General features: G+C 44.9%; 50 protein-coding genes and 1 tRNA gene (2 of these 51 running past the window's edge). 25 read left to right on the top strand and 26 right to left on the bottom strand.

The features are described 5' to 3' along the window. From L9Q40_RS00785 to L9Q40_RS00765, 5 genes are all read right to left on the bottom strand, one after another. Positions 1–1,150: the 5' portion of a protein adenylyltransferase SelO gene (locus L9Q40_RS00785; protein ID WP_498791681.1), read on the bottom strand. 320 nt of this gene lie to the left of the window's left edge; the window shows 1,150 of its 1,470 coding nt (coding positions 1–1,150); the start codon lies at positions 1,148–1,150; the stop codon falls past the left edge of the window. A gap of 159 nt (positions 1,151–1,309) precedes the next feature. Further along, on the bottom strand, positions 1,310–4,303 hold the full coding sequence (locus tag L9Q40_RS00780) for a M6 family metalloprotease domain-containing protein (RefSeq protein ID WP_498791680.1): 2,994 nt from the start codon (positions 4,301–4,303) through the stop codon (positions 1,310–1,312). Positions 4,304–4,572: 269 nt separating this feature from the next. Beyond that, entirely contained in the window at positions 4,573–5,940 is a 1,368-nt protein-coding gene (locus L9Q40_RS00775) for a TrkH family potassium uptake protein (protein WP_239948908.1), read from the bottom strand. Next, positions 5,937–6,599 carry a potassium channel family protein gene (locus tag L9Q40_RS00770; RefSeq protein WP_014231202.1) on the bottom strand — a complete coding sequence of 221 codons (663 nt, stop codon included), beginning with the start codon at positions 6,597–6,599 and terminating at the stop codon, positions 5,937–5,939. Before L9Q40_RS00770 ends, L9Q40_RS00775 begins: the two co-directional genes overlap by 4 nt. Before the next feature lie 244 nt (positions 6,600–6,843). Continuing rightward, complete coding sequence (locus L9Q40_RS00765) at positions 6,844–8,073, bottom strand: DEAD/DEAH box helicase (RefSeq protein WP_498791679.1); 1,230 nt, start codon at positions 8,071–8,073, stop codon at positions 6,844–6,846. 194 nt (positions 8,074–8,267) lie between these two features. Here L9Q40_RS00765 and L9Q40_RS00760 point away from each other — a divergent pair, with 194 nt between their 5' ends. Further along, positions 8,268–9,581 (top strand): hemolysin family protein, encoded by a 1,314-nt coding sequence (locus L9Q40_RS00760; RefSeq protein WP_239948904.1) that lies wholly within the window; start codon positions 8,268–8,270, stop codon positions 9,579–9,581. A 64-nt stretch (positions 9,582–9,645) separates the two neighbouring features. On the opposite strand, the gene L9Q40_RS00755 is transcribed toward L9Q40_RS00760, so the two are convergent. Continuing rightward, complete coding sequence (locus L9Q40_RS00755; protein ID WP_330471227.1) at positions 9,646–11,607, bottom strand: TonB-dependent receptor plug domain-containing protein; 1,962 nt, start codon at positions 11,605–11,607, stop codon at positions 9,646–9,648. A 120-nt stretch (positions 11,608–11,727) separates the two neighbouring features. Here L9Q40_RS00755 and L9Q40_RS00750 point away from each other — a divergent pair, with 120 nt between their 5' ends. Beyond that, complete coding sequence (locus L9Q40_RS00750; RefSeq protein WP_498791678.1) at positions 11,728–12,456, top strand: 4'-phosphopantetheinyl transferase family protein; 729 nt, start codon at positions 11,728–11,730, stop codon at positions 12,454–12,456. Between the two features lie 14 nt (positions 12,457–12,470). Here the strand turns inward: L9Q40_RS00750 and L9Q40_RS00745 are convergent, their stop codons facing one another. The 6 genes from L9Q40_RS00745 to L9Q40_RS00720 all read right to left on the bottom strand — a co-directional run bounded on the left by L9Q40_RS00745 (position 12,471) and on the right by L9Q40_RS00720 (position 22,521). Next, positions 12,471–13,415: a hypothetical protein gene (locus L9Q40_RS00745; protein ID WP_498791677.1), complete on the bottom strand. Its 945-nt coding sequence runs from the start codon at positions 13,413–13,415 to the stop codon at positions 12,471–12,473. Next, positions 13,408–17,355 carry an enterobactin synthase subunit F gene (locus tag L9Q40_RS00740; RefSeq protein ID WP_498791676.1) on the bottom strand — a complete coding sequence of 1,316 codons (3,948 nt, stop codon included), beginning with the start codon at positions 17,353–17,355 and terminating at the stop codon, positions 13,408–13,410. Before L9Q40_RS00740 ends, L9Q40_RS00745 begins: the two co-directional genes overlap by 8 nt. 33 nt (positions 17,356–17,388) lie before the next feature. Continuing rightward, complete coding sequence (locus tag L9Q40_RS00735) at positions 17,389–18,267, bottom strand: isochorismatase (protein WP_498791675.1); 879 nt, start codon at positions 18,265–18,267, stop codon at positions 17,389–17,391. A gap of 51 nt (positions 18,268–18,318) precedes the next feature. Continuing rightward, complete coding sequence (locus L9Q40_RS00730) at positions 18,319–19,923, bottom strand: (2,3-dihydroxybenzoyl)adenylate synthase (protein ID WP_498791770.1); 1,605 nt, start codon at positions 19,921–19,923, stop codon at positions 18,319–18,321. 11 nt (positions 19,924–19,934) lie between these two features. Then, positions 19,935–21,155 (bottom strand): isochorismate synthase, encoded by a 1,221-nt coding sequence (locus L9Q40_RS00725; protein WP_498791674.1) that lies wholly within the window; start codon positions 21,153–21,155, stop codon positions 19,935–19,937. 268 nt (positions 21,156–21,423) lie between these two features. Then, positions 21,424–22,521: a hypothetical protein gene (locus L9Q40_RS00720; protein ID WP_498791673.1), complete on the bottom strand. Its 1,098-nt coding sequence runs from the start codon at positions 22,519–22,521 to the stop codon at positions 21,424–21,426. Positions 22,522–22,622: 101 nt separating this feature from the next. Here L9Q40_RS00720 and L9Q40_RS00715 point away from each other — a divergent pair, with 101 nt between their 5' ends. After that, the gene (locus L9Q40_RS00715) at positions 22,623–23,414 is read left to right on the top strand and encodes a 2,3-dihydro-2,3-dihydroxybenzoate dehydrogenase (protein WP_065299280.1); all 792 of its coding nucleotides are present in this window, start codon (positions 22,623–22,625) and stop codon (positions 23,412–23,414) included. Between the two features lie 290 nt (positions 23,415–23,704). Continuing rightward, positions 23,705–24,547 carry an Arm DNA-binding domain-containing protein gene (locus L9Q40_RS00710; protein ID WP_498791672.1) on the top strand — a complete coding sequence of 281 codons (843 nt, stop codon included), beginning with the start codon at positions 23,705–23,707 and terminating at the stop codon, positions 24,545–24,547. Here L9Q40_RS00710 and istB read toward each other — a convergent pair. Both istB and istA read right to left on the bottom strand, forming a co-directional pair. Beyond that, positions 24,544–25,338 carry an IS21-like element helper ATPase IstB gene (gene istB, locus L9Q40_RS00705; protein ID WP_050935648.1) on the bottom strand — a complete coding sequence of 265 codons (795 nt, stop codon included), beginning with the start codon at positions 25,336–25,338 and terminating at the stop codon, positions 24,544–24,546. The two genes, L9Q40_RS00710 and istB, sit on opposite strands and share 4 nt — an antisense overlap. Then, positions 25,335–26,354, bottom strand: a complete 1,020-nt coding sequence (istA, locus tag L9Q40_RS00700) for an IS21 family transposase (protein WP_050935650.1) — start codon at positions 26,352–26,354, stop codon at positions 25,335–25,337. The genes istB and istA overlap by 4 nt, the downstream gene beginning before the upstream one ends. A 337-nt stretch (positions 26,355–26,691) precedes the next feature. Here istA and L9Q40_RS00695 point away from each other — a divergent pair, with 337 nt between their 5' ends. From L9Q40_RS00695 to L9Q40_RS00665, 7 genes are all read left to right on the top strand, one after another. Then, the gene (locus tag L9Q40_RS00695; RefSeq protein ID WP_498791671.1) at positions 26,692–27,846 is read left to right on the top strand and encodes a DUF4268 domain-containing protein; all 1,155 of its coding nucleotides are present in this window, start codon (positions 26,692–26,694) and stop codon (positions 27,844–27,846) included. A 111-nt stretch (positions 27,847–27,957) separates the two neighbouring features. Next, on the top strand, positions 27,958–28,233 hold the full coding sequence (gene hxsD / locus L9Q40_RS00690) for a His-Xaa-Ser system protein HxsD (protein WP_498791670.1): 276 nt from the start codon (positions 27,958–27,960) through the stop codon (positions 28,231–28,233). Further along, the gene (gene hxsB, locus L9Q40_RS00685; protein WP_498791669.1) at positions 28,230–29,627 is read left to right on the top strand and encodes a His-Xaa-Ser system radical SAM maturase HxsB; all 1,398 of its coding nucleotides are present in this window, start codon (positions 28,230–28,232) and stop codon (positions 29,625–29,627) included. The genes hxsD and hxsB overlap by 4 nt, the downstream gene beginning before the upstream one ends. Then, positions 29,620–30,738, top strand: coding sequence for a His-Xaa-Ser system radical SAM maturase HxsC (hxsC, locus tag L9Q40_RS00680; protein ID WP_498791668.1), 1,119 nt, complete (start codon positions 29,620–29,622; stop codon positions 30,736–30,738). Before hxsB ends, hxsC begins: the two co-directional genes overlap by 8 nt. After that, complete coding sequence (hxsA, locus tag L9Q40_RS00675) at positions 30,735–31,271, top strand: His-Xaa-Ser repeat protein HxsA (protein ID WP_498791667.1); 537 nt, start codon at positions 30,735–30,737, stop codon at positions 31,269–31,271. The genes hxsC and hxsA overlap by 4 nt, the downstream gene beginning before the upstream one ends. Further along, positions 31,268–31,624, top strand: a complete 357-nt coding sequence (locus tag L9Q40_RS00670; protein WP_498791666.1) for a TIGR03982 family His-Xaa-Ser system protein — start codon at positions 31,268–31,270, stop codon at positions 31,622–31,624. The genes hxsA and L9Q40_RS00670 overlap by 4 nt, the downstream gene beginning before the upstream one ends. Then, on the top strand, positions 31,625–32,860 hold the full coding sequence (locus L9Q40_RS00665) for a His-Xaa-Ser system-associated MauG-like protein (protein ID WP_498791665.1): 1,236 nt from the start codon (positions 31,625–31,627) through the stop codon (positions 32,858–32,860). A 97-nt stretch (positions 32,861–32,957) separates the two neighbouring features. On the opposite strand, the gene L9Q40_RS00660 is transcribed toward L9Q40_RS00665, so the two are convergent. The 4 genes from L9Q40_RS00660 to L9Q40_RS00645 form a co-directional block, all read right to left on the bottom strand. Beyond that, positions 32,958–33,443, bottom strand: a complete 486-nt coding sequence (locus tag L9Q40_RS00660; RefSeq protein WP_498791664.1) for a hypothetical protein — start codon at positions 33,441–33,443, stop codon at positions 32,958–32,960. Between the two features lie 253 nt (positions 33,444–33,696). Then, positions 33,697–36,159 carry a DUF3987 domain-containing protein gene (locus L9Q40_RS00655; RefSeq protein WP_498791663.1) on the bottom strand — a complete coding sequence of 821 codons (2,463 nt, stop codon included), beginning with the start codon at positions 36,157–36,159 and terminating at the stop codon, positions 33,697–33,699. Continuing rightward, positions 36,149–36,367 carry a helix-turn-helix domain-containing protein gene (locus L9Q40_RS00650; protein WP_243976286.1) on the bottom strand — a complete coding sequence of 73 codons (219 nt, stop codon included), beginning with the start codon at positions 36,365–36,367 and terminating at the stop codon, positions 36,149–36,151. The genes L9Q40_RS00655 and L9Q40_RS00650 overlap by 11 nt, the downstream gene beginning before the upstream one ends. A gap of 153 nt (positions 36,368–36,520) precedes the next feature. Next, the gene (locus tag L9Q40_RS00645; protein WP_498791662.1) at positions 36,521–37,381 is read right to left on the bottom strand and encodes a hypothetical protein; all 861 of its coding nucleotides are present in this window, start codon (positions 37,379–37,381) and stop codon (positions 36,521–36,523) included. A gap of 279 nt (positions 37,382–37,660) precedes the next feature. Here L9Q40_RS00645 and L9Q40_RS00640 point away from each other — a divergent pair, with 279 nt between their 5' ends. After that, positions 37,661–38,134: a hypothetical protein gene (locus L9Q40_RS00640; protein WP_498791661.1), complete on the top strand. Its 474-nt coding sequence runs from the start codon at positions 37,661–37,663 to the stop codon at positions 38,132–38,134. Between the two features lie 349 nt (positions 38,135–38,483). On the opposite strand, the gene L9Q40_RS00635 is transcribed toward L9Q40_RS00640, so the two are convergent. Further along, a complete protein-coding gene (locus L9Q40_RS00635; protein ID WP_498791660.1) occupies positions 38,484–39,413 on the bottom strand; it encodes a LysR family transcriptional regulator in 930 nt (309 codons plus the stop codon). Positions 39,414–39,566: 153 nt separating this feature from the next. On the opposite strand from L9Q40_RS00635, the gene cuyA reads away from it, so the two are divergent. The 9 genes from cuyA to rarD all read left to right on the top strand — a co-directional run bounded on the left by cuyA (position 39,567) and on the right by rarD (position 48,779). Beyond that, positions 39,567–40,577: a D-cysteate sulfo-lyase gene (gene cuyA, locus L9Q40_RS00630; protein WP_498791659.1), complete on the top strand. Its 1,011-nt coding sequence runs from the start codon at positions 39,567–39,569 to the stop codon at positions 40,575–40,577. Positions 40,578–40,598: 21 nt separating this feature from the next. Continuing rightward, positions 40,599–41,621: a YeiH family protein gene (locus tag L9Q40_RS00625; protein WP_498791658.1), complete on the top strand. Its 1,023-nt coding sequence runs from the start codon at positions 40,599–40,601 to the stop codon at positions 41,619–41,621. Positions 41,622–41,638: 17 nt separating this feature from the next. Then, entirely contained in the window at positions 41,639–42,964 is a 1,326-nt protein-coding gene (gene hisD / locus L9Q40_RS00620; protein ID WP_498791657.1) for a histidinol dehydrogenase, read from the top strand. Beyond that, on the top strand, positions 42,965–44,158 hold the full coding sequence (locus tag L9Q40_RS00615; protein WP_498791656.1) for a DegT/DnrJ/EryC1/StrS family aminotransferase: 1,194 nt from the start codon (positions 42,965–42,967) through the stop codon (positions 44,156–44,158). It begins immediately after the preceding gene. Continuing rightward, complete coding sequence (gene cuyB / locus L9Q40_RS00610) at positions 44,151–44,861, top strand: cysteate racemase (RefSeq protein ID WP_498791655.1); 711 nt, start codon at positions 44,151–44,153, stop codon at positions 44,859–44,861. The genes L9Q40_RS00615 and cuyB overlap by 8 nt, the downstream gene beginning before the upstream one ends. A gap of 11 nt (positions 44,862–44,872) precedes the next feature. Next, a complete protein-coding gene (locus L9Q40_RS00605) occupies positions 44,873–45,859 on the top strand; it encodes a TRAP transporter substrate-binding protein (protein ID WP_053394872.1) in 987 nt (328 codons plus the stop codon). Positions 45,860–45,914: 55 nt separating this feature from the next. Continuing rightward, on the top strand, positions 45,915–46,430 hold the full coding sequence (locus L9Q40_RS00600) for a TRAP transporter small permease (RefSeq protein WP_498791654.1): 516 nt from the start codon (positions 45,915–45,917) through the stop codon (positions 46,428–46,430). After that, positions 46,427–47,767, top strand: a complete 1,341-nt coding sequence (locus L9Q40_RS00595; RefSeq protein WP_498791653.1) for a TRAP transporter large permease — start codon at positions 46,427–46,429, stop codon at positions 47,765–47,767. Before L9Q40_RS00600 ends, L9Q40_RS00595 begins: the two co-directional genes overlap by 4 nt. 82 nt (positions 47,768–47,849) lie before the next feature. Then, positions 47,850–48,779 carry an EamA family transporter RarD gene (gene rarD / locus L9Q40_RS00590; protein ID WP_498791652.1) on the top strand — a complete coding sequence of 310 codons (930 nt, stop codon included), beginning with the start codon at positions 47,850–47,852 and terminating at the stop codon, positions 48,777–48,779. Positions 48,780–48,890: 111 nt separating this feature from the next. On the opposite strand, the gene L9Q40_RS00585 is transcribed toward rarD, so the two are convergent. Together L9Q40_RS00585 and L9Q40_RS00580 are read right to left on the bottom strand one after the other, a co-directional pair. Beyond that, positions 48,891–49,775, bottom strand: coding sequence for a site-specific integrase (locus L9Q40_RS00585; protein WP_498791651.1), 885 nt, complete (start codon positions 49,773–49,775; stop codon positions 48,891–48,893). A 49-nt stretch (positions 49,776–49,824) separates the two neighbouring features. Continuing rightward, positions 49,825–49,901, bottom strand: a tRNA-Arg gene (locus L9Q40_RS00580). 204 nt (positions 49,902–50,105) lie between these two features. Between L9Q40_RS00580 and folD the strand changes: the two genes are divergently transcribed. Next, entirely contained in the window at positions 50,106–50,966 is an 861-nt protein-coding gene (gene folD, locus L9Q40_RS00575; protein WP_014231181.1) for a bifunctional methylenetetrahydrofolate dehydrogenase/methenyltetrahydrofolate cyclohydrolase FolD, read from the top strand. A 76-nt stretch (positions 50,967–51,042) separates the two neighbouring features. Here folD and L9Q40_RS00570 read toward each other — a convergent pair whose 3' ends face one another. The 4 genes from L9Q40_RS00570 to L9Q40_RS00555 all read right to left on the bottom strand — a co-directional run bounded on the left by L9Q40_RS00570 (position 51,043) and on the right by L9Q40_RS00555 (position 54,805). Beyond that, positions 51,043–52,242, bottom strand: coding sequence for a NupC/NupG family nucleoside CNT transporter (locus L9Q40_RS00570; protein ID WP_498791650.1), 1,200 nt, complete (start codon positions 52,240–52,242; stop codon positions 51,043–51,045). A 240-nt stretch (positions 52,243–52,482) separates the two neighbouring features. Next, complete coding sequence (locus tag L9Q40_RS00565; RefSeq protein ID WP_014231179.1) at positions 52,483–53,430, bottom strand: LysR family transcriptional regulator; 948 nt, start codon at positions 53,428–53,430, stop codon at positions 52,483–52,485. Between the two features lie 74 nt (positions 53,431–53,504). Next, on the bottom strand, positions 53,505–54,476 hold the full coding sequence (locus tag L9Q40_RS00560) for a lytic murein transglycosylase (protein ID WP_498791649.1): 972 nt from the start codon (positions 54,474–54,476) through the stop codon (positions 53,505–53,507). A gap of 44 nt (positions 54,477–54,520) precedes the next feature. Continuing rightward, positions 54,521–54,805: a YcgL domain-containing protein gene (locus L9Q40_RS00555; protein ID WP_014231177.1), complete on the bottom strand. Its 285-nt coding sequence runs from the start codon at positions 54,803–54,805 to the stop codon at positions 54,521–54,523. Positions 54,806–55,002: 197 nt separating this feature from the next. Here L9Q40_RS00555 and minC point away from each other — a divergent pair, with 197 nt between their 5' ends. Genes minC through minE form a run of 3 tightly spaced genes read left to right on the top strand, consistent with a single transcriptional unit; the run spans position 55,003 to position 56,761 of the window. Next, positions 55,003–55,665, top strand: coding sequence for a septum site-determining protein MinC (minC, locus tag L9Q40_RS00550; protein WP_020336114.1), 663 nt, complete (start codon positions 55,003–55,005; stop codon positions 55,663–55,665). 17 nt (positions 55,666–55,682) lie between these two features. Next, positions 55,683–56,495 (top strand): septum site-determining protein MinD, encoded by an 813-nt coding sequence (gene minD, locus L9Q40_RS00545; RefSeq protein WP_014231175.1) that lies wholly within the window; start codon positions 55,683–55,685, stop codon positions 56,493–56,495. A 2-nt stretch (positions 56,496–56,497) separates the two neighbouring features. Next, positions 56,498–56,761, top strand: a complete 264-nt coding sequence (minE, locus tag L9Q40_RS00540; protein ID WP_014231174.1) for a cell division topological specificity factor MinE — start codon at positions 56,498–56,500, stop codon at positions 56,759–56,761. 127 nt (positions 56,762–56,888) lie between these two features. Here minE and rnd read toward each other — a convergent pair whose 3' ends face one another. After that, positions 56,889–57,671, bottom strand: partial view of a ribonuclease D gene (rnd, locus tag L9Q40_RS00535; protein ID WP_498791648.1) — the 3' portion only. 336 nt of this gene lie beyond the right edge of the window; the window shows 783 of its 1,119 coding nt (coding positions 337–1,119); the start codon falls outside the window, past its right edge; it ends in the stop codon at positions 56,889–56,891.

The raw sequence follows: 57,671 nt of genomic DNA, 5'->3' as shown, positions 1-57,671 counted from the left end.
CAATCACATCTTGAGGCGACTTTTTGTCTAAGTTAGATAGCGTTCTAAAAAAGCGCGTATAGTCTGTTTTGTTCTGATTGAGTAACTCAAACATAGATTCAAACAAGCGCGAATCTTCATCGATTCTGTTTTTTAAACCAAGCTTACTGCGCATCAAGCGACTAAATTGCTGGCTTAAACGAACCTCAAACTGGCCAAGTGCAGCTTCTAAATCTGTACGCTCCACCAGCGGAGATAACGCGTGTGCCAGAGCAGAGAGATTCCAAAGCGCGACTCGCGGCTGCTGGTCAAACGCATAACGCCCCTGATAGTCGGAATGATTACAGATATAGCCAGGATCGTAGTCATCCAAAAATCCAAATGGTCCATAATCGAAAGTTTGACCAAGGATAGACATGTTGTCGGTGTTCATAACGCCGTGAGCAAAGCCAAAAGCTTGCCATTTCGCAATCATGTCCGCCGTTTTCTCCACAATATTGGCAAACATCGCCGCGTATGGTTTTTCGGCTTGAGCGCTTTCAGGCAGGTGCCACTCTATGACCTTATCCGCCAACAGCTTCTGCTCTGCCAGTTGATTGGTGTAAAAGAAGTGCTCAAAGTGACCGAATCGAATATGAGTTTCCGCCATACGAATTAACATCGCGCCGTTTTCCGTTTTTTCACGGTAAACCGGCGTATCGCTGACCATCATACCCAGCGCACGGGTAGTCGGTATCCCGAGTCCTTGCATGGCTTCACTGCACAAATACTCACGAATTGTCGAACGCAGTACTGCTCTGCCATCACCCATGCGCGAATAAGGAGTAAGACCTGCACCTTTTAGGTGGATATCAAACCACGTACCATCCTGTCGCTGAATTTCAGCCAGTAACAACCCTCGACCATCGCCTAAATCCGGATTGTAAGTACCGAACTGATGCCCTGCATATTTCATCGCTAATGGACGAAATTCATCAAAGTTTGCTTGGCCAGAAAACACCTCAAGCAACGTTTCATCGGCTACAGGGGGCAAACCAAACTGCTGGGCAAAATCACCATTCCAAACCACCCATTGAGTGTTCAACAACGGTTGTGGCTCTATGAAAGTGAAAAATGCCGAAGGCAGTTGGCTGTAACGATGGGTGAAATTGACCCCTTGCCAAATGGACATATTGGGTTCCTTATCTAAAAAGACTAACTACTAGTCAGTATACGTCCGATCCCAATCACCATTCAGCCATGAATTAAACATGGGTATTTATGGCTTTTATCGCTCGAAAACAAATAAGCCACTCGAAGTGAGTGGCTTACGTCTAAAACGAGATTGGTATTAGTGACGACGTCTCCACCCTAACAGCGCAAGTAACATAAGTGACCAGTAAGCGACACTTCCGCCGCCACCTGAGCTCTTGTCGTTATTACTACTGGCTGCGACAACTTCAACGCGTATTGCACCTTTTGCTGTCGCGCCTGTACCATCAGAAATCACGTACTCCAACGTGACAGTAGCAGCGGCGCTATCTGGTGCCTGATAAGTCACCTTACCATTTTCAACATACGCAGAACCAATACCTGAAACGTTATCCACACGTTGAACCACAAGGCTGTCGCCGTTCATATCGGTGTCATTCGCCAGTACGTCGATCACAATGCGTTCATTCACCGCTACCGTCACCGCATCAGCTGAGGCAATCGGTGCGCTGTTTTGAACTTCAAGCTCGACCAAAGCGATAGATAAAGCTGCACTCACATCGGTCACCGTCAGTTGGAGTGTGAAAACGTCCCCTGCTTTAGCTCCCTTAGGAATCTCGAAACTGGCAGTCACATCACTTGGATTACTCAAAGATAGAGTATCGCCAGCAACCTGCTTCCACTGATAAGTCAAAGTGTCACCATCGGGGTCACTGCTGTTAGCGGCGGATAACGATACACGGTTCCCAGCTTTCAACTCGGTGCTAATGACATCGATAACCGCATTTGGGGCAGCATTGAACCCTATTACTTCAATCGAAACATTGACTGTAGAGGAAGCGAGTGAACCATCTGCCGACACCAAGCGGTATTGAAAGCTGTCAAATCCGACAAAGTTTTGATCAGGTTGGTACTGATTGTCTGTAATGGTTCCGTGGGCAGGCTGTTGAAATACCTCGACCTCAAACTGGTAGTCGGAAGCAACGACGTCGTTAGACATCAAGTTCAGTGACAGTATTGTGTTCTTATCCGTCTGGTAACTATCTGGCCGTGCTTCAACAATCTTGGCGTTTTCGTAGTTCAGCAATGCAGCAAACGGAACCGTTGAGAAGCTAGACTCAAGCAAACCTTCAGAATACTGCTCACTGCTCTTGCCAACCCACATCTTGGGTTGAGTTGCTTTCTCCATATCCAATAAGCGGCTAAAGTTGAAGCTTTCTTCGAATTCACCACCTTCAATTTCAACCACAATAATATGTTGACCAGCACTTAACTGTGTCGCGTGCGGAAATAGAATCCGAGATGACTTCTTGAAACTACCTTGTTGCAATAGTTCCGCATTTTGTTGATTCAATACCAAGCTATATTCATTATTACCCTCGTTAGGGAAGCGCCACACGCGAAAGGTCATATCGCGCTGTGGTGAACTTTTCTCAGCATAGATCTGTAATCCATCCAACTCTGTATCTCGACTTAAATCAAGCAGCACTGCCAGCACATTTTCATCATTTGAGAAGACGAATTCTTGATGGAAGGTGTTTAACCACGCCGATTTATTCGCGTCATTCAGTTTAGTTAGTAAAAAACTACCGCCATTTGCATTGCTAGAAATATCTGAAATCGAAACATCAGTGTCGAACCCTGTGATGACATTCAACCCTGGGTTAGAGAAATCAGAAATCTCGGTGCCGCCATTAGGGTATAAATCACCCTGATCGCTTCGTTCGCCCTTTTCCAATTCACCTCTGCCATCCGCTTGCATCACTTGAACTTGCATATCTCCCAATCCATTGAACTGATTGAGAATGTTGACAGACATGGCAAGTACACCTTCAGCAGCCAAAGCTTGGTCATAATCTTTGAAAGTTCGATTTTCTAAATACACTCGCGGACCATATTCTTTGAGGTATGGGTCAAGGTAGACCAGCTTAACTTCATCATCTGTTAATCCGTGAGGCATGTTACTTTGATGAGCAATCGTCGGTACTACAAAACCAGCGGCATGCCTGCTCCATGCAGTCATATTGACTGGCGTTTCACCAGGATAAGAATCGCCGGGCTTCATCGCCCATGAGCCTGCACCCATGACGCCCCAAGTACCGATCGATGCCTTACTGTATCGAGCGTAAAGATCAGGCAATCCGAGCATTAGGTGCCCTAGTTCATGAACGATAACTCCTAAGGTAGATTGGTGAGTTACCTGATAGTCAGCAAACAAGCAGTAGTCTTTAATAGTCGTGCCATCGATTTGAACATCGTTATGAAAGTACCTATGAGGCCAGATTGCCGGCTTGTTTAGAACTCCCGTCGAACGGTCGCCACCAGCAAACACAAACATGACCGACAACTCTGTCGCATCCACGGTGCCATCCCGATCACGATCGTAACTCGACACATCTATATATGGATCAAGCTTGCGATACGCTTCTGCGAACACAAGGTTCATTTTATCTGTACAAAGGCTATCGCTGGTACTGGCATGACAATCAGGATGACGAAGGGGTACAGTCACGTCAATCACACCATCGTTCACCGTACCGTAGCTTTCAATCGCTGGGATAACCTTATATTTCCCCAAAGAGTTCTTGTCATAGTAGTCAACGACACTTTGCCCGTTTTGATCGAAGACTCGTTGCTCAAAATCATGCTTCATAACCTGATTAGTAAACGAAACCTGGACAACTAAGAGAGGTTGCTGCGTCACTCCAGAGCTACTCATGGCGCTATAGACTAAATCTGTATCTGAAGCTGCACGTAATAGGTTCTTACGCGCCATAGGCTCCATGGTTCGTAATGAGGAAAGGTGGGGCTGGATAGATAAATCTGGTCGAGACTTGGAAGATTCGGGCGCTACAGAAGTTTGCGTTTTCTTTATACCTGTAGACACTAATTCTAGGGTGTCTGATTCACGCAAAACTTGCGCAAAAAACCACTCTCCGTCTCTCTGTATAAGTGCGTTGCCTTGCTTATCTTCAAACCAGTGAAAATCTGCGGTCCCTCTTAAAATCGCTTCGCTTGACGTTCCGTCAGTTAACTTGATTTCATGCCAGATAGGTGACGGTGGTGTGGTTGCCATGCTCTTTCCTGCCAGTAAAGCAGATAACACGGTTAACACAACTAGGTTGAATTTCAAAATACGACTCCTTCTTCTCAATTCGCTTTCAGCACGCTACATCAACGCCTCTAGTCACAGTTTCCATTGGTGAAGCTTATGCCTGCAAGTTAAGTCCGGCCGTTAATATAGATTTGTCGAATGCATGGTACAGAAAGGTGAAAACGATGGCATAAAGGTTCGAAATTTCACAAACAAATTTGCGTGGCAGACCTCGTATTTGATCCAGATGGGAGATCGCTGCTTTTTAAACAGCGATCAAAGCAAGGTTCTGATGTTTCTCTTATAAATCAACCGGTCAATACCGTATCTTCTGGGTATTTAATCAGAGTAGGTTCTGGGCGAGCTAACATATAAGCCAAAGTCAAAGGACCGATACGGCCAATGATCATCACCACGATCATGATGTATTTGCCCGGTTCCGATAGTTCTGCCGTCAGACCTGCGCTAAGGCCGACTGTGGCAAAGGCGGATATCGTCTCAAACATAACTCTATCAAACGCCGCATCCTCTGTGATCATCAATAGAAACATTGCGGTTGTCAGTATTGCTCCGCTCACCACGATAATCGCGAGCGACTTAGTGACAGTTGGCCAGTTGACGGTGCGTTTGAATATCACGACGTGTTTCTTTTGGCGTAAAAAAGTCCAGGTCGCCAAAAAAGCAACGGTAAAAGTCGACACCTTAATCCCGCCGCCTGTTGAGGTAGAACCAGCACCAATCAGCATCAGAATAATCATGATGAGTAAGGCAGGCTGAGAGAACTGAGATAAATCAACACTATTAAAACCAGCGGTACGTGCACTCGCCGACTGGAAAAATGCTGCAAGCCACTGCGCTGACAAAGGTAGCGATTCCATCGTAGTCGGATTGCTTCGCTCTAACAGCCAAAACAGTAACGTGCCCACCAACAATAGTACTGGCGTCGCAATCAGCATGATTCGGGTATGAAGATGGAAAGAGTTAAACCCTTTACGCCAGTTTAACCAGATATCCCCGACAACAGTAAAACCTAAGCCACCAAAAATGAACAATCCTGCAAGGGTAAAGATCACCAATGGATCATTCACAAATCGGGTCATGCTATCTGAGAATAGGGCAAAGCCCGCGTTATTAAATGCGGAAATTGAATGGAACAACGCGTAGAACATTCCAGTCTGCCAGCCCATTTCCGGCACCCAACGAAAAGACAGAACGATAAAACCCAGCGTCTCTGCCACTAGGGCAAATACCATGATTTTTTTAATCAGATTACGCAGGTTAACATGCCGATCCTGACCAAGCGCTTCTTTGGCCAATGCTTGCTGACGTAAACTCAACCGCATACCGAATAAATAGAGCAGTACAGCAGACAAAGTCATTTGCCCTAATCCACCAATTTGCATTAGGCACATTAAGAGAACTTTACCCGCCAACGTGAAGTGCTGACCGGTATCCACAACGCCGAGGCCCGTTACACTGATCGCAGAAGTCGCCGTAAATAAAGCATCGGTGATTGATAATCCGCTGACAGAAAAGACGGGAAGCGTGAGAAGTATCGCAGAGGGCAATAGCACTCCGAGAAAACTCATTAGGATAATCCGAGGCTCGCTGCCCTTCTCTTTTGTCCTTTGGCTATCTGGGACGTAAAATAAGCCTTTTTGGTGAAAATGCATCATAGTGACTTCAATGTGCGGGCCAGTTTTTCCTCTGGGCCAACCACAATCATAAGGTCGCCAATTTCTAAGGTCACATCCATGCTGGGCGCTTTAGTGATCTCCGGCCCACGTTTAAAGCCAAGAACTTGCACACCTTCAACCTGACATAGAGACAGCTCGCCTAGCTTTTTGCCCATCCAGCGAGAACCAATCACAAACTCGGTCATTGCCAAGTCGCTGCCTAATGGATGGAAATCGAGCACTCGCCTGTCGAGCATTTTACGTGCAACGCGAATCCCCATGTCGCGTTCTGGCATGATGACATGATCAGCACCAATTTTTTGCAGGACTCTGGCCTGAAAGCGGTCGTTCGCTTTTACCCAAATCGATCTTACCCCTGCTTCTTTCGCAATCAAGGTGGCAAGAATACTGGCGTTAACGTCGGTACCAATCGCAATCATCACCATATCGTAATCATCGAGTTTTAGCTCAGCGACCGTCTCTTCGTGGGTACAGTTTGCAACGATAGCCTGACTCACAAACCCAGCGACTTCTCTTACTTTTTCTTCGTCAATATCTACTGCTAAAACTTGAGAGCCCGCATCTTGCAGCTCTTTACATACAGCCAAACCAAATCGACCAAGGCCGATAACAGCGAATTGCTTATCACCTTTTTTCATTTATGCCTCTTTTATGCATTTAGTAGCAAGAGAAAAAGTCTGCGCCTATTTTTTCCCCTGTGCAAACCAGACGACAGAAAATTAACCAAAGCCTTACCAAGCTTAGGTTACAAATGTTAAGCGTATGACATGATTTGTTTTTTTTCATCATTATGCTTAACAAAAGATAGATATCTAAAGATCAAGAATATAAAAAAAGCCGCATTAAAATGCGGCTTACTATCAAGAGGTATTTACCCTGTTATCAATCTCTCGTCTGACGTTTATCAGATTGCGAACGGTCTTCCTGAGGTTTGCGCTTATTCTTTGGCACATAGTTAAGAATAGAAATTGGTACTGGTTTTCTTGGTGCAAATCCGTCAATTTCAACACGCTCAAGCAAGTGGCCTAATCGGCTTTCAATCATGCATAAGTTTTTGAAGTCGTCCTTTGATACCAGTGAAATAGCTTCACCTTGCGCACCAGCACGACCTGTACGTCCAATTCGGTGTACGTATTCATCCGCCGGGTAAGGTAAGTCGTAGTTAATAACCACTGGCAGATTATCGATATCGATACCGCGAGCCGCAACGCCTGTCGCGACCAGGTACTGGATCTCCCCGGCTTTAAACTGCTCAATCAGCTCCTGACGCACACGCTGATTACGCCCACTGTGGAACGCTTCCGCAACAATGCCACGCTTCTCCAGCTGGCTAACCAATTTCGCAGCGCCGTGTTTGGTTTCGATAAATATCAGAACTTGTGACCAGTCATTCTCTTTTAGCATGTGGCTCAGTAACGACGATTTCATGTCTTTATCGACGGTTGTAATCCACTGCTTAATGTTTGATTTAGAAGCACTATGTTTCGCAATCGTAATCTCTTCAGGATCGACAATCGCATTCTTGGCTAAGTCACGAACTGGGTTAGAAAGCGTGGCGGAAAACAGCAGGCTTTGCACATCGTCTGGCATGCAATCAACGATTTTATCTATTGCATCGATAAAGCCCATATCCAGCATCTTGTCTGCTTCATCTAAGACCAGCATTTCTACTTCATCAAAGTGAATCGAGCGTTGACCGTACAGATCAATCAGACGACCCGGCGTACTGACAACAATGTCCACACCCTCGATCAATGCTTGCTTCTGCGGTGCGTATTCAACGCCACCAAACATCGCCATTGAGCGTAATGGCAGGTTCTTACCGTAGGCTTCAATGCTTTGGTGTACCTGAAGCGCTAGCTCACGCGTTGGCGTAAGAATGATGGCACGCGCACGTTTTTTACGCTGCGTTTCACCCTGACTGAGCTTCTCTAAGATAGGTAATACAAAGCTGGCTGTTTTACCGGTACCGGTTTGCGCTGCTGCGATCAAGTTACGCCCGCGCAGTACAATCGGAATGGCTTTTTGCTGAATAGAAGTCGGTTTTTCATAACCTAGCGCCATCACTGCATCAGTGATTGGCGCGCTTAAACCAAGCTTAGAAAATGGCATAGAAACGTCTCAACGGAGGAAATGGGCGCGTAGTGTATCAGTAACAGAGTGATTAATCAGCTTAGCTGTACTGAGAAGTTCTACCCTTTAAATAAAACATAAGCTTAGCAAGAAAACGGGATTTATCCGCTACTTCACATTTACTCAGCCGGAATCTCGCTATGCTACTAACGTGTGGATGATTGGAAGGCTTCATGGATATTTTATTGCTAGTAGGATTGATAGGTTTAATTACGCTCAATGGCGTCTTTGCGATGTCGGAAATTGCATTGGTCGCAGCCAAAACAAGCCGTCTAAAAACGATGGCAGAAAACAGCAAACGCGCAACACTGGCTTTGGAACTCAAGAATAATCCGACACAGTTTTTATCAACGATCCAAATCGGCATCACTGTAATTGGTCTACTAAGCGGCATCTTTGGCGAAGCCACACTCTCCGTTCCTTTAGGACAATGGTTAGTGAGTCAGGGTGTGGAAAAAGAGATTGCCAACTTTGTAGCCACGTTTAGTGTGGTTCTGTTGATCACATACTTCGCCATTGTAATAGGTGAATTGGTTCCCAAACGTATCGCGCAAAATAATGCAGAAATGATTGCCATCAATGTGGCTTACCCAATTCATTGGTTAGCCAACTTAGCCCGACCATTTGTTTTTCTTTTGACCTTTACCACCGATACCTTGCTCAGGATACTGGGACAAAATGAGAGTAAAAGTGAGGTCGTCACAGAAGAGGATATCGTCGCCATCGTCAGCGAAGGTTCCGAATCTGGCGCTATTGAGCCTCAGGAACAATTGATGATCCAAAATCTTCTCCATCTTAACGATCGCCTTGCACTCTCGTTAATGACGCCTCGCTCTGAAATTCATTATCTCGACGCCACACTGCCCATTGACGCAACCCTCAAAAGCCTTCAACAAACCCAGCACTCGGTTTGGCCAATATGCAAAGGCGGACTGGATAACATCATCGGTACGATTTCGTCTAAAGTGCTGTTGGATGAATATGACAAGCTCTCGATTGAACGGCTTAATAAACGTCTAAAGCAACCGCGTTTTGTACCCGAATCGATGAAAGGACTGCCTTTACTGAACTATATGCAACAAACCAGTACCGAGATGGTATTTATCGTCGACGAATATGGTGATGTTCAAGGATTAGTAACCTTCTATGACTTACTCAAGTCAATCGCCGGAGAGCTGGGTATGGAGCCTCAGCACATATGGGCCAAACAGCAAAAAGACGGCAGTTGGTTGATGGACGCACTCATCCCATTAAATGAACTCAAAAACAAACTCCAGCTGAGCAACATTGAAGGAGAAGAAAGCGAAGGTTTTCAGACCCTAAACGGCTTCCTTACTTGGTTAATAGATCGTGTGCCTGCTCAAGGAGAAATCATCGAGTACCAGAACTGGCGATTTGAAGTACTGCTGATGAAAAGTAACCGCATCGTGCAGGTTAAAGCATCCCAACAAGTGCCTGCGGAAACACACGAAGAGCCTGAGACTTAGAAGTAAGCGGAATAAAAAACGCCTCCAGTGGGAGGCGTTCTTTATTGATGTGAAGTCTACTGAATTAGAACAAGTAAGTTGCACTTACGTATGCGCTGCGGCCTTTCTCTGAGTAACCGTAGTAGTCATCTTCGTCATCCAGCTCAACGTCAAAGATGTTGTTCAGACCCGCTTTCAGGTTCACTTGCTGGAGGTCATAAGAAACGCCCAGACCAACCAATGTGTAGCCGTCCACAGTTTTATCTTCGCTACTTAGATTTGTGATCACCTGCTTACCGATGTAGTTGACGCGAGCAAAAGTCGTCAACGAGTCGAATACTTGCCAGTTCACATCCAAGTTTGCTAAGTGTTCAGGCGTATCTGTTAGCTTTTCGCCAGAGCTCTTATCCTCTGCATCCGTGTATGTGTAGTTCGCTGACAAATTGATGTTCTTAGTAATGTCATACCAAGCTTCCAGCTCTATACCTTTGATTTCTGCTCGGCCAATGTTTTGGTAAGTGATGATTGGCATGGTGCCATCCATACCTACCGCAGTACTGGTGTCTCGCTCGATTTTGTTCTTCAGCTTAGAGTAGTAGTAGGTCAAGCCCAGACCTAGCGAGTCCGTCTCGTAAGCGAGGCCCGCTTCATAGCTTTCTGACTCTTCTGGTTTCAAATCATCATTACCGGTTAACCAGCAGCGGTTACCACAACTGATCACACGAACTTGGTCGCTACTCTCCATCATACCCGGAGCACGGAAGCCACCGCCACCGCCCGCTTTTGCAACAAATTCATCGGTAAAACTGTAGACTGCATAAGCACGTGGGCTGAAGTGACTGCCGTAGACCTCATGAAAATCTTCACGGCCACCGAGCGTCAGCGCCAGTTTGTCCAAATCGAACTCACTCTGCAGGAACACTGCACCTTGGTGGTAGTCAATATCACCAGAAGGAATGTCGCGACTGTTGGTCAGTTCTGAGGTACGGAATTCGCCACCAAATACCCACTCGTGGCTGTCTCGCCATAAACCAGACAGTTTGAAATCGGCGTAATTATTCTGCAACTCAACGTCCGCCGAGCCATTGGTGTACGCGGTACTGCCGTCATTCAAATCCATGGTTTCGCCGTACAGACGAGCTTGAGAGTCAAACCCTGACCAATTACCTTCATGCGTTAAACCGTAATTCCAGCGCGTAGAATCCTGAGTATTGGTTTGGTCTCCGGAACGAGGGTGCACCCACTCGGCTTTTCGTTCGTCCTTGGTGTACGTTACATCGGCAATCAGCTTTTGCTCGTCTGTCAGTTGCCATGACATTTCACCAAACACGTTTGTGGTATCTTTTTTCTCCAAAGCATCGTAATCAGGCGTCGCATCGGTGCGCCATGGATCACGAGTCGAGCTTTCAACGATGATGCTACCTGCCAGTTCTGGCGTCAGTTCGCCACTTGCGTAAGCATGGCCTTTCCAGCCATCGCCGCCGTTACCTTCTAGCAAACTTTCATATTCAAGCCCTAGCGAGCCAGCCATCTCTTCTGTTGGTGTTTTTAGAATCACGTTCACTACGCCACCCATCGCCTCTGAGCCGTACAGAGAAGAAACCGGGCCGCGCACCACTTCGATACGTTCAATTGCCGTCAAAGGAATCGTCGATAGATCAAAGTCGTTACCACGAATTAATGCATCTTGAGAATTGATACGACGGCCATTAATCAGGATCAGAGTATGCTTTGACTCAAGACCACGAATACGAATGGTGTTACGACCGTACGCGGCGCTGCTTAAAACACTAACGCCTGTAGCACTACGTACTGCTTCAGAGATGTCTTTCACTGGCATCTTTGCGATGTCTTCCGCAGTAATAACCGACACAGATGCAGGAGCAGTAAGCTCAGAATGTTGAGTTAATGACGCGGTAACAACCACGCGTTCCATTTCTGGATTTTCATTCTGCTGCGCTGCATTAGCTTGACCGCTAAAAGCAGTCACTACTGCTGCGGCCAAAATGGAAGGCATAAACGAAGGCTTTTTCACTTGAGTATTCACTGCATATCCTTATATCTATTTTTTGTATTAATTAGGCTCGCCAACTTTAATAAATAACTGTATAAATAGCAATAATTATCAGTTGCATTATCATTTGTATATTTTTGGTTGGTTTTTGCTGTGAATAACAAGAGTTTGAAAAGTATTAAGTTAGATGAAATTCTATCCCCTGATTGCTTCCACTTTGGGACAACCAATCCACTGATTCAGATGATGAAAGCCGCTCCAGATATGTACGCCAAAGCAGGCTTACCTTTAGAAGAGGAACATATCCAGAAATCAGTACCCAAACGGCAGGGAGAATTTAGAGCTGGGCGTCACGCCGCACGTGCCGCAATCAGAAAACTGACTTCAGACAATGCTTTTGCGGATCAATCACCCATTTTGATTGGCGCATCTAGAGAACCCGTTTTCCCTAACACTGTTAGCGGCAGTATTAGTCATACAGATTCCCTGTGTTTGGCGGCGTGTGCGGTTAAAAATGATGTGCCAAGTATTGGGATTGATGTTGAAAACAATCAAAATCTTGCCGCTCACCTCCTTCCTGCGATTTACACACCCAATGAACAACATCGCCTACAGAAATCAGACACCATCCCAAACATTCTTATCTTCAGTATCAAAGAGAGTTTATTCAAATGTCTGTTTCCATTCGTGAGGGTATATTTCGACTTTTTAGATGCCGAAATTGCGCTGCACCCCGAGACAGCAAACAGCGGACAGTTTCAGTTTGAGTTGATTGGAGATAACCGAAGGGATCTCCAATCCGCCCTGCCAGATTTAACGTTTCACGGTTATTATTGCTTTACCGAACAAACCGTTTTCTCGCTGTGCTTTTTTACTCCTTGAATTACCAAGAGTCCCTATTCAATCACCTTTTGAATTACCACTCTCTGGCGCTGATTCACAAGCGGTAGCCTCTTCTTTAGCTGCGCTTTCCACTTCTGGGGAATTTCAACGCCAGCCGCACTCAACTGCCGGGTTTGTGGGCCTAAATACCAGTAAGCATCCACCAACTGATCAACGGGTGTCTCAGAGTAAGGATTCACCGTAGGTTTGTTAGGAACCAGATTGGCGAAGTTCATCTGGCTAAACCTTGGCTGTTGGGTGGAATAGATACCCAATTCCAGCGAGTCTTGTTCAAGCGTTGTCGGCAACATATGTGGCCATACCGAAACGTATTGGACACCAAATCTCTGTGCGGCTAACACCCCAAAAGGATGATGGCGAGTTGAGCCAAATGTAGGAGAACGTTTGAGAATATGCCTTGCGCCGACGAGTACGACCACACCTTTGTCATTTTGGCGCTTGATGACTTCAATACCTTCAACCAGAGCCTGGTCTCGCTCTGCATTAAGCTGGGCAAGCTGTGACGGATGACGAAGTTCTTGCCAATCGAACGGAGGCTCGGTCAGTACAACTTTGATAGGAGTGTTACGCTGTGCGTTTGCTTGCTTTAAGCGTCGGAAAAACTCGCCATAGCAAGGGTGCATCCAGGCAGGAAAAGCGATGGAATCTAGCCAGACTGCAGCCAGCTCATCATCAGAAATGTCACCTCCTGACAGATAATCATCCAACATTTTTTGATGCTTGGCGTTACCAAACTCGACAAACAGATGAGTAAACACACCATCCAGTTCTGTCGAAAGCAACACCTGCGTCATTTGCTCAAAAAGGTCCGCATACCAGTGGGCTTCACCAATAGCCAAAACAGAGCCAGACTCCAGTTTGCCTTTGAAGAAAGTCAGAGGGGAAATGCTCCCCTCCCACTTATTCTCTGGTAACAACGGATGACCAGAATTAAACATCGAATTTCGCTCTCAGTTCTTCAACCATTCGGGTTCCAATCAGACGTAACATGTCTGGTCGCATCATATCGCGGTGAATACAATCAACATCCACGACATTGATTTCACCATCCATGTAATTAAACCAACCATTGCGATCCAAGAATGACTCTTCTGGTGGCTTCTCAGCATTGAAGAACAACATATCACCCTGATAACGATAATCTACCGAATCTCGTACGCGATGGTTGTTGTTGATCACCACTTCGATCATCGCAGATATGGTCTCGGAGCTCAGGTGAGCCATCGACGATCCCGCATCTTGTAAGATGTCGATAACTTCTGGCTTAGTAATGCTGCTATGCGCTGATTCATCAAACTCAACGCCCGCCATTCGAATCAATGCCCCCAGAGCTTGCTCTTCGCCAGGTGGATTCATGGTCTGCCACTGCTCTGTAGGGTAGGAATCAAGCAAAGTAAGTAAACCGACTTCTTGTCCCTGCTGTTGCAGGATACCCGCCATCAAGTGCGCAATCATGCCACCAATAGACCAGCCAAGTAGATGGTAAGGACCGAAAGGCTGTTCTTCACGGATAGCAGCGACATAATCTTCTGCCATCTCCTTCATCGTTTTCGGCAAAGGCGCAGAAAGATCGCCAAGGTTACGAGCCTGCACACCATATAGAGGAATGTTAGATGGAATAATTGGCGTCAGCGCCGCATAACACCAGCTTAGACCACCTGCAGGGTGAACACAGAATATGGCGGCTTTACCCTCGCGTTTACGCAGTGGCAACAGCATATTAAGCGCTTCATCACTTTCGCTACCATTCAGTTTGGCTGCAATGCCAGCGACGGTCGGAGACTCAAAGACTGCTGCCAGCGATAGTTCGATTCCCATGATCTCTTTAACATGCGCAATAAGCTGCGCCGCTAACAGAGAGTGTCCGCCAAGCTCAAAGAAGTTATCTTCAACGCCTACCGCAGGCAGCTCAAGTAACTGACAGAACAGCTTACACAAGCGTTCTTCGACTAAGTTACTCGGTCCTTTTGTTCCGACCTGACCAGACAAATCGGGTTTTGGCAGCGCATTACGGTCAAGCTTGCCATTTGGTGTCAGCGGGAACGTATCTAACTCAACAAAATAGCTCGGTACCATGTATTCAGGCAGAGGATCAGCAAGATACTTCTGTAACTGCGCAACATCGATAGGTTGCTCAGTACCTTCAGCTGTCACGTAGGCTACCAGACGTTTATCGCCATCGCTGTATTCTTGAGCCAACACCGCCACTTGCGCCACATTAGGATGGCTGGCTAAGGCATTTTCGATCTCCTCCAGCTCGATTCGGAAACCACGAATTTTGACCTGAAAATCACTGCGACCACAGTATTCTATCGCCCCATCTTCACGCCAGCGAGCCAGATCGCCCGATAAATACATTCTGCTTCCTGTTGGACCAAGCGGGTTTTCAATAAATCGCTCTGCCGTCAGTTCTGGCTGGCCATGATACCCGATAGCAAGCTGACGACCTGCAATGTAAAGATGACCAACTACGCCCGGTGGTACTGGGTTAAGCGCATCATCCAGAATATAGATTTGCGTGTTCCAAACCGGGCGACCTATTGGGGTCGAGCTGCCTTGCGCATTAGCTTCACTCGGCCAGTAAGTCACATCGACGGCTGCCTCTGTTGGGCCATATAAATTATGCAGCGGAGCATCGAAAGATTGGTAATATTGGTTCACTAACTCAATCGGCAAGGCTTCCCCACTACAAAATACCTGACGCAAACTTTCGCATCGCTGGGCATCCGCCTGTTGAACAAAAATCTGCAGCATCGAAGGAACAAAATGTAATGTGGTGATCTTTTGACTATGAATGAGTTCCTGCAGATAAACCGGATCTTTGTGTCCGTCTGGTTTTGCAACCACCAAACAAGAGCCGACGATCATTGGCCAGAAGAATTCCCACACTGACACATCAAAGCCCGCAGGTGTTTTTTGCAACACGCGATCATTGGCATCAATCGGATATTGATCGTGCATCCATAGCAATCGGTTCACGATAGCATCATGGCTCACCACCACGCCTTTTGGCTTACCAGTCGAGCCGGAGGTATAAATCATATAAGCCGGCGAATGTGGTTCTGGCTGAACTTGGGGTGGTAACGGCTCTACATTCTTATAAATAGCAGGAAGTGTTTCATCATCGACAAGTTTACTCTCGCACTCGTGTGGCAACTTGGATTGTAATGCCGAAGTCGAGAACACGAGCTTAGGTGCAGAAGATTCCAGCATGTAATGAATGCGACCTTCTGGGTAGTCAGGGTCAATCGGCACATACACCGCACCGGCAGCGAGAATGGCTTGCTGTACAACGATTAACTCTTCACTTCGCGGTACACAAACAGCAATGCGATCTCCTGCTTCCACACCTTGGGCAAACAGCCAGTTCATCAAAGAGTAGACCTTTCGACTTAAATGCTCATAGGTGAGTGTTTGATTCTCAAAAATCAGTGCAGGAGCATGAGGCGTCAAGATTCGTTGTCTTGCCATCAAGGCTGATAAGGAGGTTTCTGGAACAGAATGAGCGGTATCGTTCCAAGTATTGATCACTTTTTCTCGTTCACCAGCAAGCAAAATGCTGACATCACTGATCTTACACTGACTCGCACCCTGCTCACGAGCAGCAGCAAAAAAGTCACTCATAAAATGGAACAGACGCTGCTGGTGTTCTTGAATTTCACGCTCTGAATAAAGCTCGGGGTTGGCATCCATATCCACATGCAATTCGCCGCCAAGCTCATAACAATACAGAGAAATGTCATCCACGGGCCCTGCTGAAAGGTTATGTGCCTTAGAATTTAGCTCTCCAAACTTATGCTCATACTCAAACGGCATAATGTTCACCAGCGGACCAAACAGGTTACGGTTGTCTTTGACCAGATTAAGTTCTCGGTGCAACTCTTCATAACGGTAGCCTTGATGACGACGTACAGAAGAGAACTCTTGGTTGACCTGCTTGACCAAGGTTTTGATATCCAGCCCGTCATCAAAGCTGACTCGTACTGGCAGAATATTCACTCGCATTGCTGGCGTTTGAATTGCCACGGAGCCCAACCGCCCCATGAGTGGCACACCAAGCACCACTTCCTTCGAGCGAGTCATACGATGAACGTATGCTGCAATAGAGGCGATAAGAACACTGTACCAGTGTGTACGGCACTGCTTCGCCAATAATTCCATCTGCTGAAAATCGCTGACTGGCATCACACCCTTGAGGCGCAGAAAGTGATCGGAAGTGACCGTTGGCTGACCTGCTAAGTTGACCGTGTCTGAGTGGTCTGCATAGCGCTGTAAGTAAAAGGCGCGATCGTTTTGATACTTCTCTGAGGCTTTGTAGTTGTTGTCTTCTGTAAGCATCGCTTGCTGATCAACAAACTCAACCTTATCAAATGGTTTGCCTTTGATAAGTTGGCTGTAAATATGCGCGACTCGGGACACAATTAATGACATGCTGTAACCATCAATTGCGATATGGTGCAGTGATAAAAACCAAACGAATTTGTCTTCCGTTAGCTTAAGCAGCGCCATAGAAAACAGTGGCCCCTGCTCTAGGTTGACGGGTGCTTTCAATTGCACTTTCATCCAGTCAATCGCGGCATTCAAAGGTTCTGATTCAGAAGAAAAATCAAAGCGGTCCACTTGCCAAGGCTGTCGCTCTATCACCATGCGAGGCCCTTCGGTTGTCGTGACAAATTTGGCGTGCAATGAGTCAACTTCTTCAATTGCGGCTTTGACTGCCTCGACGAAACACGGCTCATCTACCGCACCGTCAATCAGTAGATATTCGCCCGTCTTATATATTGGGTTTTCTGGATCTCGAAGCTGCGCAAACCAAATCCCTGCTTGCGCATCCGTTAGCGGTAGCAACTGCTCCGCCGTATAAGGTAAATCGTACATTTCCGTTCCTTTACTACTTGTCCTTGCCAGGCACTAGGTGCGCTTCTTCTCAATCAATTGCCACCAGTGAGCCAAACAAGGCTGAGCAGCAAGCTCCATAAAACTTAAATCCAGCCCCGCCTGTTGCCAGTCACCGACCAGAGACATAATTCGAACCGAATCCAGACCGAAATCGAGCAAGCTATCCTGCGGTTCGATTTCTTCAGCAGGAACGTCAAGCAAAGTCGCCAGTTGCAGAGCTAACTCTTGCTCAGACTGAGGAATCTCGTGAGTAATTGGCATATCGCTGACCTGGCTCAGTAGCTGTTGTTTGTCCAAGACATAGCCACATCGGCCCGCGACATAATTCAGTGCCATTTCATGCTCGCTCTCTGAAAAGTCCGCCACCGCATCAGAAACCATAAAGGCTTGAATGTCGGTCATGAACGCTTCAGAAGCGGTCTGTAAACAACCAATATGCGCGTATACACCAACGATGATCAGCTGGTCTCGCCCGGTTTCATCCATCATGGATTTAAGCGGCGTGCGCTGGAAAGCACTGTAGCGCCATTTGGTATAAACGATGTCTTGCTCTGTAGGCGCAAGTGCAGGCATGATTCTCGTAATCGTGTCATCAGCTTTTAGACCCGGCCCCCAGAAGTCCGTCAATAATGCTCTATCGTCCTGACACTGATCGCCAGGTTGCGCGGTATATACCACTGGAATGTCCGCTTCAATACAGGCTTGTTTGATCTGTTGGATGTTCTGCGTCAACGTTTGAATCAGTTCGCTGTCCAAATCGTAAAAGTTCAGAAAATACTGCTGCATATCGTGGATCAGTAATACGGCTCGCTCTGGATCTACCGACCAAGATACGCGATTTTGGGGGATCGTTTTAGATAACGGATAACCCGCAATAGCTGGAATTGCCATGAGGCATTTCTCCTAAAATTTGTAGATAAAAGTCTGGTTTGATTGAGTGGGTTAAACCAACTCAAGGAGTTTGTTCTTGTTGATCTTTCCGACAGGGGTTTTCGGCAATACATCGACGAAAATGACGCGATCTGGGATCTTAAATTCGGCCAACCCTCGATTTCTCAGGAAGCGCTTTATTTCGATCGGTTTTGGTTTATCTTCAAGACAAACTAATGCGGCACAACTGCGCTCACCCAGATAATCATCTGGTATCGCGATAACAGCCGCATCATGGACGGCGTCATGCACCATCAGATGATTTTCGATCTCTTGTGCTGCGATTTTCTCTCCGCCGCGGTTGATCTGTTCTTTATCGCGCCCGACGACTTGTAAGTTCCCTTCTTTGGTTAACACCACCACATCGCCTGTTCGGTAATAGCCCCCCGCAATAAAGGAACGTTGATTGTGCTCCGGTGCGTTGTAGTAGCCGCGAATCGTGTACGGGCCTCGTGCGCATAACATGCCAGCCGTACCCTGAGGCACAGGTTCGCCCATTTCGTTAACAACGAGTATCTCATCAGCGGGTGACATCGGCCGACCTTGCGTAGACACGATGACGGAGTCTGGATCGTCCCACCTTGTGTAGTTCACCAGCCCTTCAGCCATACCGAATACCTGTTGCAACGTGCAGTTTAATGTCGGTTTGACACGTCTCGCAGCCGCTTCACTAAAGCGCGCACCACCGACCTGAAGCACTTGTAACGAGCTGATGTCATATTGGGTCCGAGGCGCTTCATCTAGCCACAACAACGCCAAAGGTGGCACCAGTGCTGCTACGGTAATCTGATGGTTTTCAATCCATTGAAATGCGGTCTGTGGACTCGGATCAGGCGAAAGCACCACCGTTCCACCAGCCATAAAACATCCTAGAGCACCAGGCGAGCTCAACGGAAAGTTGTGCGCAGCGGGTAGGACACACAAATAGCGAGTTTGATGTGAAAACTTGCAAACATCATTGCTGGCGCGAACACTGTAGAGGTAATCCGTATGGGTACGCGGAATCAACTTTGGCGTGCCGGTTGTGCCACCAGATAACTGGAAGAAAGCAAAGTCTTGTTCCTGCATCGGCTCGGTTGCCGCGTTCGATAAGAAAAGTGAGTCTAGGTCGACACTACCCGTTGGTTTTAGACTGTTATCACCGGCCCAGACAATGGTCTCCAACGTTGGTAATTCATTCGCGACTTTTTGCGCAATATCGGCGGTATCGACACCCATTTGTGGCGCAGTAATTAACGCTTTTGCCTCAGTAAAATGACAAAAGTATCGAATCTCATAATATCGGTGGGCCGGTAAAGCTAATACTGGCTGAACACCAATTTTCAATAGAGCAAAAAAGCTCAGGTAAAACGCGCCGATATTGGGTAAGTGTAAGACGGCTTTATCGCCAGCCTTTAGTTTCAGCGTTTGTTGGAAGCCTGCTGCCAGTTCATCAACCTGATCGGCTAATGCTTGGTAAGTCCATTGCTGGTCACCAGACACAAGTGCAACCTGTTCGGGATAGGTTCCAGCGCTGGCTTCAAGCATCTCCGGTATAGTTTGCTCTGTCCAATAGCCAGCTTCCTGATACTGGCGTACGGTCTCTTCTGGCCAAGGTGTAAACCCAGACGCTTTCATGCTTGGCAGTTTCACACCACTACCTCCATGTTGTCCTGAACTTCAATGCCAATTGCATTCAGTACGGTACGCATTTTGTTGCCCGTTTCTTCTAGCTCACTTTGTGGCTCAGAACCACTGACAATTCCCGCCCCGGCGTAAACGCGCAGACGCTTTTTTTCCACTTCTGCGCAGCGAATCACTACGACCCATTCACCATTACCGCGGGCATCCACCCAGCCGACCAGCCCAGTAAAGTAACCACGATCAAAAGGCTCAACTTTTTCGATGAAATCGTAGGCCTGAGCCGTCGGATAACCACATACCGCAGGCGTTGGATGAAGTGCACTGGCAAGCTTAAGCACACTGGTGGCAGAGTCCGAAATCGTACCTTCGATGCGGGTCGACAGGTGCAGCATCGCTTTGGTTTCAATAACCGAAGGCACCATTGGCACATAAAGATTGTGGCACCAAGGCTGAAGTGCTTTTTCTACTGCATCAACAACCACGGCATGTTCATGGAGATCTTTACTGCTCTCCATCATCAGTTCGCCTTGTTGCTGGTTCATCGTTTCGTTATCACTGCGTCTGCGTGAACCAGCCAATGGGTTAGAGCAAACATGCGGCCCTTTGCGTGAGACCAATAGTTCAGGGCTCGAGCCCATTAAGTAAGTATCACAACATTCGCCCCCTAAACGGGTTGAAAAGGTATAACCGCCCGGATTTTGTTTTAGCAGCGTTTTAAGAAATTGAGCCCGATCTATCTCTTGTTCGGTATCCACTTGCATTGTTCGTGAAAGAACAACCTTCTCCAAATCAAACTCTTTTCGGGAACAGGCATTCGCCGCTTGAGCGACACTGTGCATGTATTCTTCAGGAGCTGGAATTGGCTTTATCGAAGACGGAACGCACCGGTTAGAACCATCCACGGTTGCCACTTTGTCCGGACGAATCGGTGATGTCGTACATAAACGTTCAGGCACAATAAAATGCACAGGATTGTGCTCAGAAAACGGGATGACACCAACCGCAATAGGGTTGTCGCTTTCATCTTCCTTGACCGATTCGAGTAGCTGACTAATACAAGAATCTAATTCTGAGAACCTGATTTTTTGGGAAAACTCTGCAGCAATGCCTTGTGTCAGTAACGTCACAGTCGGTGAACTGAAGAAAAACGAAGCATCATCCGAATGAGCGTTAAGAAACTCTGTGAGCATAGTACTGCTCCCCATTGAGTTACGAAGCATAATCATCTCTCAAATTATATTAAACATAGGACCACAAATGAGAATCCCTCTCAATTGCGATGTAAGAGTACACATACTGTTACATTTGATCAAATGCTTTTAATAACTATTATCATTCGTATTATTTACAAATTAGAGGTTTGTTCCATTTTGGTAACATATGAAAAGAGTTCGGAAACCATCATTGAGACATAAGGAGAAACAAAAACGGCTGATGATGTCACCACTCAGCCGCTTGCGTTGGTACTACTTGTATAGATAACAGGGTTGAACACTACCCCTTGCTGGTAAAACCGTACTGTTCATCACTGCGTTCAATAAGCTCATTAAAGCTCTCTTGCATTTTGCCGCCGATGATATCAACTCGGCGCTGCATCTCTTCAACCCAGTCACGATCTGCGACTACGTCACGAGGAAAAACCATGGTTCTCTGGTTTTCGCCTAGATAAAGAAAGGCATCAAACAGGTCACCAACCTGTGCATCCATATCGTCCATTGCGGCCAGTTTGTAACGTGCTTTTGGCAAAAAATCGATCAAACGTAGATCCCGCATTGGTTCCTGATCCACTTCCAATACAGCTGGTGATTTCAGTGTACTAAACGTCTTTACTACCTTGGGGTCAGTCATCGGCCAAATCAAATAAGTGCTGTCAGGAAAGGCTTGCTGCAGACGAGTTGCCAGCGGCCAGTCTGTTTCCTGTGTTTTCTTTACATAATCTGCTGGCGCATTAACCAAATGAAACGCACCAAAAATCATCAATGCTTTTTCATTATTCTTGATTCGTTCAGACGCGACTTGATAGAAATGATCGGTCTTATTCTTCGCTGCTTTCTTCCAAACTGTAACGTCCTGCAAGGCATCCCAGTCAAAAGGCGCTTCAGCCAGATGCACTTGAATTTTCTTGCCCTCAGGTAAAGCTTCGTTGCGCTGCTTTATGGCTATGAAAAAGTCTCGATAGACATCTGGCATCCAAGCCATAAAGTACAACGAACCTCTTAGCATCGTATTCAATTGGCTCTCACTGACTTCCCCTCCAGCAAGGTAATCATCCAGAATCGATTGGTATTTGGCGTTACCAAACTCCACGACGACATGATTCACCTGCTCGGAAAACTCTGGCTTAGAGACTAACTCGGTCGCATAACGAATAAACGCGTCATTCCAGTGATAATCTCCAATCGCGACAAAGTTATGCGTGTCAAAGGCCTGCAAAATGGCATCATCTGCGTACTTTGCTTGCTTAACCACTTGCGCCACTTCTCTTGGTGGTAAATCAACCTTAGCCGAGTGAGGTAAATACTCACATCCAACTAAACTCACGAGCCCTACACTTAGTAGCCATGGCTTTATTTTTCGACTTAATTTCCTCATGACCTAATCATTTCCTAGTTAACAAGATGACAACGATAACAAAAATAATTATCATTTACACAACTAAAGTTACCCATCTGTATCACGAAAAGGATGTTTAGATGAATGAAAACCGTTCAGAATTCAATGGCAAGTTATGCCTGGTCACTGGCGCTGGTCAGGGAATTGGTCTCGCATGCGCCAAAAGTTTATTAGCACAAGGCGCACAAGTGATTGCCTGTGATGTGAGTAAACAGACGCTAATGAATTTGATGAGTTCGATTCCTGACGAACAACAGGTCAGAACCACCCTTTTACCATTTGATCTGGCAAGTCCTGAATCTATCCAATCTGCCTGCCAACGTTTAGAAAATGACAAACTTATTCCAGAATATATTGCGACCTGCGCAGGCACCTTGCACCTTGCCCCTATTCTTGACCTGCCTTTGGACGCACTCAGTAAAACATTGGATGTAAACCTAAAAGGTACTCTACTTTTAACCCAGCATATGGCTAAGCTATTAGTTAAAAACGGGAAAAGAGGCGCTATCGTAGCGGTCGGATCAAATGCAGCCGATACTCCAAGAAGCAATATGTCTGCTTACTGCACATCGAAAGCTGGGCTCCATATGTGGATGCAGTGTTTGGGACTAGAGTTGGCTGAGCATGGTATTCGCTGCAATATCGTCAGTCCGGGGTCAACCAGAACTCCAATGCAGGAGCAAATGTGGAATGAGTCTTACGGAGAAAAAGAAACGATTCGCGGCAATCTGGAATCCCACCGAATTGGCATCCCCCTGAATAAAATAGCCGAAACCAAAGACATCACTAATGCGATCGAGTTTTTGCTCAGCGACAAATCAGGACATATCACCATGCATGACTTAAGAGTCGATGGCGGCGCTACTTTTTAGCCGTATAAACGACAAAGCCCCGACAACTCATCGAGTTATCGGGGCTTTTGAATAAATGGCACGCCCTATAGGATTCGAACCTATGACCACATCCTTAGAAGTGATGTAGTCACAGGATTACACACAATTACCTAAAGTTACATTGCCATTTAAAATCAACTATTTAATGACAATCAATAAGACAACAGTATCACTTATAGTTACATTTGGCTACACTAGACTAAACAGTAACCCGACTACATAGCCGACTACGAAGTTTAGCTAATAGCAGTTCATTCAAGGTAACTAATATGTTAACTGTAAAAGAGATAGAAGCATTTCCTGCAAAAAAAACTGCTTACTATAAACCAGATAGTACAGGCGAAAGAGGAACTGGGCGCTTAACTGTTCAAGTAACTCCCGCAGGTTCTAAGATCTTCAAGTTCAAATACCATAAAGAGAAGAAAGAAGTTTTCATCGCTTTGGGTAAGTTCCCTGCTCTAACTTTATCTAAAGCACGTGATCTAGCTAACGAGTACAGTGAAATGCTCTCTAAAGGATTAGATCCAAAAAATGAGCTAGAAAGGCAGTCTGAAGAGAAGAAAACAGCAGAACGTGAAAAAGATCAATTAGGCACCTTTGAGCAACTTATTGAGTTCCATAAGCAGAACAAACAAGATAATGGAAATCGTAGTCACGAAGACGAATATCAGCTCATAGTGAAAAATGTGTTCCCTCATCTCGACATACATCGAAAAGCGAAAGATTTTGAAACTGAAGATTTTTTGGACATATTAGCAATCCCAATTGAAGAAGGATTTGTGGACAAGAGTAATAAAATTCGCTCCATTCTGCATGCGGCATTCAACTTCGCTTTAGGGTACGAAAATAACCCTAAATTCAGAAAAAGAGAAACCAAATTCGCTCTTGACCACAATCCGATATCGAAAATACCAAAACAACCTGAAAAAATTGGTTCACACTTCCTATCTTGGAATGAAGTAACCCAATTACTTTATGACATGGAACATAGATTTGATGATTTAAACCTTGCATACCAAACCAGACAAGTGCTAAGGTGTCAACGCCAGTTTAAAATTGACCCACTTATCGACGTTATCGCCGAAGTAAAATTGACCCACCCATACAATTAACTTTTGCCTTCAGATAGACTTTCTAGAACCGCTGGTATGGTTCCAGCCGCTTTCTTTCCTCTTAATCGATAGCTTTCACCGCTGATTTGTACAATGTGCGAGTGATGAAGAAGTCTATCGAGTAATGCCGCCGTCAACGTTGTATCATCGGCGAACGCATTTGACCATTGAGAGAACGGCAAATTACTGGTCACGATAATGCTGCCTTGCTCATAACGTTTGGCGATGACGTTAAAGAACAAGTTGGCCTCTTCTCTGCCGAACGGTAAGTAGCCGATTTCATCGACGATAAGTAGCTTAGGTGCGAGTACACTTCGTCTCAAGTAGCTTTCAAGCTTACCCTGAGCTTTTGCTGTAGATAGCTGAAGCATCAAGTCTGCTGCGGTGATGAACCGTGTCTTTAGGCCCTTTTGAACCGCTATTTGGCCAAGGCTCACTGCAAGGTGGCTCTTACCAACGCCACTTGGGCCGAGTAATACCACGTTTTCCTTTCGCTCAATGAAGGCTAACCCTGTTAACTCCTTGAGCTGTTTTCTTGGGGCACCCGTTGCGAACTTGAAGTCATAGTCATCGAACGTTTTTTCCATTGGGAAGCTGGCGAACTTAGTCAGTGTGGCTCTTGTGCGTTCTGCTCGCGCTTCCAGTTCAGCGTTCAGAAGTGACTCTAAGTAATCGGCTAGACTCAGTTCACGACTGTTGGCTGCTTCTGCCAGTCTCGGCCACTCCTGACCGATAGCTTGTAACTTCAGCGTTGCACAGGCAGCCTCGATACGACTCATTTGAAGGTTCATGGTCGTACCTCCAACAACGCATCATACGTCGAGAGTGGGTGCTGGAAGCTCTCAAGTGGCATCACACTATCGCTTATTGTTAGTGGTGTGACTGGGCGTGTCGGCGATGGTAGCGACTGAAGTGTAAAGCGCTCTTCATCTAAGAGAACCTGAGGCTTTGCACCTGTCGTACCATGAGTTCGTTGGTGAGCGACGGTTTCTAGCCATGCGCCGATATGTCCATTAAGAACATCGACGGTGATTTTAAGTCCGTGTTGCTTGAGTGTCGCCGCAAGAGGAGTGACGAAACTATTCTTCAAGTAGGAGTTAAATCGCTCCACTTTTCCTTTGGTCTTTGCGCGATATGGACGACAGGCTCTCGGTTTAAAATTGTACTTCTTGGCTGCGGTGAGCAGTGCAGGGTTCCAGCGGTGCTCACCTTCACCGTATGCATCACGCTCTATCATGATGGCTTTCGCATTATCGAACAGAACTTCTTTGGGGACGCCACCGAAGTATTCAAACGCTTCTTCAAGACCTTCTATCCAGTCTTCTTGGCGCTCTCGTTCACTAAAGCGAACGAACGTCGCTCTGCTATAACCAAGCGTTGCCACGAAGGCTTTAACACGGACTCCGTAATGGGTGATGGTCGTAAAGTCCACTTGCATCTGCTCACCTGGCAATGTCTCGAACCGAACGACAGGGTCGACAGGCGTACTTGGTTTGTACTGTTTGATGTACTCCTTAAGCATCGTTATACCGCCTTCATAACCAAGTGATTTTAACTCACGTAGTAAGACGGTTGCGGGTATCCAATAAGGCTTTGCGGCTTCAATCCGCGTACACAAGTAGTCATGGTAGGGCTGAAGTTTAGTTGGTCGGGATTGACGCTCGGGGTACACGGGTGCTTTGCTTCTATCTCGCAGATAAGTACGAACGGTATTCCTTGAGATCCCCAGCTCCTTTGCGATACGGCGGATGCTGCACCCTTGCTGATGTAAAACGTGTATTTCCACTAGTTGCTCCTGATTGATCATAATCCGCCGCTTTGTCCATGTTACGAACGGATAGTTTGACTCAGGTGGGTCAATTTTAAATCGGCGTTAGTGGGTCATTTTTACATCGGCGCTGACAGTGCTCATTCTCCATATCATCCAACCAGGTCCCATTAACCTAGTGGCAACTCTGCCTTCTAGAATTAGAGATAATTACCATCAACTTCAAACGCTTTTTTCTGAAGCGCTAGCAGTTACACTGCCTGTTAATTGACCACAACCTTTCAATACACCATTATGAGCATGATTGATTAATAGCCACCTATCAGTATAGGAAGCTAACGTGATACATCGGTAGCAGTCATGGAGGATGTGCGGAATGTATTCGACCCCGTTTATTTTTAATGAAGAAGGCCAAACCGAGCACCTAGAGCGAGTCTCTTTTGAAAGTGGGTTTACCGAGTCTTGGCTGCAACAAAGGTTATTTGAAAACCCGCAATCTCTGCCCTTTGGGGAGATCGATCCGGCTTACCAGACTATCTGCCCTCTTTGTATGGAGATGAACACAGGCGCAGGACCAATTGATATAGTTTATGTAACGCCACAAGGACGATTAGTGATAGCAGAGACGAAGCTTTGGCGGAATCCAGAAGCCCGCCGTAAAGTTATCGGGCAAATATTAGATTACGCTAAAGAACTCGCGCAATGGAGTTTTGCTGACTTGCAACGTGAAGTGAGTAGGAGAACAGGGATAAAAGGTAATGCGCCCTACAAGCTAGTCACAGAACGATTTCCGGATGTCGATGAGGCTCACTTTGTGGATGGAGTTAGCCACTCTCTTAGTCGCGGTGACTTTATGTTAATCATCGCAGGCGACGGGATAAAAAGAGATGCTAATGCTATCGTTCAGTTCCTCCAAGAGGCAGGTAATCTACGCTTCGTTCTGGCTATGGTTGAAACTGCAGTTTATAAACACCAGCACAAAGACCTTTATCTGATTCAGCCTAGAACACTTCTACAAACTCAGGTAATAGACAGGACACTCGATTATACAGAGCGTCCAATAGTCGATGACAACGTTGAGAAAGATATAGAACCATGGCGTCAGCAGTATTTTGATTTCTGGACCAGATTTCTTGACTCATTGGCACTAGATGACCCTGAACAACCAATGCCGAAACCTGTCTCTATCGGAAACATTGCATTTTCTCTCCCACCATCAGGTTCTGTCGCATGGATTACGACATATTTTTATAAATCAAAGAGAAGTATCGGATGTTTTGTTCGATTCGCTAATACGCCACAAGGCAGAGATTTGTACGAAGCACTAATCGATGAAAAAGTTGGTATCGAGAAAGATTTACCATTTTCTGCTGTGTGGGACGAGAACAAACGAACAATTCATAGAACACAAACAGTAGAAGGAAATTGGCCACCTACCCAGGACGATACTACAGCTTTATTTTTCCAGGAAACTGTCAATGCATTAGTTAACACGTTCAGACCAAGGTTGGAAAGGTTGTTAGAGAATTAAATAGTATTAATTAACCTTATTACATTATGTTTTTACGAGAATTCTTATTCATATCATGGCATAGGTTATGCCTTTGGTACTAATATGTAAGAAAAATTTTAAAGGTGCAGTGTGCTAGAACATCGATTGAATAAACAGGACTTTTCGGAAAGTGTCGTCAGACAATCATTGTATTGGATGTCCCGCATCACTCCATGGCAACTCAGTGAAAATGAACACGAATGGATCGTCCAATTCTCTGTGGATAATGAAGGCATACTTTGCGAATTTCAGCGCTTACTTAATGATTATTTACTTAGAGAGAACCTTTCCGCCCATACCCAGAGACTGAGAGAACAAATAGCGTCGGCTGTTCTATCTTCGGTAGAAAGGCAGTTACGTCTATGAGCTTACTTCCTTTTAACTTCGAATATATTGACTCTGAAACGGCTTTTCTGAGTAACCAGGCTGGCTTTTTCGACTACCTTAATAGGTTCCAACTTGAGTCTCTCATTTCGTCTTATTCAACAGGGTCAAAGGCTAAAGACACTTCTCTGGAATCGAAACTTTTTCGGTCTTCCCCTGAAAATCATAGAGTATCCGTCAATGCTATGGCATCCGCCATGTCAAAACGCTTAATGAAAGCACTGCAATTCAATCCTATCTTTATGATTGTCCCTACTTTGCGATGCGATCATACATGTAGGTACTGCCAAGTAAGCAGGGCCTCTATTAAAGCTCAGAATTATGACATGGATGAAAGCGTTATAAAGCCAATGATAGAACAGATAAAGTCTTTATCTTCAGCGCCTTACAAACTAGAAATTCAAGGTGGAGAACCATTATTACGATTCGATCTTGTAAAAAAGATTTACGACGCAGCCAATGAGATTCTTGGTGAAGGACAATTTGAATTTGTGATTGCCACCAGTCTTTCCCTTTTAACAGATCAAATAGTTACATGGGCTGAGTATAAAAATATTCATTTTTCTACATCGCTAGACGGTAGCCATCTCATTCACAACTCTCACCGCATACTAAAAAATGGTAATTCGTATGATCGAGTCAAACAAGGAATAGACAAAATAAGACAATCTCTTGGCGATAAGTATGTAGCAACTGTAACTACGGTCACGCGTGCTTTGCTGCCCTATCCTGACGATATAATCACCGCACACGTAGACTTAAAATTAAGAGACATATTTGTTCGCCCCGTCAGTCCATACGGTTTTGCAAATAAAGGTGACAGCTCATCGTATAGTATCAATGAGTACATGCTATTCTACGAGCAACTTCTGAGTGCTTTATGCGACTCTTATAAGCGAGGAGAAAAACTCGTCGAACATTCTGCACTAATACACCTAAAACGCGTCTTGAACCCCGAATACAGTAGTTATGCCGATTTGAAGTCCCCAAGTGGGGTTATTCTAAACTCTATCCTATATAATTATGATGGAAAAATTTTTGGAAGCGATGAGGCAAGAATGCTCCAGAAATCAAATCCAGATATCGACTTTTCGCTTGGTACTATCCTTTCCCCGAGGATAAGCAGCAGCGACTTTTATCATAAAGTAGTTTCTCAATCTTTCTCTCTATGCCAACCTGGTTGTTCTGAATGTGCATTTCAACCATTCTGTGGTGCTGATCCCTGCCAAAATATCAGCGTATTTGGGGAACCTGTGGGTGATAAAAGTCAGTCCCGTTTTTGTCAATATCATAAAGCAATGTTTACTTTAATACTCAAACACCTCTACAAAGAAGATGATATCGGTCTTATGTTTAAGGAGTGGGTATATGGATGACGTAATCCGCGCGGATCTTTTTGAACTTAACGCACGAGATTTTTCTCAGAGTGGCTATTATCAACTGCGTAAATCACCTGATTTAGTTGAAGAGCAGTATCTGGATCAGTTGCTCGTTGTCAAAGATGAGAATATTTCGTTAACAATTATTCCCACCGGGTTTGCAGGCATTATTTATAGTCAATCATTGTATGAGTCGATTTGTGACGGTGATATAAGCACCATCAACACTCTCGCACAACTACGAGTCATCCTATCTAGAAACGCCAATCACAACACTTTACTAGTAACTGAACGGTGCAATAACTTGTGCCTATTCTGCTCTCAGCCTCCCAAAAGGGATAATGACCAATGGTTACTGACTTATGCAGCCCAAGCTCTTGCAGCATTCAATTTTGAGGGAGAAATCGGTATCAGTGGTGGTGAACCGCTGATATATGGAACTGAATTTTTGAGGTTCCTTGATTTCGTAGCGGAATTTGCACCAAGGACTCGTCTGCACATTCTTACAAACGGCCGGGCTTTTTCTGATTTGTATTTAACCCAACAAATTGCTCAGCGAACCCATCATATAGAGTTGATATTTGGAATTCCTCTTTATTCAAGCATCCCATCTGTGCACGATGAACTTGTTGGTGCGAAAGGAGCATTTTCTGAAACCGTCACGGGTATGATTAATGCTGGTAACTTAGGTATCGAAATGGAAGTCCGATTTATACCCACGCAAGCCAATGTAGATGAGTTACCAGCGCTTGCCGAATACATTAGTCGCGTCCTCTCTAGTGTTGTTCAGTTATCGATCATGAACTTGGAGCCCACTGGCTGGGCGAAAAAGAACTGGTCTATGCTATACCTCAGTGTAGATGAATACATCGAATCGTTACATAAGGCTATTCGCGTTGCAGAAATCTCTGGTCTTAGTCCGACGTTATTTAATTTTCCTCTTTGTCATCTGCCACAAAATCTTAGACCGTACGCGGTGAAATCAATTTCTGATTGGAAAAACTACTACCCTAAAGAGTGTGAACAGTGCCAATTGTTAGCAAGTTGCGGAGGATACTTTACTTCGTCCCGAGGTAAGTATCATCAATTGGCTAGGAGAATAATATGAAGAATAAATGGAATTTAGTGGCTTTATTACCAGGCTTTTTGGCGATGACTTCAAATTCTAAAGCACAGGAAGTGATGGTAGATGATACTGATTATCTCCACGACTTAGACTTGGATAATATTGCATTAGCGCCTCTTAATAACGAAGTGCCGTTGTACCTTGCAGCTCATCGAAGCCATAGTAGTCACCGTAGTCACAGCTCTCACCGTTCATCAGCTGGTGGGACTTATACTGCCCCTACAAAAAAATACAATTCTCAGCCATTAAGTCGCCCCAGTACACCTAGTTATACTGCGCCATCTACATCCCAACAGCCAAAGGTTAGCGCTGCGGATATGGCTAAACGTAAAGACACTATTATTAGAGTACAGTTCGCACTTTACAACCTCGGTTACTACTACGGTATTATCGACGGTATTATGGGTAAACAAACTCGAGATGCATTAAATGCATATCGTAAAGCTAATAATCTCCCAACATCGCAAACACTGGATACCAAGACGCTCAACTCATTGGGGATTTTGGCTCGATGAAACGGTTGTTTTACATAGTTGTATCACTATCATGCATTATTTGGTTAATCATGTATGTTGTGGCACCAATCACAGCATATCTCGCCTATCGGAATCAATTCATGGCGCAGACAGCGGAATGTGCGCTTGCTATGGATGAAACTTGGTATATTGAACAAGAAGACTCACCATCCTTAGACACCACTGCGAAAATCCATTTAATGGCTTGTCACAAATACGACAAAACTCGTAAAGTTATGTTGTCTTTGAAAGTCCCAGAAAGTGTCTTGGAATACCTAGGATTAGAAGCCATTGAGTTGCATCAACGCACGGTTGATTCATTGACCGAGCAACATCGCTTTAGGGAGAGATAAATGAAGAAACTTCTGCTCCTAATGCTATTAAGCTCCCAGTCTCAAGCATTAACATTGGATGAATCTTTGGATGTTGCAATTAAAGCATTTCATCTGGAAGGTAATGTATGTTCGAAAACAGTTTCAACAGAAATGTCTCCACTTGCTTCGGTAGGAGAATTAATTTTTGAACGTCCTGTATTGAGCGGAGACAAAGATATATCGTGTGCAAATTGCCACATAGATAGCAAAGCACTGACTGACGGATTAGCTTTGGCTATTGGTGTCGGTGGTGTAGGTGAAGATAAACAACGCCTAGAAAGTGGAGGCGCGGTGGTACCAAGAAATGCGTTCACTCTGTTTGCCCGTGCAGATGAACGTTTTTCAGTCTTTTTCTGGGATGGAAAAGTCCAACTCTTAGATGACCAAATTTACTCACCTATTGGTGAAGGGTACTCCATGGGGTTTGATTCTACTTTATCAGTTGCTGCCTTCTTACCTCTACTAGCAAGAGATGAGTTTCTTGGCCACAGCGCTCCTTATAAAAACAATCGTCATGTCGAATTGGTTGAAAACCAATATTTTCATGACAAGGTGCAGGCTCAAAACGTATTTGTCCAAGAACGCCTCCAAGACCAAGATGATACTGATGTTCGTTTGTTGGTTGACGCCCTCAAGAGGGCCTCTTTATCAAATCAGGAACTAACACTGCCAGTTATTGGAAATGCATTGGCAAGTTTTATCAAGCACAAGACGAACAGCACCTGTAAGCCGTCACCTTGGGAAAAGTACATCGTTGGTGACAAATCTGCGTTGTCCAAAGATCAAAAACTAGGGGCTCTGGTGTTTTACGGAAAAGGAAGATGTGCTGCATGTCATTCTGGAGATCTGTTGAGTGATATGAAATTTCATTCGATTGGAGTACCTCAAGGTCCTCAAGGCCCCCATATGTTTGGACAAGATTTGGGACGAGCCATGGTTACACATCAAACACAAGATAGATATCAATTCAGGACCCCTTCGCTTGTAAGTGTTTCCAATACTGCTCCATATGGACATAATGGTATGTTCCCTTCATTAGAAGAGATGGTCAAATACCATATAAGCCCTATCTTTTACTTCCGAAAGGCTGATATTGAAGACTCTATGATTTTACGCAACAACGAAACGATCGCCAGCCGAAGCGACGTTTTGCGTTGGATACGTGTGAGTGAAACTGAACTAGAAAACCTTTTGAAATTTCTCGAGGCACTATAAATGTATTACGCTACCGTCAGTAATTATTTCTAATAACAAACAACGTATATACGAACAAAAGGCTTGCCCCTTTTAGAGCAAGCCTTTTTATTCCTTACTACACTTCCTCTGACTTTTTCTTCGCCGCCTCAATTAAGAAGTCAATGCTAACGTGAGTTTGCAGAATACTCGGTTGCCAACCAGTAACGTACTCAATAAAACCTAGCCCTTCTAAATCATCGTCGTCCCAGAATGGTGGCTTTATTGACAAGGAAGTCCAATCAAGCGGTAATCCTGTTGCTTCGCTTACGGGGTGAGTGAAATACGAAAGAAAGCAGTCCTCCCCAATCAAACCCTCCTGCCCTGGAATAAACTCTGGTTTAAATCGCTGCCCCTCCACAGTTACTAGCCACATAATATCCACCATACCATCTGGGTATTTCTTGCGAACTGCTTCTAACCACAGTTCAAATAATTCCGAAGCATCTAGTCGCCCAGAATAATCATACGTCATACCAGTCAAATTAATTTCGTACTTAGCAATCAGGCTCCCTTTAACGATAAGGTTTTCATTGGTCAAACTGCGGAAAATATAATTATTCATTTTCAAATCCTTCGAAATAATCGTTCCCCTTATTCCCTTGCATTCTCCAGAAACAAAAAGAACACATAAAGAAAATAAAATCAGGGATTAAGAGGTTATTTGTTACTATGTTCCCCTATTCCCCCTATATTCTATTAATTTTTTATCACTACTAATGAAAGCAGTCTTTGTTTAATTAAACGAAATAATAGGCTTTATTGGGAACAAGGGAACATTGGGGTATTTTAAATTAAGTTACTGATAATACTTTTATCTATGATACTAATGTTCCCTTTTGTTCTTTTTGTTCCCCCACGCCAACATCTTTTAACGCAAAGTAATAAGTCTTCCCGGTATCTGGGTGGGTAGTTTGGCCAATAGCTTCCATTGCCCCTGCTGTTTCCAGAATCTCGTTAAGGTGCTTAGATGACTTATTCGACAGTTTTACAAGAACCGCGTGTGGCATGAGTCCTTGTAAAAGAGCCTCTCGGTGACGATCAAACAAAAGGCCTTTACGCTGTTCGCCGTGTCGTTTAGCTTGGCTAATAATAGAAGTAATGCGGTTTACTTCTTTGCTTGTTGCCGTCGCCCCCCCCTCTTCAGTCATAAACTCCGACATGTATGCCGTGGACCATTTCACAAGGTCAATTGCCTTCCGTACATGCTCTACTTGAATCATGTTCTCTTCGGCAAAGTTACCCGCACCGTCGGTCGGTGGAATAGAATCCATCCAATAAAGTAACGAGAGACGGCGGGCATTTTCCTCAGCACGATTGAATAAGCTTCGCTCCATACTCTCTGCTGTACGCATTGCTTCACGGTTTTCCTTGCCGTACCGGTTCAACATTTCCTCAGCTTCTACCGTCGTTGGTACGTACAGAGGGAATTTTCGACTGTATGGCAGATGCCCACGCCAGTTCGTAAATTTGTCTATCACTTTTAGTCCTTCCAACACGTGTGGCTTAAGTTTTTCGTGGCTGTTGTTCTGCTTTTCCGGCACATCGAACACAGCAGGAAAAAGCGTAAGTCGCGGCAATAGACCTGTAGCAGAATCTTCGTGGTTCAACACGCCTCCCAATGTACTAGGCGTCGTAAAACCCATTAAGCAGATATGGGGATACTCAATCAACTTGTCACTGTTGCGATCACGGTCAGCGTAAACTGTCGGCTTAATAATCGAACTGCTTGCCGAGTAGCCCTGCAGGAAACAATCATAGAGTTGTGCCATGTAATCGCCCTTGTTATTTTTGATAGCATCAAACAAGAAACCGCACTCATCAGCAAGAAGCAGGACTTCAGGGTTGTCCTTTAAAAAGCTCCAAAATGCTGGACCACTTGCAAACTTATTCTGAACCTTTTTGTTAAAATCATGGTTGGCTAGACTCAACACCTCTCCAACTTTATTGATGTGGTGCTGCTTGCCGCAGCCAGTTTCACCAGTACAGATAACCATCATGTTCGAACGTACTCGAGAACGAGTACCAACTAAGCGGCCACCACTCAACATTGACAAAATCATAAATACTGATGCTAAAGCGAATGTTGGCTGTGGGTACATGGCTGTTTTCATAATGTAGTCAAAAATATCTTTCCCGATACCTTTGAAAGACATGCAATGCTCTGGCGGTGGGGCAATGTCATAACTTACTGTGTTCACGGATACCGGATGAATCTCTGCTGAGGATGTTTGGCCAAGGAATACGTTTAGATCAAACTCCTGAACTGATGAATACGGCTTTTTGTTTTTAAACAGATTGCGATTGTGATCACAGATGCTGATACCTTCGTCGGTATAGATCGTATTGCCAGCTTCAATAAGTGCAGCCTTAAAGTTACCTTGATGCTCAAACTCAACATATAGGTCGAACGAATCAAACGATTTGCCATGTAGTGAATCATTACCATGATGAGAAAAAGCACGTTCACTGTCAGGGAACAGGTATACCCCAGCAGATCCGCTTTGACTGTTCGGATGGATAGCACGCTGTTTGGAAGTAAACTTATAATCATAACGCACCATCAACTCACGAATAGCGAACTTTTGGTTGTAGGCTTCAATCGGGCTCAGCTCACCCTCCCCTAGATGAATCGCTCGTGATGATACTGGTTGTGCAGTTTCCGAAGCCACCTTCAATAAATCGAAGTCCAAGGCGTCAGCAACTAGCGGATGGCTATCATCCGAGATGTCCAATGGTGTACCTTCGTCCACAATTAAATGCTGGTAATCACCGTCTGCGGTTACGACTGGAAGCAACCAAGCCTGGGCCAACGTTTTACTGCAGTTATCAGAATCTAAGAACAGTACATCATTCAGGTAATTGCTAACGATTGACCAACGCTCATGATGTGACTTTTCAGCCAACGGAATAACTACACGAAAACGTGGCAATGCTGTTGTATGGCTTAATGTCGAAAAAACACAGAAACGCTGAACCTTTAAGTCCAGAAATACCTGAGCCACCCCGTCGATGTCCAGCTCCGGGGCATCCAAGTCCAGTACAATGGCGGTCAAACCCGCACGCTTCACCGCTTTGTCGTTACGAGAACGAGCAGGGCTAGTGATGAAGTTCTGTTGCACTTTCTTCACCTCTCCTTGCTCCTGATTGGACATCTCGTGATACTGATGAACAGTCACCGCAATCTTCGTTGGTTTACGCACCTGTTCCAGTAAGTCTGTGTAAGCCATTGGGCTCAGGTTTGTTGTTTTTGTAATTGTTTTTGCCGTGCTAAAGTTCATTGTAACCACCTTCTTCCGTTGTTCCCTGTGTATCCGTATTCCCTTCCGCTTTGCTTAAATAAGCTTCAATATCACAAATGCGATAACGAACTGCTCGCTCAACCTTTACGAAGGGAATGCCTCGTCCTTCGAAACGCTGATTTGCGAGAGTCTTTTCTGTTACCTGAAGTAGTTCAGATAACTGCTGCGGAGTTAAAAAATTTGTCATCGGTTTCCCTTTAGTACTGTTTCAGTCCACTGTGGACACGAGAAATACTGACAAATAGAAATAGTGACAGACAATACTGTCATACTGACAGGTACAATATGGCAGGCACAAAAAAGCCCACGAGACTGTGGGCTTTAGTGAAGGATGTATTACTTATAAATCAGGCATTTGCTTAATAATTTCTTGACCAAAAACGTTAGCTTGACGTGTATTAAAGCCATGATTGTCCATCAAGTAATTCTCAACCTGCGTCAAGGTTTTAAATCGTAGTGCCCCATTCTCGCACTGGCTTAATACACTCTTGAACTGTGCGAATACAGGGGACTTATCCTGCCTTTGGTTTTCTAACTCAGCCTGCTCAACGTGCCAAATTGCCACACCTATTGCATCTTCTGAATTAGACGTACCAGTCACCTCGATCAAGTCGTCCAATGTCCCTTTTCGATCAATGCCTGTTGAAGGCCCCATAGGGAAACAAAATGAGTTCGTTGAGCTTTCCGCCTTTAGTTTTGCTAAATATCTTTCGGCATCACGGCAAAAAAGTAATACGTCATATAAATTAAGTTTGTCGCGGATAATCTCTCCCATGACAATTCTGGGTTTAAAACCGAAACCTTCACGAAAGTCAGTCCGGGGGGTATCATTTACAACAGTGTACGCTACTTCATCCAACCCATATACGTATCTATGCGACCCTCTTCCAATCAATACTTTCGAATCAGTCACGTAATCCCCCGCAGGGAGACGTATGATTGAATCAGCTTCTATATTGTCATTGTCCGTGCAATGTCCCTCAACGGCTGAGAACTCTTTCTCAATTTTAACCACCTGTCGTATTTCACCGGTTTCAACAACAAACTGGATTAGCTTGAGCTGTTGTTCTGCAGAATACAACATATCTGGATAAACACTTGTAAGCCCTTTATGCCCGCTTTCAAAAACAGTTTTTGCAAATTCGTGTGGCGTCAATAACACCCTTTCCATAAATAACCTTTTATAAATTTCAGCTGCCACCACAGTGGTAACTTACTGATAATATTAAACATTCACCCTCGCATGAACCACTTCTTATAAAACACTACATACCCTTTAGAATTTGGGACCATAAAATATAAACATAATCCAATCAAGAAAAAATGTAACTCATTGTTTTTATTTAAATATAAATAACAACGAATAACAACAATAGGCATTAATACGTCACAATCCCTAATGCCAAATAGCCCGCCCAAGCATTAGCAAAATCTAATGAAAGTGATATAATTAGAACTTGCTAATGCAAGGGATTTTATTATGGCAGCACCTAAAGGAAACCAGAACAACAACAAATACCAACCGATATATGCCGTACAAGTGAACAAGCTCTGTTTGATGGGGGCTCGTGATCAGGATTTAGCGGATTTTTTTGAAGTTCACAGAGACACCATCTTCCACTGGGTCAGCCTTTATCCAGAGTTCGCAGAAGCAAGAAAGCGTGGAAAGCTGGCTGCCGATGCCGAAGTGGCGTATAACCTATTCAATAGAGCAATGGGTGTAACAGTGACCAAGCAGAAAGTATTAAGCTCTGGTCAAGTAGTCGAGTATCAGGAAGAGTTACCACCCGATGTTCGAGCGATGGAGTTTTGGCTCAAATGTCGGAGTCGTAGCAATTGGAACCCGAGTCAACAAGTCGAACTGTCTGGCAGTCAAGAAAACCCGCTCGCCTTTATTCTTGCGGATATTGCGAAAGAATCAGAGGATGCTTCCCCTCTCCCGAAAATTGTTTAAAAAAGCACCCAATTTAACATAATAACGATAATCTGAACCAAATGAGTTCGCCCATTTTAAAATGTCCCACGAAACGTCTATATTCCGAAGTTTAGTCACCCAATACGAGTGAATAGAAAGTGCATAAACCATGCATAAATGAACACATTTTAAAATCAGAACGAAAGCGCCATTTTCAACACTTTTGTTGTGACTACAATCTAATCGCGCACATATGAACAGAGCTGTCGACTAATCGACAGCAATTCTTGTCTGTTTGCAATATTTCTAACGCCTTCACCTAATTTCTACAAGGGATTACCATAACTCTGAGCGTAATACAAACTCAAAGCCCCTATCTTGAATGCCGTCAGAAGATGGGGTTGCTATTGAAATCGTCCATATTTAACTCGGTAAAATGCCGCCAGAGTGCAGACATAGCGGGGGTCATTTCTTCCGTAGAGAAGCGATACAATTTAATCTTGGCTGGTATAGCAGCAATAGAATCCGAGAATTGCGTCAATCTCTGTTCCTCAAGCTCTTCTTGAACAAAACCTGCGGGTAACCACGCAACACCATGACCAGATAAAGCCATCGACTTCAATGAATGGGTCACTGCATTTTCATAAACAATTTTAAAGTTACACTTGCTCTGCCCCAATGAGCCGTGTTTTTCTAACACCTGCGCAAAGAAAGTGCTAGATGGGTAATTCAACAGCGGAATAGTAGCATTTTTAGCATCTCTAAAAAGTGGTGAACCATCTTCTTTTGTGGCCACAACAGGAATAAGGCAGTCAGTACCAATCGTAACAGATTCCACTTCTGGGTTAGGTATATAAAGACGAGTACCTTTGAATGATAAACCAATCAAGAAGTCAGAACGGTTATCTAAAAAGGATTGTACGGAATCATGCAAATTTTTTGGACAAACACACACCGTTGCAAATTTAAATGCCTCTGCATTGTTGTTAATCATTCGATTTACCACATATTCAGATAGAGAGTGCTGGGTATGAAATGTGATCGTTGTTTCATTATTGTTAACTTGCTTAACCGTTTCTAGCCTAGCGAACTCTATCTGTTGCTTCAACTCGTTTGCGTGTTTTAAAAATCTAAAACCAGCTTTGGTGAACGTAGCCGGATAAGTGTTTCTATTAACTAGATCAGCGCCAAGCCACTCTTCCAATAGCTTGATTCTTCTACCAAAAGCTGGCTGGGTAACATTTCTCGCCTTGGCTGCTTTCGCAAAGCTACCATACTGAGATAGGTACAAAAAATCCTCTATCCACTTTAAATCCATTTTCTTTCCTTGGGATCTTCGCCCTTTAGTATTTACAACCAAATAAAAAAATATTAACAAGCCTGTTAAAAAAAAGCATTATCTTTCGGGCTACGTCGAGCGCTAATGTAATTGGGTGTTAAACATATCACTTACATTGACAGGAGACATAAAATGCATTTAGCACGTTATCCACGTTTGAACTTTGCTCATTTAGACACACCACTTGAGCTAATGGAAAACCTAAGCAAGGTACTGGGCGGTCCGAACATCTGGATCAAACGAGATGATTGCACTGGCCTAGCTGGTGGTGGCAACAAAACTCGTAAGCTTGAGTTCTTGATGGCAGACGCTGTTGAAAAAGGTGCTGACACGATTATTACTCAAGGTGCCACTCAGTCAAATCATGCGCGTCAGACCGCAGCTATCGCAGCTAAATTAAATATGAATTGTTACATCTTGCTAGAAGACCGCACAGGTAGCGACGACCCTGACTACAAATTTAACGGCAACGTCATGCTGGACCAGTTGTTCAATGCAAAATTATCGAAATACACTGGCGGTACCGATATGAATGCAGCAATGGAAGATGTTGCGGCGACATTGCGTGCAGAAGGTAAAAATCCATACATTATCCCTGGCGGTGGTTCTAACCATATTGGCGCGCTTGGCTATGTAAACTGCGCATTAGAGATCCTAAAACAAAGCAATGACCAACAGCTAAAAATCGACCACGTTGTGCATGCAACAGGCAGTGCGGGTACTCAAGCTGGTCTAGTAACTGGTTTCGCAATGACAAACAGCCAGATACCAGTATTGGGTGTCGGTGTTCGTGTCGACAAACCAACTCAAGAAGGAAACGTGTTCAAACTGGCGCAACGTACAGCAGAACATCTAGGCGCTAAAGATGCGGTATCACGTGAAGATGTAGTAGCAAACTGTGACTACGTTGGTGAGGGTTACGGCATTCCTGCTCCTTCGACCATTGAAGCCATCAATATGTTCTCTACTTACGAAGGCATCCTGTTAGACCCAGTTTATTCAGGAAAAGGCGCAGCCGGCTTAATTGATCTGATTCGCAAAGGGCATTTCAAGAAGGGCGAAAACATTGTATTTGTTCACACTGGCGGCTCGCAGGCACTCTTTGGCTACCGCGACAGCTTCGATTTTGCGAACTACGAATAAGCGCTGAGGTAAGAGAAAGTCATGGCCAATATCCTAAGTAATAATGCACATGTTGAGCAGTTAGCCACCCTCAAGAACACCTATGCTCCAGGGGTTTTGATCTCTGTTCTTGTTGGTTTAGCCGCGCTTTATCTATCAAATAACTATGGTGCGCCAGCAATGTTAATGGCTCTTTTACTGGGTATGGCCTTTAACTTTCTTAGCGTGGAACCCGCCTATGCCAAAGGGCTGGAATTTACAGCCAAAACTGTATTAAGAATTGGCGTTGCACTGCTTGGCGTACGAATCACCTTGGGTGATATCACAGCGCTTGGTGTAACCCCAATCATCACAGTCTGCGCGGCCGTCGGTTCCACCATTGCTTTTGGCCTCTTCCTGGCAAAACGAATGGGGTTCAATTCTCACTTTGGTTTGCTCACGGGTGGCTCAGTGGCTATTTGCGGTGCTTCTGCAGCGATGGCTATCAGTGCCATTTTACCGCAGAGCGAAGAGTCAAAACGTAACACCTTGTTCACCGTCATCGCGGTCACCACGCTCAGTACAATCGCAATGGTGCTTTACCCTCTCATCGCGCTTGCACTCGAGCTTAATACAACGGAAATAGGCTTCTTTTTAGGTGGCACGATACACGATGTGGCACAAGTAGTGGGCGCTGGATATAGCGTGTCGGAGGAAGCCGGTAACTTAAGTACCTTTGTTAAGTTATTGCGCGTCGCTACGCTCGTCCCTGTGGTGTTAATCGCATCATTTTTCTTAATGAAGCATAACGCTTCGCATCAAGGTAACAAAGTACAACTGCCCTTTTTCCTCGTGGGTTTTATATTGATTTTTATTGTTAACAGCACTGGGGTAATCCCAGCTGCGCCGCTGGAGTTACTTAACGCGCTATCGTCGAAGTTGCTTCTAATCGCGGTGGCAGCACTCGGTGTGCGAACGTCACTAAAAGACGTATTAACGGTCGGTATAAAACCTATCTTACTCGTTGTTATGGAAACGCTATTTATAGCAGCAGTTATTTTACTCTGTATTTTCTTCACTAGATAAACACTCAAGGAAATAAAATGGAATTTATTAAAACAGCCAACAAAAAAGACAACGTGGTTGATAACGATATAGAAACACGTGCAATCGTCGAAGGCATGCTGAAAAAAATCGAGCAAGAAGGTGAACAAGCGGTCGCTGAATACGCGGAAAAGTTCGATAGCTGGACGTCTGAGTTTGTTTTATCGAGCGAGAAACTGCAGCAACTCATCGACTCTGTGCCTCAAAGCGTCAAAGATGACATCGATTTTGCTCATAAACAGATTCAGCGATTTGCGAATGCACAACGTAACAGCTTAACCGAGTTCTCTATCGAAACAGAAGAAGGCGTCACCTTGGGGCAAAAAGTACTGCCTGTACAAGCCGCAGGATGTTACGTACCAGGAGGCCGATACGCACACGCGGCTTCTGCACTAATGAGTGTCGCAACCGCCAAAGCAGCGGGCGTTCCAAATATTATCGCTTGTTCTCCACCACGCGGTGAAAGCATTAACCCAGCCGTTGCTTACGCAATGCACGTTGCAGGTGCGGATATCATTCTAGAGATGGGTGGCGTACACGCTATCGCGACCATGGCGAATGGTCTGTTTGGTACACCAAAAGTCGACATCATTGTTGGCCCTGGTAACGCGTATGTAGCAGAAGCGAAACGCGCTCTGTTTGGCCCGGTTGGGATTGATGTGTTTGCTGGCCCAACGGAATCGGCCATCATCGCGGATAAGCACGCTGACCCAATGACGATTGCCGTCGATCTGGTTTCTCAGGCAGAGCATGGCATCAACTCCCCTGTTTGGTTATTTACCACCTCACGCGAAATTGGCGAAGAAGTGCTGGCGATCATGCCTTCTGTCATTGCCGATATGCCAAACGCGGATGTTTGCGAAGCATCATGGCGTGATTACGGCGAAATCATCTTCTGCGAAGACAAAGCAGAGCTTGCGAAAGTCAGCGATGAATACGCGTGCGAGCACCTACAAGTCATGACTGAAGACTTGGAATGGTGGAAAAACAACCTTAACAACTACGGCTCTCTTTTCCTAGGTGAAGGAAGCACGGTCACTCATGGCGATAAATGCTCTGGCACCAACCATATTTTGCCAACCAAATGTGCCGCGCGTTACAGCGGTGGTCTTAATGTACAAAAATTCATGAAAGTGCTGACTTATCAACAGATCAGCAACGAAGCCAACCTCATTTTTAGTGCGGCAGGATCTCGTATTTCACGCACTGAAGGCATGGAAGGCCACGCACGTGCTTGTGATTGGCGACTACGAAAGTACTTCCCAGACATGGAATGGGATTTCGAAGTTTACAACCAGAAGTCGTACACCTCTGAGGAAGTTTAGATGGAAAGATTCACCAAATCATTCACTCAACAAGCGCCTATCCCTGAGGAAGGGATCGCGCTTGCTGTAGAGGTGATGCGTACAGGTCGCTTGCATCGCTACAACGTTGATCCAGGTGAAAAAAGCACGACCGATCAACTTGAGTTAGCCTTTGCTCAATACATGAGCATGGATAATTGTTTGGCGTGTGCTTCATGCGGGTATGCTCTTCATATCGCTATGCGCAGCGTTGGGGTCAGTCACGGTGACAAAGTGCTATGTAACGCGTTTACTTTAGCACCAGTACCGGGCGCGATTCATAACACAGGGGCCACTCCGGTACTGGTTGAGATTGATGAAAATCTGTGTATCGACTTAGATGACCTTGAAGGCAAAGCCAATCAAAGCGGAGCCAAATTCTTACTGCTCTCTCATATGCGTGGTCACATTGCGGATATGGATAGAGTGATCGATATTTGCCACCGCTACGACCTCACGCTAATAGAAGACTGCGCACATACCATGGGCGCGAAGTGGAATGGCAAACTTAGCGGCAGTTTTGGCGATGTGGCCTGCTTTAGCACCCAAACCTATAAGCACATGAACTCTGGCGAAGGTGGCTTACTGGTTACTCCGCACAAGAAGATCATAGCAAAAGCGATCATCTACTCAGGCTCTTACATGCTATATGACCGTCACCATGCCGCGCCAGAAATCAGCGAGTTTGACGATGTTCGTCTACAAACCCCGAACTATAGTGGTCGTATGGATAACTTGCGCGCCGCGACCTTGCTGCCACAAATTGCCAAATTGGATGAAGATTGCAAAGCATGGAACTTACGTCACGATATTGTTGCAGAAGTGCTTGCCACCAGCGACAAGATCAAACTAACCAAGCGACCACAGAAAGAGCAGTTTGTTGCCAGTTCCATTCAGTTTAGCCTGCCTACTTTCAGTGCAGAGCGGTGTGTTTCTCTGGTAGAGCGATGTGCCAAACGCGGTGTAGTGCTTAAGTGGTTTGGTAGCAACACCCCTGAAAGTTACACCAGTAAATACGATAGCTGGACCTACCTTAACGACGAAACTCAGTTAGTTAAAACCGATCAGGTGCTGTCTACCCTACTTGATATGCGCCTGCCTCTTACTTTTGACGAACAAGATTGCAGCTTAATTGCCAAGATCATCGTTCAAGAAGTGGAGGCAACCAATGAGTAACCAACTAACTCCTGGTGTTATTGGTGGTATGGGCCCCGAAGCAACGATTGATTTGATGTACCGCGTGTTTGAACAAACCTCAGCGTCAGACGACAGTGGCCACATACGACTGCTAGTCGATAACAACCCTAAAGTGCCTTCACGAATTAAAGCCATTATTGAAGGCACAGGCGAGAGCCCAGCTCCTTGTATGGTTCAAATGGCACAAGGGCTCGTCAGCCAAGGGGCCGACTTTTTAGTTATCCCTTGCAACACCGCTCATTACTACTACCAAGACGTTGCAAGTTCAGTCGATGTCCCTGTGATCAATTTGCTCGATATTACTGCCGAAGCAATGCGCTCACTTGGCTGCTTCAAGATCGGCTTGCTGGGTTCAACCGCTCTACAGATAACCGACATTTATGGCCCGGTATTTAGTAAGCATGGCCTAATCCCAGTTTATCCAGATACACATCATCAGGATGATTTGATGGCGCTGATCAAAGCCATCAAAGCAAAATCATTCACCGATGATGACCTGAAAACTCTGGACGAGCTACAAATCCACATGGCCAACCAAGGTGTGGATTGTCTTGCTCTCGTCTGTACTGAGCTTTCAGTAATTAAAAACAAAATAGAGTCTGATGTACCTGTAATCGATGCGGTAGACATTCTATCCAAGGAAATCATTGAACGCGCACAACAAACTAAACCTAACCTATGAGGGAACGAACTATGAAAAAGACGATTATATTAAGTACTGCAATGCTTTTATCGTTTTCAGCCAATGCCGCCAAATGGAATATTGCGATTGGTGATGGTGCAGGCTCAACACAAGAGATCATTGCTCAAAAGTTTTCTGACATTCTTGCCGATGAAACGAATGGCAAGATAGAAACAGCCCTGTTTGTAAATGGTCAACTAGGCTCAGAGCAAGCTACCGTCAACGATGTCTCTATGGGGCTTCTTGATATGTCTGTTGTGGGTAGTTCCAACCTAGCAGCATTGTCCCCTGCTATTGGCTTATTTACTTATCCATACATGTTCCACAACATCGACGATGCTAAAAAAGCACTAGAAAGTGATGTGACGAAAAAAATTGAGCAAGATGTCCTCAAGCAAGCCAATGTACGCATTGTTTCTTGGACTTATTCTGGCTTTCGCCGCTTAACAAACTCCGATCACCCAGTCACAAAGTTAGAAGATCTACAAGGACTGTCGGTGCGTGTACCGAAAAGCAAAGTGATTCTTGATACCTACAAATCGCTGGGTATTGGTGCAACACCAATCGCGTGGAGTGAAACGTTCGCAGCTTTGCAGCAAGGCGTGGTTGATGGACAAGAAACGCCTTATGCCGCGATTCAGTCAATGAAGTTTGGTGAAATTCAAAAGTACCTGACTGAAACACATTATCTATTCCAAATCGAGCCTGTACTGATGTCAGAAAGCTTATATCAAGCGCAGTCGGATGAGGTAAAACGCGCGATTGATAAAGCGGGTGACGAAGCAGAGCTATACAGCTACGAGTATCTCATCAAGACCGAAGACAAAATCAAACAAGACTTAGTTGCCAATTACGGCATGAAGATCAGCAAGCTCGAAGATGAGCAAAAGTGGATCGACAAACTACAAAAAGACGTGTGGCCAAAGTACTTTGACGAAGTAGGTGGCAAAGAGCGCGTAAATGAGCTTCTGAAAGCACTGGGCCGCGACACTCTATAGACAAAACTAGCCAATGTGGGGAGTCATCCCCGCATTATTTCTACAGGGAAGTAGTATGTTTAAAAATTTAATTGATAATTTCGAAAACTACATCTGCCGAATTCTACTCGTTGCATTCACCTCTATTTTATTTATGCAAATAATTGCGAGGGAAATATTCGACCACTCCATAAGCTGGAGTGAAGAGTCCGCAGTTTATTTATTTGTTTGGTTTGTTTTTTTTGGTGCCAGCAGAGCAATTCGTATAGAAGCTCATAATAGAATTGACTTCCAATATAAATACTTACCTAACAAAGTTGTGGCTATTTTCAAAGTATTAGCAGAGCTATCTTGGTTGATGTTCAATCTCTATTTTTTCTATTTATGCTACGACTTTGTATTTAATAAAATGAATTTATATTGGAAGTCACAAACATTAGGCATTCCTATGAAAATGATTTATATGATCATGCCGCTTGCCTTCCTAATGATGACCATAAGGCATATTCAGGTAAATCTAAAAAAGTTATTTGATCGTGGCGTTGCCGCTGATGCTAGTTTAAGAAACAAACAAGCCAAGGAGATGACATGATTCCTTTAAGTACCACATTTGTTCTTTTTGCAACGTTTTTCTTGCTGTTGCTTATCGGATCCCCTATCGCGGTGGCTTTAGGCGGCGCATCGGTATTATCTTATCTTCAGCTTGATCAAAACCCTATTAAACTGGTCCAGCTAGGCTTTAATGCTATTGGCTCTTTCCCCCTTATGGCGATCCCTGCATTCATCTTCGCGGGCGCCATTATGGAAGCTGCAGGCATTTCAAAACGCTTGGTGCATATCGCTGAAACGTTATCGGGTTCATTCACGGGCGGCATAGGTGCATCAACGGTTGTCGCTTGTATTTTCTTCGGCGCAATATCGGGTTCTGGCCCGGCAACTACTGCAGCGGTTGGGATGTTAATGATTCCAGCAATGATCAAGCATAACTACGGCAAAGACTATTCTTCAGCTTTAACTGCGGCCTCAGGCGGTTTAGGTATTATCATCCCACCTTCTATTCCAATGGTTATTTTTGGTATTTCAGCAATGGGAATCGCAGCACCATTTGAAGCAATCGAAGAATTTGGGCAGTTTCAATCTATATCGATCAGTAAAATGTTTGTAGCGGGCGTGATTCCCGGTTTAATTATGTCGATCAGTATTCTGATCTATAATTACTTCTATTGTAAACGCTCAAAGATCGCACGCTCCGATCATGCTTGGTCTTTCAAAGAATCCGTTCAAGCTTGTAAAGATGGTATATGGTCACTCAGTGCACCCGTGGTTATTCTAGGTGGTATCTACACTGGCTTATTTACCCCGACAGAGTCTGCCATTGTCACTATTTTCTACGTACTGTTTGTCGGCGTATTTATCCATAAAGAGCTAACCTGGAAAGAGTTCACTAAGTGCATTGATTCGACCGCTTGGTTGTCTGGCCGCATCATGCTGATACTGCTTACCGCGACTGCTTTCGGCCGTTTATTAGTAGAAAACCAAATTCCTGTTGTGATTGTTGATGCATTAACAGCCCTAACAACTAATCCTTATATAATTTGGTTGCTGATTATTGGTATTCTTCTGTTTGTCGGGATGTTTATGGAAACATTAGCGGCAATCATGATTTTAACGCCAGTGTTACTACCGGTCACTTATACACTAGGTATCGATCCTGTACATTTCGGTGTTGTGATGATTTGCGCTCTGTCCATTGGCTTTTCAACGCCACCTCTTGGTGAGAACTTATTTGTAGCGTCTGCAATCGCGGAAACGCCTTTTGAAAAAATTACAGCAAAAGTGACACCTATCGTTTTTATTGCGGTAGTAGCTGTTGTCATTATCGCGTTTGTTCCCCAAATTTCGCTCTGGTTACCTAGCCTGTTCTATTAACCAGCAAAAAATAAAGGTGCTGTGCTTTAAAAGTACAGCGCCTTTTTGCTTCCTACAGTTCTAATTTAAGGGAAAAAGTGAAATGAGTAATTTCGCTAGTACAGTGAGAAAATATACCGATGAGATATCAGAACAGACTAAAGGGGTCTTCTCCTCCGTACTTTGTTCATTGCTATTTGCACTTATTCCAGCCTATGTACAATTGCAGCCCACTCTTACAGCCAGTCCTGTGGAAGGAGGAGAAGCCCACTGGCTTGCTGTACAGCGGATAATCTGGAGCTCAATGCTGTTCTTTGTACTATTGTCAGTAACAAATAGAGTCCACCTTTTCAGACAAGCATTAAGCCAATGGAGAATGTGGCCTAAGTATTCCCTATCCGCCCTTTTAGTTGCTCCACAATATTGGCTATTTGTCTGGGCCCCCTCTAATGGAGAAACCTTATCGCTAGCCCTAGGTTACTTCACAATGCCTATTGTTATGGTTCTAGTTGGACGGTATTTTTACAAGGAAACATTGTCACCTTACCAAAAATTAGCTTGTTATTTCGCGCTTTCTGGTACGCTGTACGCTTACGCCCTATCTGATGGTATTTCTTGGGTTGTGCTTTGTGTTGCTTTGGGCTATCCCGTTTATTTTATTCATAGAAAGACTATGTCATTATCCACGGATATTGGATTAGCCATGGATCACCTTTTTCTGATGCCACTGGCCATGATCGGTCTATTTTATCTCTATCCTGCCGACTATTTTTTCACTCTTCCTAAGAGTACATATTTATACTACATTGGATTAGGTATCGTAGCGGTTACACCTATGCTTCTCTATCTATATGCTTACTCCAAACTTAAAGTATCTGTTTTTGGATTACTCGGCTACGTAGAACCCATGTTTATATTCATTGTTGGCCTGATGATCGGAGACACGATATCTTCACAAGAAGTACCGACCTACCTATTCATTATTCTCTCCATAATCGCACTTTTATTAGATAGCCTTAAGAGGCTGAGGTGAAGGTACGGGGTGGACCAAAACGTTACACCCCCTCCCCCACATCTATATATTGGCATCAGAAACTTACCTGATTTTTAAATTCAGAAACTTTCCCTAATGTTGTTTACCACGCTAATCAAAAAGCCTTGCAGCTAAAGCTTCAGCATCCAACTTCACGTACCTACTCAACACTCGGTGGTCCCGATGACCAGAAACCTTAGATACCAGCACGCTGTCATGCCCTGCCTCTATAAGTTTGGATAACCTGTAATGCCTGAGTGAATGCAAGACGAACTCATGCAGTCCTTCTTCATCGGCTGCTTTTCGAAATTTCTTGCTTACGTATTCTGGTAATGCGCTAAAGATTGGATACGTTGGTGCCCTGTCCGTGGTTAACTCCATCCTTTTTCCTAGTATCGCCATTGCCGTAGTAGAAAGCGGAACCTTACGGTCTTCCCCGTTCTTTGTGTTCCATAGCTGTACGTATCGATGTTCAAGGTACACATCGCACCTTCGCAGTTTCAGAACTTCATTCCTGCGACAGGCTGTTTCACTTAACAGCATACAAATGTCGCGTAGTTCTTCCGAGGGTAATCTGGCAACAACCGACTGAACTTGTTCATTGGTTGGAATGAATTGGCGGACGCCGTAATCTTTTGGCAACCGTATCTGTTTAAAAATATCTGGGATTTGTAAGCCAATATCCCGACGAAGCCAATTGAGCATTGCTTGCAGGGCAGCGGCATCTTTCCGAACAGTACCTGGCTTAACACTAGATAGACGATGAGTAATGAAAGAGTTGATGTTATCCCTAGCATAAGGGCTTGTGGTGAGATCTTTGATCAAATAAGAAGAAAAGTAGCGGCTGATTCGCTCTAATCGGTACTTTAACGTCCCAATGTAAGTTTTATGGTATTGCGCTCGAATTTGAACGTAGCTGTCTATACAACACGGAACTGGAGTGTTTAAATTAAGGTTTTGTTGTGGAGTTTTTGTGAGATTGTTCACTAAATACATGGCACAGTCCTAACGGATTTGGATAGGAAGACTGTGCTGAAGGGAGGAATGGCACGCCCTATAGGATTCGAACCTATGACCACATCCTTAGAAGGGACGTGCTCTATCCAGCTGAGCTAAGGGCGCGCTACAGGGAAAGGATTATACGAGTTAAAATGGGTAAATCAACGGCTTTTAGTAACATTCTGATCTGAATGCCTAAAAAAAGGTCACTGAAGCAATGAATGCTCAAAAACACCTCAGAGCAAACGTTTGCGTATGGATGTTAAATAGAAATTCTGCGACAATGCGCCGCAGATTATCTGCCTTCTAAAATTTATAAGGAAAGTCATGACTGCTCAAAATATTGATGGGACTCTCATTTCCCAAACTGTTCGTTCTGAAGTTGCAGCACGAGTAAAAGCTCGCGTTGAAGCTGGATTACGTGCCCCTGGCCTTGCAGTTGTTCTAGTTGGTGAAGACCCTGCTTCTCAAGTTTACGTTGGCAGTAAACGCCGCGCTTGTGAAGAAGTGGGTTTTGTTTCCAAGTCTTTTGACCTTCCGGCATCAACCACTGAAGCAGAATTGCTAGCGTTGATCGATGAGTTGAACAATGACAACGAAATTGATGGCATTTTAGTTCAGCTTCCACTTCCTGCTGGAATTGATAGCACTCATGTTTTAGAGCGTATTCATCCAGAGAAAGACGTGGATGGCTTCCACCCTTATAACGTAGGTCGTCTTGCACAGCGTATCCCTAAACTACGCTCTTGTACGCCGAAAGGTATTATTACCCTGCTTGACCGCTACAACATTAATCTTCGTGGTAAGCACGCTGTGGTTGTAGGAGCTTCGAATATCGTTGGTCGTCCAATGACACTTGAGCTGCTATTGGCGGGCTGCACAACGACGACCTGTCACCGCTTTACTAAAGACTTAGAGAGCTACGTTCGTCAAGCCGACGTCGTTGTTGTCGCAGTAGGTAAACCAAACTTCATTCCTGGCGAATGGATTAAGAAAGGCGCTGTGGTTGTCGATGTGGGTATCAACCGTCTTGACTCTGGTAAGCTAGTTGGCGACGTGGAATACGATAAAGCACGTGAAAGCGCGAGCTTCATTACTCCAGTACCTGGTGGCGTTGGTCCAATGACAGTAGCAAGCCTGATTGAAAACACAATGCTGGCTTGCGAGCAGTTCCATACGGACAAGTAATCGCAGATCGCTAAATACTAAAAAGGCTCCTCTCGGAGCCTTTTTTCTTTATGTTGTGTAAATTTAGTCTAAATCGTTAAAGACTTAAAATCACACCGGCAATGGACGCACTCATCAAGTTCGCCATCACACCTGCGACAATCGCGCGAAATCCATGCTTAGAAACAAACGCACGCTTCTCTGGCACCAATGATCCCAAACCACCAATGAGCATTGCCATGCTTGAGATGTTCGCAAAGCCACATAGTGCAAAAGTCACAATCGCTTGAGAATGTGCACTTAGCTGCGACTTCACTTCTGCAAGTTGAATAAAAGCAACAAACTCATTTACTACGATTTTATTCCCGATCAGAGACCCTGCCGTGATCGCCTCTGCCCATGGAACACCTAACAGCCAAGCAACTGGCGCAAATACGTAGCCCAAAACGAGTTCGAAGCTTAATGGTGTGCCAATAAGATCGCCAAACCATCCCAAAATACCGTTAAGCAATGCAATCACACTGATGAAAGCCAACAGCGTGCCACCAACTGCAACCGCGATACGAACACCCGCCATCGCACCATCTGCCAATGCTTCAACTACATTGGTTGCTCGTGGGGTTTCAACTTGGCTAAGATCGATTTCCTCAGCTTGGTTTGTGTCTTCCGGCATCAGAATTTTAGCCATCAACAAACCGGCAGGAGCAGACATAAACGCCGCCGCGATCAGGTAATTTAAGTCCACACCCAAAGATGCATAACCGACCAACGTACCACCAGCAACCGAAGCCAAACCACCAGTCATTACTGCAAAGAACTGAGAATCCGTCATGTGCTTTAGATAAGGTTTAACCATTAATGGCGCTTCAATCGTACCAACAAAGATATTGGCTGTAGCAGATAAAGACTCAGCACGACCAATGCCTAACAGCTTTTGGATACCACCACCGATAAAGTTAATCATTCTTGGCATAACACCAATGTGGTAAAGGCCAGCAATAAGCGAAGAGAAGAAGACAATAATGCCCAGTACATTAATAGCGAAAGTGAATCCGCCCGTCGCCAAATTGCCGAATAAAAACGCGATGCCTTCCTGACCATAGTTGATTAAGTTCGATACTACGCTGCTCACTGAGTTTAGAGCGTCTCGCCCTGCTGGTACATACAGAACCAATAGTGCAAACAATACCTGTAAGGCAAAAGCAAGTGAGACGGTTCTGAGCTTTATATTTTTTCTATTTGTAGAAAGTAGCCATGCTACGAAGAGTATGGCTACGATACCAATAAGTGAGTTCATAAATTGGGTCCGACAGAAGGGGAATGGTAAAGGCGTCGGATTGTATAGCGGACTCAAAATGCTGCAACTTGAGGTTGTTAACAGTGTGAAAAGTTTCAGTGGTCAATATTTAAACTAAACATTAAGCCATTGAATTTAATAATGATAAACGTTTGCTTTTTGTTATTATTTCCATATGGAAAAATTGTTTATAGATTCAGAAAAATTTTTGTGACAAAAATCACCTTATGTATACGATCGTCATGACTTAGGAATGGAGATATACGGTGCTAATCTTTGATCCCAATGACATGGGTTACCGATCTTCTGTTTTATAAAGTTGATCACCGCAGATATTTTTTTCGGCATGTGCTGTCGGCTCGGATAAACCGCATAGAAAGGCATCGACTGGCTGGCTTTCCATTCCGGCAGCAATTGAATTAACTTCCCAGTTCTGAATTCATCGCCAAGCAAATACGTCGCGAGATAAGCAATTCCCCACCCTGCGATTGCAGCGTCGCGAACCGCTTCAGCAAGATCAACAGAATAGTTACCGGAAACTTTTACGTTGAGTTCCTGCTGATCTTTTGTAAATGCCCATCCGGTGTAATCACGCTCCCAGCTTCTGTAGATCAGGCAGTTGTGCAACGATAGATCGTCAGGTTCCACTGGCTTATCATGTTTAAGCAGGTAGTCTGGAGACGCCGCGACAACAAACTGGCAATCCGTTAATCGCTGGGCAATGTAACCTTCGGGCAAGTGTTCATTGTTGGTTACCCATAAATCCAAGCCTTCAGCTAACATGTCCACCTTGTAGTCGAACAAGTGCACTTCAACCTCAAGTTGAGGATACCGTTCTCTTAGCTCCTGAATGGCAGGAATGATATGTAACGTGCCGAACGATTGCGAGATGCCCAACCGCACAAGCCCAGCCACTTCATCTCTCTGGCTTTCCATTTCCAGCGTCGCGCTGCTGACAGCCTGAACGACCTGCTCACAATGATGATAAAAGGTTTTGCCCGCTTCAGTCGGAGTAAAACTTCGCGTTGTGCGTTGCACCAGCTTAATACCAAGTGAGTTCTCTAATTGGCTAAGTTGTTTACTCACATGGGAGACGGATACGCCGAGGCTTTTTGCTGCCGCCGTAAAGCTTTTATGTTTGATCAATGCAGAGAAAATGACCATTTGAGCAGCACGTTCAGATAACACGAATTACCTCGATTTAAATGCAGTAAAAACTAAGGGCTCCGAAGAGCCCTTAAGAACGATAATTTATTCAGGAACTAGTATGTGATGCGATCAGCTAAGTGGCTAACAGCTAGAGCGAAGTAGTAAGAGCGGTTCCACTTCATCAACACATTGTAGTTATTGTAAACCAGATAAGTTCGACCGTTTTCATCGTCAGGCATAATCAGCCAAGCTTTGATATCGTCATCCAGTTTAGGTAGCGGGCTGCCATCAAACTTGGTGATACCTAATTTGCTCCACTCCTGCAGGTACTTACCTTTCTCTTCGGTTCGACCTTCCAAGTTATGATCAATCCCTTTCGGAACTTTTACCTGACGTCCCCAAGTGTAATTGTCATCCCAGCCGGATTTGCTCAGATAATTCGCTGTTGAAGCAAACACGTCCGCTTTGGTTTGCCAGATATCTTTCTTGCCATCACCATTGCCATCCGCTGCAAAGCGAAGGAAGGAGCTTGGCATAAACTGACACTGCCCCATCGCACCCGCCCATGAACCTTTGAAATTCTCAAGTTCAATATGGCCTTGATCCAGAATCTGAAGGGCAGCCATGGTTTCTTTACGGAAGAACTCTTCACGGCGACCTTCAAATGCCAAGGTAGAAAGCGCGTCTATGACACGGAAGTTACCCGTAAACTTACCGAAATTACTTTCCACGCCCCACAACGCAACAATAAAACGTGGCTGAACGCCGAAGGTCTCACCAATGCGTTTAAGTTCGGTGTAGTGCTCTTTGTATAATTCTTTCGCTTGCTTAACCTTCCACTCTGGGACTGCACGCGGAATGTACTCATCCAGCGTCAGTTTTTTCTCAGGTTGGTTTCGGTCTGCTTTCACTGCTCGTGGCTTATATTCAACATTAGCGAAAGCGGCGCTGATGACCTGCTCGGAGATGCCTTGAGCACGCGCTTCTGCACGCAACTTATCCAGGTATTCCTCAAAACCTTCACTACTTGCAAAGGCTGAGGCACACATGCCAACGCTAAGCAGTGTAGCCAGTATTTTTTTCATATTCCCCTCCTTGAGCAAGGCAGAAGTCTCAGCAAGATATGGAATTATTTCCTGTCTTTTTGCTGAGCTTTTTGTTCTTTATATTTTTCTAACAGATTTTCCGGTGGTGGCGGAACCTGCAGGAAGAAACCATCGTTAATTAATGAGGCTTTCACTTTCTCGATATCCACCTGCGCCAATGTACGACCATCAAGTTTAATCGTCATGACAGCGATAGGCTTACCGAACATCTGCATCAAGGTGTCAGGAACCTGTGAAAAATCATCCTTTTTCGGAATATAGAGATAAGTACCTTCTTTTTTAGAGCTTTTATAAATAGAACAAAGCATGACACGCCTTTTATGCTGATTTAGCCGTTTTTATTACGGATTTAGTTGGAAACGTAAAATTGCCGCAAACTTAATAGCAAATTTGAGATTAATTCACCGAATTGCTTGTTAGAGAACTTGCTGCGCCAAAAGATGAAATATAACATGATAGACCTAGTTTAAGGCAACGCTCTTTCAACAGAGGCAAGAAGTCCACGATGACCCATTCTCCAGACCTTAAAGGTAGCAGCTTTACTTTGTCAGTTTTACACCTTTCTGACAGCAAGATAGAAAAAACTATCGAATTTTTGCAAGAAAAAGTGTCTCAGGCACCGTCATTCTTTGCATCAGCACCTTTAGTTATCAATATATCGAAAGTCGAAGGCGACATTGATTTTCCTAAACTCAAGCAAGGTATTGCCGATGCTGGGTTCATTCCGGTCGGTGTAACGGGCTGCAAAGATAAACGTGTACAGAACCTTGCTTCTGAAGCTGGCTTCGCCATCATGTCCGCTAGTAAATCGCCGAGCCAGGCACCCGCGAAAATGGCGCCGACGAAGTTCGTTCGTACACCGGTTCGCTCTGGTCAACAAATCTACGCGAAAGACGGTGATTTAGTGGTACTAGCACATGTTAGCGCTGGGGCGGAAGTTATTGCCGATGGTTCTATCCATATTCACGGAACTTTGCGCGGGCGCGCAATTGCAGGCGCCAGTGGGCAGCATGAAGCGCGGATTATTTGCCACGATTTACAAGCAGAACTAGTATCTATTGCTGGAGATTACTGGTTAAGCGATCAAATTGAGAGTGAGTATTGGCAGCAGAAAGTAATGATCAGTAGAGCCGAAGAATCATTACATCTCGAAACACTCACGATTTAGTATAAAAAGGAAAACAAATGGCACGCATTATTGTAGTAACGTCTGGTAAAGGTGGCGTCGGTAAGACCACTTCAAGCGCAGCCATCGCCTCTGGCTTGGCTTTAAAAGGCAATAAGACTGCGGTAATCGATTTCGATATCGGTTTACGTAACCTCGATCTTATTATGGGCTGTGAGCGTCGCGTAGTTTATGACTTTGTGAACGTCATTAACGGTGAAGCGACATTAAACCAAGCGCTGATCAAAGATAAGCGCACAGAAAACTTATTTATTCTTCCTGCATCACAAACGCGCGACAAAGACGCACTCACGAAAGATGGCGTACAGCGTGTATTTACCGAATTGGACGAGATGGGTTTTGATTTCATCATCTGCGATTCACCAGCAGGTATCGAGCAAGGTGCTCTAATGGCGCTCTACTACGCGGATGAAGCCATTGTGACCACCAACCCTGAAGTCTCATCTGTACGCGACTCAGACCGTATTTTGGGTATTCTGGATTCGAAGTCGCTACGAGCAGAGCAAGGTTTAGAGCCTGTGAAGCAACACCTTCTGTTGACTCGATACAACCCGATGCGCGTAAACCAAGGTGAAATGCTGAGTGTTGAGGACGTTGAGGAGATCCTTCACATCCCGCTTCTGGGCGTGATTCCTGAAAGCCAGGCGGTGCTTAACGCATCAAACAAAGGTGTGCCAGTAACGTTTGATGAAGAGACAGACGCAGGCATGGCTTACTCTGACACAGTAGACCGCTTACTTGGTAACAAGGTAGATTTTCGTTTCCTTACAGAGGAGAAGAAAGGGCTCTTTAAACGACTGTTCGGAGGATAGACATGTCACTATTAGAATTTTTCCGCCCACAGAAGAAAAAATCCGCAAGTCTAGCCAAAGAGCGTTTGCAAATTATTGTGGCAGAACGCCGCAGCCAAGATGATCCGGCACCGTCTTATCTGCCTCAGTTAAAAGAGGATATCCTGAAGGTGATCGGCAAATACGTAGACATTGACCCGAACATGGTTGATTTAACGTTTGAGCATAAAGACGATGATATCTCGGTGCTTGAGTTAAATGTAAAACTGCCTGACGACGAGAAGTAATTCGGATTTAGGTGTTTGTGAAGTGAAATCAGTCATTGGTTTACTAACAAACACCTACCTTTCTACATTGCACACTGCATAAAAAAGGTTGGCTACATGGCCAACCTTGTTCTATCTACATCTTGCGCTACTTAAGCGCTTTATTCATTTTTTCGCCGATAAGTTCAAGACGCCAGTTTTGCATCACATCAGGCATTCTTGCCGGATCACGGTCCTTTTTCCATACCCAGCTAAGCAACTGATTGATCTGCTTTTTAGAGGCTAGAAACTCAGTCGCTAAGCCAGATTTCTGTGATGCACTTTTCACAATATCTTTCATGTTCTTGAAGACCTGCTTATAGCCTGGGTAGTCCATAAGACGTTCAATTTTCTCAGGGTATTCATCCGCAGGTGTCTGCTTGGCTTTTTTAACGATATCAGCAATCTTTGCACCGTGACGGTTAACGGCTCGGATATCAATGCCTTCCGCTTCCATTTTCTTGAAGCTTGTTAAACCAAGGCGAGCAACTGTTAATAAGTCCCCTTCTTTGAAAACAAAGTTCAGAGCAAGGTCACGTTTGATTGCCTGACGGTAACGCCAAGTCGCCAACGGCTTTAAGATAGCCAACTCTGACGGTTTCAGTTGCCATGCACCTTTGATATCAAGATACGCATTTTCTTCGTTCACTTCACGAATACGCTTCGAAACAAGTAAATCGCTCTCTTGCTGCACCGCATGCCACCAGCCAGCTTCGGTGACTTTATCGAGCAAGATTTCGTAAAGCGGCAGCAAGTAGTGTACGTCAGCCGCAGCATAATCAAGCTGCTTTTGCGTCAGCGGACGAGCCATCCAGTCTGTGCGAGACTCGCTCTTATCCAGTTCAACACTCAGATATTCTTCCACTAGCGTTGCAAAGCCTGTTGATAGCCC

Origin of the sequence: Allocatenococcus thiocycli (genome assembly GCF_921292965.1) — a bacterium.
Classification (GTDB): domain Bacteria; phylum Pseudomonadota; class Gammaproteobacteria; order Enterobacterales; family Vibrionaceae; genus Vibrio; species Vibrio natriegens.
Note: the sequence above shows the minus strand (reverse complement) of the source record. Positions and strands in the feature narration are given on the sequence as shown.

Bases quoted from the DNA above. Each gene is read 5' to 3' on its own strand.
- L9Q40_RS00775 (WP_239948908.1), bottom strand. From the start codon at position 5,940: ATGATGCATTTTCACCAAAAAGGCTTATTTTACGTCCCAGATAGCCAA.
- L9Q40_RS00770 (WP_014231202.1), bottom strand. From the start codon at position 6,599: ATGAAAAAAGGTGATAAGCAATTCGCTGTTATCGGCCTTGGTCGATTT.
- L9Q40_RS00765 (WP_498791679.1), bottom strand. From the start codon at position 8,073: ATGCCATTTTCTAAGCTTGGTTTAAGCGCGCCAATCACTGATGCAGTG.
- L9Q40_RS00760 (WP_239948904.1), top strand. From the start codon at position 8,268: ATGGATATTTTATTGCTAGTAGGATTGATAGGTTTAATTACGCTCAAT.
- L9Q40_RS00745 (WP_498791677.1), bottom strand. From the start codon at position 13,415: ATGTTTAATTCTGGTCATCCGTTGTTACCAGAGAATAAGTGGGAGGGG.
- L9Q40_RS00740 (WP_498791676.1), bottom strand. From the start codon at position 17,355: ATGTACGATTTACCTTATACGGCGGAGCAGTTGCTACCGCTAACGGAT.
- L9Q40_RS00735 (WP_498791675.1), bottom strand. From the start codon at position 18,267: ATGGCAATTCCAGCTATTGCGGGTTATCCGTTATCTAAAACGATCCCC.
- L9Q40_RS00730 (WP_498791770.1), bottom strand. From the start codon at position 19,923: ATGAAAGCGTCTGGGTTTACACCTTGGCCAGAAGAGACCGTACGCCAG.
- L9Q40_RS00725 (WP_498791674.1), bottom strand. From the start codon at position 21,155: ATGATTATGCTTCGTAACTCAATGGGGAGCAGTACTATGCTCACAGAG.
- L9Q40_RS00720 (WP_498791673.1), bottom strand. From the start codon at position 22,521: ATGAGGAAATTAAGTCGAAAAATAAAGCCATGGCTACTAAGTGTAGGG.
- L9Q40_RS00715 (WP_065299280.1), top strand. From the start codon at position 22,623: ATGAATGAAAACCGTTCAGAATTCAATGGCAAGTTATGCCTGGTCACT.
- L9Q40_RS00710 (WP_498791672.1), top strand. From the start codon at position 23,705: ATGTTAACTGTAAAAGAGATAGAAGCATTTCCTGCAAAAAAAACTGCT.
- istB (WP_050935648.1), bottom strand. From the start codon at position 25,338: ATGAACCTTCAAATGAGTCGTATCGAGGCTGCCTGTGCAACGCTGAAG.
- istA (WP_050935650.1), bottom strand. From the start codon at position 26,354: ATGATCAATCAGGAGCAACTAGTGGAAATACACGTTTTACATCAGCAA.
- L9Q40_RS00695 (WP_498791671.1), top strand. From the start codon at position 26,692: ATGTATTCGACCCCGTTTATTTTTAATGAAGAAGGCCAAACCGAGCAC.
- hxsB (WP_498791669.1), top strand. From the start codon at position 28,230: ATGAGCTTACTTCCTTTTAACTTCGAATATATTGACTCTGAAACGGCT.
- hxsC (WP_498791668.1), top strand. From the start codon at position 29,620: ATGGATGACGTAATCCGCGCGGATCTTTTTGAACTTAACGCACGAGAT.
- hxsA (WP_498791667.1), top strand. From the start codon at position 30,735: ATGAAGAATAAATGGAATTTAGTGGCTTTATTACCAGGCTTTTTGGCG.
- L9Q40_RS00670 (WP_498791666.1), top strand. From the start codon at position 31,268: ATGAAACGGTTGTTTTACATAGTTGTATCACTATCATGCATTATTTGG.
- L9Q40_RS00665 (WP_498791665.1), top strand. From the start codon at position 31,625: ATGAAGAAACTTCTGCTCCTAATGCTATTAAGCTCCCAGTCTCAAGCA.
- L9Q40_RS00660 (WP_498791664.1), bottom strand. From the start codon at position 33,443: ATGAATAATTATATTTTCCGCAGTTTGACCAATGAAAACCTTATCGTT.
- L9Q40_RS00655 (WP_498791663.1), bottom strand. From the start codon at position 36,159: ATGAACTTTAGCACGGCAAAAACAATTACAAAAACAACAAACCTGAGC.
- L9Q40_RS00650 (WP_243976286.1), bottom strand. From the start codon at position 36,367: ATGACAAATTTTTTAACTCCGCAGCAGTTATCTGAACTACTTCAGGTA.
- L9Q40_RS00640 (WP_498791661.1), top strand. From the start codon at position 37,661: ATGGCAGCACCTAAAGGAAACCAGAACAACAACAAATACCAACCGATA.
- L9Q40_RS00635 (WP_498791660.1), bottom strand. From the start codon at position 39,413: ATGGATTTAAAGTGGATAGAGGATTTTTTGTACCTATCTCAGTATGGT.
- cuyA (WP_498791659.1), top strand. From the start codon at position 39,567: ATGCATTTAGCACGTTATCCACGTTTGAACTTTGCTCATTTAGACACA.
- L9Q40_RS00625 (WP_498791658.1), top strand. From the start codon at position 40,599: ATGGCCAATATCCTAAGTAATAATGCACATGTTGAGCAGTTAGCCACC.
- hisD (WP_498791657.1), top strand. From the start codon at position 41,639: ATGGAATTTATTAAAACAGCCAACAAAAAAGACAACGTGGTTGATAAC.
- L9Q40_RS00615 (WP_498791656.1), top strand. From the start codon at position 42,965: ATGGAAAGATTCACCAAATCATTCACTCAACAAGCGCCTATCCCTGAG.
- cuyB (WP_498791655.1), top strand. From the start codon at position 44,151: ATGAGTAACCAACTAACTCCTGGTGTTATTGGTGGTATGGGCCCCGAA.
- L9Q40_RS00605 (WP_053394872.1), top strand. From the start codon at position 44,873: ATGAAAAAGACGATTATATTAAGTACTGCAATGCTTTTATCGTTTTCA.
- L9Q40_RS00600 (WP_498791654.1), top strand. From the start codon at position 45,915: ATGTTTAAAAATTTAATTGATAATTTCGAAAACTACATCTGCCGAATT.
- L9Q40_RS00595 (WP_498791653.1), top strand. From the start codon at position 46,427: ATGATTCCTTTAAGTACCACATTTGTTCTTTTTGCAACGTTTTTCTTG.
- rarD (WP_498791652.1), top strand. From the start codon at position 47,850: ATGAGTAATTTCGCTAGTACAGTGAGAAAATATACCGATGAGATATCA.
- L9Q40_RS00585 (WP_498791651.1), bottom strand. From the start codon at position 49,775: ATGTATTTAGTGAACAATCTCACAAAAACTCCACAACAAAACCTTAAT.
- folD (WP_014231181.1), top strand. From the start codon at position 50,106: ATGACTGCTCAAAATATTGATGGGACTCTCATTTCCCAAACTGTTCGT.
- L9Q40_RS00570 (WP_498791650.1), bottom strand. From the start codon at position 52,242: ATGAACTCACTTATTGGTATCGTAGCCATACTCTTCGTAGCATGGCTA.
- L9Q40_RS00560 (WP_498791649.1), bottom strand. From the start codon at position 54,476: ATGAAAAAAATACTGGCTACACTGCTTAGCGTTGGCATGTGTGCCTCA.
- L9Q40_RS00555 (WP_014231177.1), bottom strand. From the start codon at position 54,805: ATGCTTTGTTCTATTTATAAAAGCTCTAAAAAAGAAGGTACTTATCTC.
- minC (WP_020336114.1), top strand. From the start codon at position 55,003: ATGACCCATTCTCCAGACCTTAAAGGTAGCAGCTTTACTTTGTCAGTT.
- minD (WP_014231175.1), top strand. From the start codon at position 55,683: ATGGCACGCATTATTGTAGTAACGTCTGGTAAAGGTGGCGTCGGTAAG.
- minE (WP_014231174.1), top strand. From the start codon at position 56,498: ATGTCACTATTAGAATTTTTCCGCCCACAGAAGAAAAAATCCGCAAGT.